Here is a 56,785-nt window from a genome sequence, read left to right on the forward strand (position 1 = left end):
GAGAATGGTAGCGTGAAACGAAGCGTGTCCACTTTATCGGGGGAAGATCAAAGACCTTCTGCTTGACTGACAGGAGGCGGTGGTCGAAGGTTAAATAAAGAGTGAGGCTGTTTCCCGCTCGCGCCAGCCACACATAAATAGCAAGAGACAACAAGCAAATCGCCCCAAAACCAATCACTAAAATTTTTAATGCGATCATTATTATACCCTTAAAACTACAAATCACTCTTTTTCAAAGCACCAACAACATTTAACGGATATAACTCATTCACCCCTTCACTAAATAGCGACCCGCGCGAGCTATCGTGAATTAGTCTCGCGTTAAGCTTGCCCATTCCCCTGGCAAGTAAAAACGTGATCGACAGATTAGTCAACAGCTCTACCCGCCTTTGGGTTAAACAGAAAAAGGGGTCTGAAAAAGCCATCTTTAAGTATTGCTGAATAACTAACGCCTACGCACTGCCAATCTTCACTCGAAATCCAAACCCTTCGCAGCTTTCACATCGTCCAGCCGGCGCACGGGCTGGGTGAACGACGCTTCGGTGACGGGCTCAGGGCTGGTGTTGGCTTCTTCCAGGATCTTGGCATGACGTCGATGAAGTCGTCCATGGCTTCCTGGTGGGCTCGATGAGGAAGCATTCGGGAACCAGCAGCGGGAAGTAGATGGTGGGGGCGCGCTGATTGTAGTCGAAGAGGCGCTTGGCGATGTCGAGCGCGGTGACGTGATTATCCTTCGCTTGTTTGGCGAAGGTGAGGGTGATTTGTGGCTGGCGCCACGCCCGCGGTAGACGGCTTGGCAAACTGAACGGCCTACCAGTAATCCGGCTTCCTGATTGGCTTCTTTCTTGTTGGTATCTGGTCGGGAAGGTGTGATTGCGAAAGCTCAACATCGGTGATGTGATGCCGAGTCCAGTCTGCAAACTCGCTGAGGCTCTTATTTCCTGGGCGATGCCCATTGGATGACTTTGGGTCTCTGATAGGAAAGATAACACCTAGTTGGAGCTGCCCGCCGAGGTCCTCTTTTAGGGCTTTCACGACGGGAGCCAAGTCCGTGTCATTCGAGACAAATACCTGTTGATCAACGCCCTCTTTGAGCGCGTCACGATAGGCTTCCAAAGCCATATTAACGTCCGTTTCCTTCTCCTCAAGGCGCCAGACATCAACTCGACGAGACTTATCAGGCGGTTGCCTGTATTCAAGGAGGCGAGCCCTTTCCAAGCTATAATAGCCTTTGATGATCTTTACTGTAGAGGGGTACAGCGCCTTCAGAGCCCGATGATAGGACTGCTGCGCAATCATGGCGTCCTGCCCGTGCGTGGCGATCTTGGCGTGTATATTTGCAGTAAAGAACTTGATGCAGACGAGATCAGAGGTTGGATCTTGTGCGCGGACAATGCGCTGGAATAACAGCTTCTGAATGTCCAGCCATTTATCCTGGCTATGTTTCAGGCAACCGTAGAATAGGTTGTAGCCGTCTACATAGATAATGGTTTTCATGCAGTGGGGCTCCGGTAAAATTCGGTGCCCCAGAAATGAGAAAACCGCCCAGAAGGCGGTTTTCCCGCCCCAAGCAGCAGCCAACTTAATGACCCTGCGAGGGGGGAGTCGTGCTTGATATGGTGCGATATCAACGACAGGTTGTCAACTTTAAGTTGACAACCTTGCATGAAGGAGTAACCAGCTAACCCACTGAAAAGCATCAATTTTTCACCCTAGAGACACCAGCAATGACATCTGCGGGGCTGGGCATCGTGGGCCCGTGGTCGCCGCCCAGCAGACCTGAATCTGAGCGGCTGAAGAGAGCCTGAAGAACGATGTCTCTGGACTTAGTATCCAGAGCCCCTTCGTTGATTAAGGACAGATAAAGATGGGAGAGCTGCTCTCTTTCCTCTGCGTCACGCTGTAGATGATAGGAGCTGAATGTCAATCTCGAGAGGACGCGGACCAGGAAAACGGCTGCCGCAGCGGAGGCCCCGAACAGAGCGACGCCTTGCAAACTGTGCAGGCCGAATGGAATTTCGGATTTATTCGTTAGCCATTCCCAGAAAAAAACACCTGCGGCGACGGATAGCAGCAGAGAAAAAAGTACTAGCAACCTGGCCCAGCCTTTGCCTTGGCGTCCGAGGGCACTGGCCCGGTCCGCCCAATACTTAGCAGGCGCTTCCAGGCGAAGCTTTTCCCGATACAGCGCCTCCAGCTCCTTGTTACGCTCGACAGCATAGTCAGCCATGCTTTTAAATAGCTCCGAATGCGCTGCTACAGACTTTATAGAATCTTCTCTGTAATGAGTGAACCAATCGGCAGTCTGCTTCTGCATCCGGTCGAACCACTCTTTAAAGCTACTCTCTGTTCCGTTTCGCCAGCTGTCAATCTCATTGCGAAATTCCGCTATTTCCACTACCAGCCTGTCGCGTTCTTCCTCCAGATCTTTTCTTAGCGTCTCAAACGACTTCTTCTCTGCTTTACGGCGCTTTACCAGATGCGACCGGTCTTGTAGGCGATATTCGTAGGCCATCAGAACGCCGGTGAAAGAATCAAAGCTCGGCGGATTCCCTACCGTTTGGGCATGATCACTAATCATCGAATCACGAAACGCATTCCCTGATGTCTGGGAGTATTCGTAGGCGGCCAGCATGGCCTCAACAAAAGGGGCTCCTCTATATACCCAGTTTTGAGCCATCCAGTTTGTAAATGCCTTTTTGTCTCTCTCAAAGACCTGCCGGACTTGGTCGATATTATTCTTTTTGGGTTCTGCTAGCTCTGCTTCTTCTAAAGCACTCATCTTTTTTAAGAAGGCCACCACCTGCTCTGGAACTGATGCCAGCGGCTTATCGAGGTTATTGCCGAGCTGCTCTCTTTTTTCGTTCCAGAATCGACGTTCAGCTTCCAGAAATGAGCGCACCTCCTCCGAGGCTTTTAGCACAAAAGGCTGATTCGCCTTGTCGGCAATTTTCAAGTTAATGTCCATATTTGGCTGCCTGTTATAGGGCGATCCCTGACTTTTATGGTATCCAGAAGCCAAGTTAGCGTACAAAGCCAACTTCAAGTTAGGTGTGATTACTGTAAGGCCACGTTTGGCCGCTTATTGTTATACGTCCATAGCCAGCGCGGCGCAAACTCCTGAGCCACACTCGATAGCCTGTTGCGCAAACACAAAAATGGCGCCAGAAAAAGCCCCTCCAAATAGTAACGACTAACTAACCGTTAGAACCGCACCATTACTCACTCCAAACCCAATCCAACTCCTTCGCCGCTTCACATCGTCCAGCCGGCGCACGGGCTGGATGAACGACGCTTGGGTGACGGTATCCAGGTCGGTGTTGGCCTCTTCCAGGATCTTGGCCATGGCGTCGATGAAGTCGTCCATGGCTTCCTTGGTTTCGGTTTCGGTGGGCTCTCTAGGAAAGCACTCGGGCACCAGCAGCGGGAAGTAGATGATGGGGGCATGCTGGTTGTAGTCGAGCAGGCCCTTGGCGATGTCGAGCACGGTGACTTGGTAGTCCTTGGCCTGTTTGGCGAAGGTGAGGATGAATTCGTGGCTGGCGCGGCGGTCCGGGTAGGCGGCCTGGCAGCCGATGGCTTCGAGGCGCTTGAGCAGGTGGTTGGCGGCGAGGCCGGAGTATTCGCAGATGCGGATGACGCATTCGCAGTAGCCCCTATAAATAAGCACACAGCAGACACCTTCGGGCCGCTCCCAAGGGTCAAACGACAAGTCCTGACCCCACCGTTCGTTTCGCGCACATGATTTCAGTGCACGAACCGAGAGGAGTCTTAGGCGATTAATTTAAATAAAGACAATTTTTATTTACAGGATGAAGAATACTTAACAAAGTCAGATGCAATCTTTTTCGGAGATTTCCGGTCTGTAAAGGCTTTCTTCAACGGCCCTTCATCCATTAGCTCGACATAATGAAGGCCATCAACCAAACTTTCTCGGTCCATGCGTTTCAGCTCACCAAGAAACTCGTCGTACCATTCATCAAAATTTCTATATGGCCAATCATCTGCTTCCTGGTTCTGAAACATACCAGCTACGGCTTCTCCATATTCCATTTCTATGTTTTTTGCTAAAATTCTAGTTTCATCGCTAGTGTAAGACAAATCAGGAATTCGAGCCGCAACAGCATTTGAAAGATAAACCAATAACGGCACCGAGATAGCTGGACAAAATTTTCTTTTACCTTGACCAACTTGCTGGACGTGATCGGCAGCTATAAATACAGAAGCAACTTCTGGTCGAGCCTTTTTTAAAAACAATTTATCAATCAATTTTAGTTCATAATTGGTTGCAGACGAATCGAAAGCGGTCGCCAAAAAACCGGTGGGATCCTGCACCCCTTTTTTACTTATGTTCATTAAAATTTTATATTGATAATCTCTTCGCTTTTTTTCTGGAGATCTAATAAAGCCGAACATTTCGTTAACCTTTACGATCGGGATTGAGAGAGAATGAGGCTTGGCGTTGGCTTTTCGCAACCGAAAGCCAACCAGTGTAAATAGAGGCAGTTCTTGGTGCTGCATTCACCAAGAAAATATTTCCTCAGTCTCACCTGTGTTCAATGTTTATTACTGGCGCCGCCAAATCTGGCGTTGAATGTCTCGTCGCTCATCGTGATAAGAATAATGAATTCTATGAAGGCAATGATCGCAGGGATAAAAGTCCAGAAGAACAGAAGATAGATGATGCCTTGGCCTATCTGGCCCAAGTAGAATTTGTGAACACCAAACCCGCCCAAGAAGAAAGCCAACAGGGCGGCGGCAACCTTACTTTTACCGTTAGGCGCCATATTCACGGACGGCGGAGGCGCCATCTGACGAATACCACATTTCGGGCAGATCTCTGCCCGAGCTTTAATGATTTCACCACAATCCGGGCAAAACTTCTCATCCACAGCCTTTTTGCCTTTCATTTCATCAAGTTCCATAATTTCCCCATGATTTAATATTGACAACAAGCAATGCCCCACAGCTGCAGCAAGGCATCATCTTACTTCGCTTAGCGAATAGGACCTGACGGTAGCGGAACCATCTGCGTAACTTTCGGTTATGGTTAGCCGATCATCCGGCACGGAAACACGCCAGTGCACGGGTTCATCTCCAGCCCTTGTCCGCCAAGGGCCATCTTTCGTCGCCCAAACCAGCTTATTACCGTCCAGATAACATCTTAAATCCCACCGACTTTTATCGAAATCTCTAATATAATGGAACTTGTAGCTACTTCCTGATTTGCCGTCAAAAGCCACTATTCCTACATTTTTCGACATGATGGTTGCGATACCGGCTCTACATATCTCTGTTTCCGTAAAGCGCCCCAGCTCAACGTCTTCTTCGGCAGCCAGGAACCCAAAGATTGCTACGTTAACCGTCAAACATAGAACAGTTAATGCAACCATGGACATCAAGTACTTTTTGTTTGGTGGTTTAGATGCCCCCAATTCCAGGGCCTCGTGGCGAAGCAGGGCCCTTTCCCCAGATCCTGCTATCAACTTAATTCCACAATGAGTACAGAAGGTATCTCTTTCCCCGACCTGCTCTCGGCATTCCTGGCATCGCCTCACACTATCTTTATCCAATTTCCCCTCACAGACCTGTAATAATGAAATTCCTTTCCTGCATGCCTTTAGGCAAGGGCAGTAGTATTGCTCTGATTTCATGTATAGGGAAGGCCAAGCGCGAACCTGGTCATAAGTAGTGGGTGCAGCCGCTGAGGCGGTGCGCCAGCCGAACTGAATACGCACCTAAGCACTACAACTTAGCTAAGAGCACCGTTGCTGCCATTGCCAGCACGAACGCAGCAATAGGGCTGAATGACACGGCTAAGGCCGTGAACAACGCGCCGAATGCACTCAACCGAAGGTGCAGACTTGCTGAACTCGCCAATGCAGGTTGCGCCACAGGCGTTCCTCCATCAACTGGCCCCAGTCTTTCAGAATGCTTGGATTAGGGCCGTTCAGACTTTTGCTACTTTTTATATAACCCGCTTTTTTCAGGAAGTAGCAAACCAAGCGGGACGTTTGGCGAAGCAGAGAAATTCTCCGTCTCACGCATTCAAAAGACATGAAGTACTACAAGATCATGTCTTAATTCTTGCATCCATTTTTGTCACAGGTGATTCGGTCGTGAGAATCAACCCAGTGACTTGGATGGTCCTTTGTGTTGTACCCACAGCCGGTGGTGCCACCCTTATTGCCTTGGTGGACAACTCCGGTCGGTATGTGCTTAACAGCCATTTTTGAACCCTCCTATTATTATATAATTCCTTTTCGCCGAAACTTCGTCGGCTTGTCAGCAGGTTTGCACGAATGAAAACCTATTCGTCATCCCAATGCTCAGTCGCATTACTGCAAAACCATAATGCGACACGCATCACAATTCAATACTCATACGCTCTTGTCGCGCAAGCACAAGAAGGGGCCAGAAAAGGCCCCTTCGGAAGTAACGACTAACTAACCCTTAAAACCCCACCATCACTCACTCCAAACCAAATCCAACTCCTTCGCCGCCTTCACCTCATCCAGCCGGCGCACGGGCTGGGTGAACGGCGCTTCGGTGACGGTCTCCGGGTTGGTGTTGGCTTCTTCCAGGATCTTGGCCATGGCGTCGATGAAGTCGTCCATGGCTTCCTTGGTTTCGGTTTCGGTGGGCTCGATCAGGAAGCATTCGGGCACCAGCAGCGGGAAGTAGATGGTGGGGGCGTGCTGGTTGTAGTCGAGCAGGCGCTTGGCGATGTCGAGCGCGGTGACGTGGTTGTCCTTGGCCTGTTTGGCGAAGGTGAGGATGAATTCGTGGCTGGCGCGGCGCTCCGGGTAGGCGGCCTGGCAGCCGATGGCTTCGAGGCGCTTGAGCAGGTAGTTGGCGGCGAGGGTGGAGTATTCGCCGACGCGGATCATGCCTTCACGGCCGAGCACCATGGCGTAGAAGTAGGCGCGCAGGAGGACGCCGGCGTTGCCCATGAAGGCGCTGAGGTGGCCGATGCTGGTGGGCAGGGTGTCGGTGTCGATCCAGTGATAGTCGCCGGCTTCTTCGTCCAGGCCCGCCATGGGGGTGGGCAGGTAGTCCAGCAGGCGCTGGGAGACGCCCACCGGGCCGGCGCCGGGGCCGCCGCCGCCGTGGGGGGTGGCGAAGGTTTTGTGCAGGTTCATGTGGATGACGTCGAAGCCCATGTCGCCGGGGCGCACTTTGCCGAGGATGGCGTTGAGGTTGGCGCCGTCGTAGTAGAGCAGGCCGCCGGCGTCGTGGACGGCTTTGCTGATGGCTTCGATTTGCCGCTCGAACACGCCACAGGTGGACGGGTTGGTCATCATCAGGCCGGCGGTTTGCGGGCCGCAGGCTTCCTTGAGGGCTTCGAGGTCCACGTCGCCGTCTTTGCCGACGGGCACTTCGCGGACTTTGTAGCCGCACATGACGGCGGTGGCCGGGTTGGTGCCGTGGGCGGCTTCGGGGATCAGGATTTCGGTGCGGGCGTCGTCGCCGCGGGCTTCGTGGTAGGCGCGGATCATGGCGACGCCGGCGAATTCACCCTGGGCGCCGGCCATGGGGGCGAGCGAGACGCCTTTCATGCCGGTGACTTCCTTGAGGAAGTTCTGCAGCTCGTACAGGCACGCCAGGTAGCCCTGGCTGTGGCTGGCCGGGGCGAGCGGGTGCCGGTTGAGGAAGCCGGGCAGCATGGCAGCGCGGTTGGCGCCGCGCGGGTTGTATTTCATGGTGCAGGAGCCGAGCGGGTAGAACTGCTTGTCGATGGCGAAGTTCTTGGTCGAAAGGTTGGTGTAGTGGCGCACCACTTCCAGCTCGCCCACTTCCGGCAGGCCGGGTTTGTTTTTGCGGCGCAGGCTGGCGGGAATCGCGGACAGTTGGTCTTCACTCACGGGCTTGGGCGCTTGCGCGGTGGCGCTGCGGCCGGGACGGGAGTGTTGGAAGATCAGCGTGGTTTCGTTGCTCATGCCAAGACCTCCTTCAGGGCCTGCGCGAATAGATCGAGATCGCCTTCGGTGTGGACTTCGGTGCTGTTCACCAGAATCGCGTTCTTCATCGAATAGTCCTTGGCGAGGCTGAGGCCGCCGAGGATGTCTTTTTCCGCCAGGCGGGCGAGCACGGTGTCGGCGTCCTGGGGCAGCGTGAGGGCCACTTCGTGGAACACCGGGGCGCTGAAGGCGCGCTCGACGCCGTCGATGGCGCAGAGCTTGTCGGCCAGTTTCTGGGTGTTGGCGTGGCAGTGGCCGGCGACGCTGGCGAGGCCGTCCGGGCCCAGCAGGGACACGTAGATGGTGGCGGCGGTCATGGCCAGGCCCTGGTTGGTGCAGATGTTACTGGTGGCCTTGGAGCGGCGGATGTGCTGCTCGCGGGCTTGCAGGGTGAGGGTGAAGCCCTGCTTGCCTTCCATGTCCACGGTGCGGCCGATGATGCGGCCGGGCATCTGGCGCACGTGTTTTTTCTTGCAGGCCATGAAGCCGAAGTAGGGGCCGCCGGAGCTGAGCGGCACGCCCAGGGGCTGGCCTTCGCCGACCACGACATCCGCACCCTGCTCGCCCCACTCGCCCGGGGGCGTAAGGATCGCCAGGGAGGTGGGGTTGGTGACGGCAATCACCAGCATGCCGTTGGCGTGGGCCCAGTCGGTGAGGGCGTCCACGTCTTCCAGGCTGCCGAAGTAGTTGGGCTGGCTGATCACCAGGGCGGCGTAGTCCTCGCCTTCGAACGGGCTGAGGCTGTCGACCAGGGTCTGGCCGGCGTCGGTGCAGAACGGCACGGACACCAGCTCCACGTCCTGGTTGCTGACGATGGCTTCGCAGGCGCTGCGGTAGCGCGGGTTGAGCGCGTCGGGCACCAGCACCTTGCGGCTTTTCGATTTGCGGTTGGCGCGCAGGCTCATCAGCACCGCTTCCGCCAGGCCGGAGGCGCCGTCGTAGACGGACGCGTTGGAGACGTCCATGCCGGTGAGCCGGGCGATCAGGGTCTGGTATTCGTAGATCACCTGCAGGGTGCCCTGGCTGGCTTCCGCCTGGTACGGGGTGTAGGCGGTGTAGAACTCACCGCGGGTGGCGATTTCCCATACCGCCGCCGGGATGTGGTGCGCGTAGGCGCCGCCGCCGAGGAAGCTGAGCGCGAAGCGGTCCTGCTCGGCGCGCTCGGCCATCAGGCGGGTCACTGCCATCTCGCCGCGCCCTTCGGGCAGGGCGTCGAGGCCGTGGCCGGCTTTCAGGTGGGCGGGGATTTCATCGAACAGGTCCTCGATGCTGTCGGCGCCAATCGCCTGGAGCATGGCCTGGACGTCGTCCGGGGTATGGGGGATATAGGGCATGGGGCGTTACCGGATAATTAGGTGGTAAACAGGATGGTCAGGGCGTTCTAAAAGGGGCTGCAAGCTACAAGCTTCAAGCTGCAAGCAGGCCGGTGCCGGTTTTTAGCTTGCAGCTTGTAGCTTGAGGCTTGCAGCCCGCCGGGCAAACCGCCCGGCGGCTATTCGCTGTCGATCTGCTCTTGATACTGGTCGGCGGTGAGCATTTCTTTCAGCTCGCCACTGTCGGCCATTTTGATCTTGAACAGCCAGCCGCCGGCGTAGGGCTCGTTGTTGACGAGCTCGGGCTCGTCTTCGAGCGCTTCGTTGACGGCGACCACTTCGCCGGACACCGGGGCGTAGATGTCGGAGGCGGCTTTCACGGATTCGACCACGCCGGCCTCGTCGCCGGCGGCGAATACCACGCCCTCTTCGGGCAGTTCCACGAACACCAGGTCGCCCATGGCGTCCTGGGCGTGGTCGCTGATGCCGACCACGGCGATGTCGTCTTCCACGCGCACCCATTCGTGGCTGTCGCGATAGCGCAAATCGGCGGGGATCTCGCTCATTGGTATTTCTCCTTGGCCGTGATCGTTATAACGGTTTGTAGGTGGCTTTGCCGTTGCGGACGAACGGCGCCCGCACCACCTGGGCGTTGAGACGTTTGTTGCGTATTTCCACTTCCACGGTGCCGGTGGTGCCGGCGGGCAACCGGGCCAGCGCCACCGCCTTGCCCAGGGTGGGCGAATAAGTGCCGCTGGTGATTTCGCCGTCCGGGCCGACGCTGCCACCGGGCACGTGCACGCCCTGGTGGGCGCGCAGCACGCCCTTGCCTTCCAGCACCAGGCCGAGCAATTGCCGGTGGCCTTCGGTTTTCTGTTTTTCCAGGGCGGCGCGGCCGACGAAGTCGCGCTCGGCGTCGTCCAGGGCCACGGTCCAGCCGAGGCCCGCTTCCCAGGGCGTGATGTCCTCGTCCATGTCGTTGCCGTACAGGTTGAGGCCCGCCTCCAGGCGCAGGGTGTCGCGGGCGCCCAGGCCGGTGGGCCGCACGCCGGCGTCCACCAGCCGCTGCCACAGGTCTTCGGCCTTGTGGCCGGGCAGGATGATCTCGGCGCCGTCTTCACCGGTGTAGCCGGTGCGCGCGATCAACCATTCACCCACGTATTCGAAGCCGAAGAACGGCAGCCCGGCCACCGCCTTGGCGCCGGCCTCGCAGAGCACCTTTTCCAGGATCGCGCGGGCTTCGGGGCCCTGCACCGCGATCATCGCCAGGTCGGGGCGCTCGTGGATGTCCACGGCGAAGCCGCCGGCCTGCTTTTCCATCCAGTCCAGGTCCTTCTCGCGGGTGGCGCAATTTACCACCAGCCGGTAGTCGTTGTCGCCTTTGTAGACGATCAGGTCGTCCACCACCCCGCCGCGCTCGTTGAGCATGCAGGTGTAGATGGCGCGGCCGGCTTTGACCTTGTCGATGTCGTTGGCGAGCAGGTGGCGCAGGTAGGCACGGGCATCGCTGCCGGTAACGTCCACCACGGTCATGTGGGAGACGTCGAAGGCGCCGGCGTGCTGGCGCACGGCGTGGTGCTCTTCCAGCTGGGAGCCGTAGTGGATGGGCATGTCCCAGCCGCCGAAATCCACCATCTTGCCGCCGGCGGCGAGATGGGCGTCGTAAAGGGGTGTGCGGTGACCCATGGGGTTAATTCACTCCATATCCCGGGCAATGGCCGGGCTGTTCACGGTAGGGGTGAAGGATAACGGACCAGCGGGTGGAAGCCTAGGTGGCGCGGGGGTTTTGGGGGCTTTGTAGGGAGATTGTGTGGGGGATGGTGGGAGCGGGCCTTGCCCGCGAAAGGCAAGCAAAGCTTGCCGGCAGGATCCCAGAGAGGCTGGTTATAGGTCTCTGGAATCCTGCCGGCCGGTTTCACCGGCCTTTCGCGGGCGGGGCCCGCTCCCACAAACCCTGGCCCGTTAGGGCTTGATGGGGGTGGAGATGTAGTTGAGGAACACGCCGCCGGCGGGGATGCCGAGGGTCATGTTGGCGGCATCGACCGCACCATCTCGTCGAAACTGGATGGCGGTGCTGATTGATCGGGCCTGCTGGCTTCGCTGCTCAATCTGTAAACGGCCGTCGTCCAGGAAGGTCACATCTCCGACCAGCCTCAGGCTCAGCTCATAGCTGTACAGCTCATGCTCCAAAGTGAGCCCGAGAGCCTTTGGTTCCAGGTAAGGCGCGGTCAGGAAAATGTCCAGATTGGTCTCGAACACCGGGCCGTCATCGCCTTGGCGAATCCAGCCGGTGACTGGTTCCGTCCGCCCTTCACCCCGGTCTTCGTAGCGAATGCGCATTACCTGCGGCCCCGTGGCGATGGTCACGTCACCCAGGGGCAGGAACCACAAGGCCAGCGCCCCGTAGATATCCACCGACGAGGTCTGCAGCAACGTCGGGTAGATGTTCACCCGTACCGCGTCTTCCTGCTCGTCATAGCCGACGACTTCGACGTCCAATGCGCCCGTTATATAAATAAATTTCTCCGCCGGACAGTCGGCGCCATCGTAATCACAACCGACGCGGGCTTCGTCTAACAAGCCACCCTTGCTCTGCACGAACAGCTCGGTGCTGTTCGGCGGCACCGGGTATTCGTTGGGGTTGCCGGCGGCGGGCTGCGGTTGCGGCTCGCTGTCCTGGTGGACGAAGTCCGAATTAACATCAAACGTCGGCAGGTTGCGCAGCACCTGGAAGACGTCTTTGTTGGCCGGCGCACCAGTGAAGTAGAGCTCCATGTCCGGGCCGCCCATGTCGTCGGTGGGCGCTTCCAGGGTGGCGGTCTGGAACGGGCCCAGGTCCTCGGTGCAGATGGCGGTGCCGTTGGTGCAGTTGGCGGTGGTGAAGTCCTGGTTTTCGGACAGCATCACATAACGGTAGGTGGCGCCCTCTTCCCAGGGCTGATCCGGGATGAAGGTGACGGTGCGGGCGTTGTAGTTGAGCTCGCCGGGCACCGCTTCCTGGCAGACGTAATTGTCGCCGCTTTGCTGCGGCGCCTGGCCGGGATCGGCGACCTTCTCCACGCGGAAGGTGCCGGTGCCGCAGGTTTCGCCGAGTTGGAAGCTCTCTTCCAGCATCACCTGGGAGAACTGCACTTCGATGGCGCGCTCGGCGGGCATCGGCATCACCGGCAGGTGATCGTCGTCGCTTTCGCCGCCACGGCAGATGCCGTGGTCGCCGTTGGCGATATCCCAGGTGGCTTTGTCCACCGCGCAGGGGAAACCCGGGTAGGTGGTGGTGGCGATGGCCGGGTGGCCGCTGCCGATATAGGTGGGCAGCGTGAAGCTCAGGGTCTCGCCGAGGGCCGGGTTGCCGGCGATGTCGGTGATGCCGTCGGTGAACTGCACCTGGTAGTCGGTGTTGTACTGCAGCATCGGCTGCGGCTGGATCACCACGGAGACGCCGTCCAGGTAGTACTCGTAGTCCACCGGGTTGCCGTCGGCGGTGACGCGCAGGGTATCGCCGGCGATCACGCTGGTGGGGTCCAGCGGCTCGCTGAAGTTGAGGACGATCGGGTCGCCGGGGCGCTGCTTGTTCACGTGGTCGCCAGGCTGCCAGGCGGCCAGCTCGGGGCTGGTCCTATCCACTTCCATTACCGGGGCGTTTTGCTGGTCCGGGTAGGATTCCATGTGGAAGCTGAGCACGCCGTAGGCGGTTTCGGTGCCGAGCACTTCCGGCTCCACCACGCCGACGGCGTCGACGATCAGGCTACCCTGTTGGGTGTCGGCGATGGCGTAGCCCACCAGCTCCACCTGCAGCAGGGTCTGGTTGAAGGCGCCGTTGGCGCGCTGCACCTCGGTGTCGAAGGCCACGTCCATGGTCAGGCGCAGCTGCTTGGGCGCGGACGGGTCGTCGGTGTAGGGGTTGGGCAGCAGGTAGCCGTTGGCGTCGCCCAGGAAGGTGACGGTGACTTCGCCGGAATCGAAGCCGGCGGGCACTTCGCCGCCGATGCGCACGTCCAGCGGGTCGCCCTTGAGCAGCGAGCCCTTGGGCACGCGCAGCGGGGTTTTGTCCGGGAAGTTGGGGGCGAAGGCGAGCTCCGCGAACACATTGCCCTGCTGCTTGGAGACGGTGTTGTCGCCGAGCAGTTTGGCGATCAGCGGCACGCAGTTGATCGGGTCACCGGTGATCGGCGAGGTGCGCACGCCTTCGTCCAGGCAGCCGAGCACCGGGTCGGCGGGCGCCGCTTCCTGCACCAGGGTGACGCGCGGTTTGGTGTTGCGCGGCGAGAAGGTGCGGGTGAAGCCGCCGGCCAGCTCTTCGCCGTAAAGGTTTTGCACGCCGTTGCTGAGTTCCAGGGTGACGTCGCTGCCGCTGCTCAGCTCGTTTTGCGGGTCGATGCTGATGTGGCGGCCGTCCACGCGCAGGTACGCGGGCACCGTTTCGCCGTCCTGGGTGAGGGTGACGGTGTCGCCGTAGACCACGGTCTGGCGGTCCAGCGGCTGGGTCATCACCAGGTTCACCGAGGAGAAATCCAGGAACGGCAGGTCGTCGCCGTCCGGGCTGACGCTGGCCACCCCAAAGCTGTCGCTGAGCTGGCGCAGGGCGCGGGGCTTGCCTTCCAGGGCGGCGCGGGTTTTGAAGTCCACACTGCCGTCGGGGATGGCGGCCTCGCCGCTGTCGGTGCGGATGTTGTTGAGGGTGAGCGCGTACTCACTCTTCACCGCCAGGGCGCTGTCCGGCATCAGGACCGCGCTGCGGCCCTGGTCGGCGCCGCGCACCGAAAAGCTCACCGAACCGTCCGGGCCGGTGAGGGTAAAGTTGGAGGCGTCCACTTCCACCGGGTCGGAGAAGCGCACCACCACCGGCGCGTTGGGGGACACTTCCGCCTGGCCGTCGAACGGGTAGCTGTAGACCACCTCGGTTTCTTGCCAGTTGTCGAAGCTTACTGTTTGTTCGTCACCGCTGCCGCCGCCGCAGGCGGCCAGTATCGCGGTGCCCGTGAGCACTATCAGCTTGCGCATATCCATGACCGACCTCCGTTAGAATTTCAGCGTGACCGACCCGGAGAAGACGTGGACGTCGCCGTCCGCTTCCACGGTTTCGTAGGGTTCCGGGTAGGTGGGCGAGTTGGTGGCGTAGAGATCGAACTCGCGGGCTTCGAGTTTCTGGTACTGGTAACCGAAGTCGAAGCGCACCGGGTAGGCCAGGAAATGCGGGTTCTTGTACTTGGCGGTGAGGCCCAGGCCGACGATCCACTTGTCCGCGTCCAGGTAGTTCACGTCCAGGGAGGCGTTGGATTCCAGCGGGGACTCGCTGTAGGCGACGCCGCCGGTGAGCATAAAGGTGTCGTTGAGCTCGAACTCGGCACCCAGACGCGGCACCACGATGTCCTGGAATTCCAGGGTGCCCACTTCGCTGTTCACCGCCTGGTCCTTGATAGTGTCGTCGTCGAACTCTTCTTCCAGGTCGGACCACTGCTGCATTTCCACCGAGGCGCCGACGCGGAAGCGCTCGCCGCCGTAGAGCAGGCCGGCGGAGTAGATGTTGGGCTGGTAGGAATCCAGGGTGGTGACTTTCAGGTTCAGGCCCGGGGGCGCGATGGTGCCGGGGATCACGGTCTGCGCGTCCACGGTGGTGTTGGTGTTGGAGTAGCCGCGGAACGCGAAGGCGGTTTCGAAGCCGTCCAGCCAGCAGCCTTCGTTGTCGGGGCAGAAGGTTTCCGCCATGTCCACGGTGGCGCTGAGAATCGGGCGAATCGACGGCTTGGCGGAGACGTTCAGTTCTTCGTACTGGGTTTCGCCGGCCAGGTTGGTGGTGGCCACCAGCTCCGCTTCCGAGTGCAGCGTGATACGGGCGGAGGCGCCGATGTCGATGCCGCGCCACAGGGTGGTGGCGCCGCCCAGGTTCAGGAACAGCGGCTGACGGCCGTATTCGAAGTATTGCCCTTCCCGGGAGGTCTGGGACTCAAACGCCAGCATTTCCTCGCCGTATTTCTCCACGCCGATCATCACGCCGAAGAAAATCGGGTGGTTGAATTTGGTCAGCGAGGAGAGATCGGTCTTCATGCCGATCAGGGTGTGCTGGGAGGGCGAATCCTGCAGCACGTCGCCGCCGCTGCGGTTGGGCGGGTTGGCGCCGCCCAGGCTGGTGGCACGCAGTTCGTGGTCGGCGTGCAGCAGGCCCAGGGTCAGCTCACCGCGCGGGTCCTTGGTGAGGTAGGCCGGGTTGTAGTACACGGCGGAGACCTGGGTGTTGAACATGGACAGGGCCTGGGCGGAGGCCACATCGGAGGGCAGCACCCCGTAGGTGGTGCCGATGTTGCCCATGCTGGCGTAGGCGGCGGTGGTGGAACCAATGGCAAGCGCCAGGGCAGCGCCCCGGGCGACGATTTTATTGTTCATGGCGAACTACTCCGTCAGGCCGTCTCGGGGAAGAACGGCGGCTTTGTTATTTACAGGTGTTCACTTAACGGGCGCGCAGTATGTGCGACGAATTAGAAACAAAACACTGGTTAACGCTACATTTCGTGCACTTTTGTTAACCGTTTCCGTTAGTCAAAACCTTTTACTGATGCGGATTTTATAGGCTAATAATTAAGTATCGGCTCTGGGTACCCCTCTACCATAAGACCTTATTAGAATCGCTGTAGACCGCGTGATCAGCGGGCTGCGGCGCCAGGGCCAATAACGGACAGAAGATACGGCTTGTGAATAAACGTCAACGTATCGGAACCACAAAACTTGTAAAAGATGCGTGAGGACAAACGGAGGCCGCGCTGTCAATGCTTACGTCATTGACAGCTGTGTACATCGGGAAATAAGCGACGCGCCCCCCCCCGGGGCCGCGGGTCAGGGTCGGGCGTTGCGGGGGAGGTCGCCGGCGCGGCCGAGGGCGCGGTGCATGAAGGCGTGGCGGGCGGGGGCGAGGCGGTTGACCAGGCCCAGGCCGGTGTTGCGCAGCCAGCGGACGGCGGGTTCGGGGCGTTCGAACAGCAGCTTGAAGCCGCGCATGGCGTTCTGCATCAGCAGGTTGTCGGCGCGGCGGCGGCGCTCGTAGCGCGCCAGGATGGTGGCGTGGGCCACCGGCAGGCCGGCGGCGCGGGCGCGGCCGAGTTCTTCGGCGAGCACGGCGGCGTCCAGCAGGCCCAGGTTGATGCCCTGCCCGGCCAGCGGATGGATCACATGAGCGGCGTCGCCCACCAGCGCCAGGGCGCGGCCCTGATAGCGGCTGGCGTGGCGCTCTTCGATGGGGAACACGGCGCGGCGGCTGACCACCCGGGCGGCGCCCAGCACCTCGCCGGTGGCCTGGCTGAGCGCGGCGCCGAAGGCGTCGTCGTCCAGCGCCATCAGTTCGTCGCTGCGCTGCGGCCAGGCAGACCAGACGATGGAGCACCGGTGGCCGTCGCCACGGTGGCCGCCGTGGCCGAACAGCGGCAGCAGCGCCAGCGGACCGGAGTCCATGAACGCCTGGCGGGCGCAGCCGCCGTGGGGCCGGTCGGTTTCGATGGTGGCCACCAGGGCGCGGTGGCCGCTGTCGCGGGCCGGGGCGGGGATGCCGGCGGCGTCGCGTACCCGCGAGCGGGCGCCGTCGGCGCCCACCAGCAGATCGGCGCTGAAGGTCCGGTCGCCGGCGGTGACCCGCCAGCCGTCGCCGTCTCGGGTCAGGTCGTCCACCGGGGTGTCGCCGTGCCAGGCCAGGGTGTCACGCTCGCCGGCGGCCTCGAACAGCGCGGCGGTGAGGTGGTCGTTCTCCAGCAGCCAGCCCAGGCAGTCGGCGCCGGCGTCGGCGGCGCTGAAGCGCACCTCGCCGGTGCCGTCCCGGTCCCACACCTGCATGCTGGCGTAGGCCTGCACCCGCTCCGGGTCGAGACGATCCCAGACGCCGGCGTGGCGCAGCAGCCAGTGGCTGGCCTCGCTGAGCGTGGACACCCGCGGCGCGGATTCGCCGCTGGGGCGCACCGGCGCCGGGCCGGCGTCCAGCACCCGCACGGAAAACCCCGCGTCCGCCAGCAGCAGCGATAACAGCCCGCCGGCCATGCCGCCGCCGACGATCAAAACATCGGTGTGGGTTGTACTGGAAAGGTTCGCGGGGTCGTTGGTCATGGGTGCTCTCTAACAGGCCTGGAGGCGATACAGGATTCAGGATGCAGGATACAGGCGCGCGGTCGAGCGTGCTGCGACGGGAACGCCGCGACTCCGCGCCGACGGCGTTGACGCGCGGGCACGGCCTTTAAGACCGCGCCAGTCTGTTCCGCGCTGCATCCTGAATCCTGCATCCTGCATCGCGGCTCTGCCGCCATCACAACCCCATGGCCCGGCGGCCGAAACCCTTGCGGGCGGCGGGTAATAGATCCAAGGACAGCAGACCGAGCTGGCGGCTGTGGGCGAACAGCGGCTGGCGCACGCGGAACAGCTCCGGCAGCCAGCGCGAGGCGTGGCCGATCTGGCTCTGGTCGGCGCGGCGGTCGGCGGCCCATTGCTCAAGCAGGGCCAGGCGGCCCGGCTGGGCGTCGCCGCCGACGCGGCGGGCCAGCAGTTCGAGGTCGCGCAGCGTCAGGTTGAAGCCCTGGCCGGCCACCGGGTGCAGGGTGTGGGCGGCGTTGCCGACCACCGCCGCGAACGGCACCGCCTGGGCGCAGGCTTCGCTGAGCACCAGCGGGTAGCGGGCGCGCTCGCCGACGCGGGTGAGGCGCGGCATACCGCGGCCGAGCCGTTCGCGCAGGGCGGCCAGAAAGGCGTTGTCGTCCAGGTCCATCCAGCGGTCTACGTCGTCGCGGGGGCCGGTCCAGACCAGCGCCATGCGCTCGCCGGGCAGCGGCAGCAGGGCCAGCGGGCCCTCGTCGAGGAAGCGCTCGAACGCCTGGCCCCGGTGCGGCTCCGCCAGCCCGACGTTGGCGATCAGGGCGTCGTGGCCGATGTCCCGGTGGCGGGCGCTGATGCCGAGCCAGTCACGGGTGCGCGAGCGGGCGCCGTCGGCGGCGATCAGCAGCGGCGTGTGCAACTCTTCGCCATCGTCCAGTGTGGCTTCATAGCCGTCGGTGGCGCGGCGGATGCCGGTGAGCGACGCCGGCGCGCGCAGGGTGATGGCCGGATCCGCTTCCACGGCGCGCAGCAGCACATGGCCGAACCAGCGGTTTTCCACCACCGCGCCCAGGCGCGGCAGGTTCTGCTCCGCGGCGGTGAGCCGGGCCAGGCCGAGCCGGCCGCGCCGGGACACGTGCACGGTGTCGATGCCGGCGGCGTTCTCCAGCACCGCGTTCTGCAGGCCGAGCTGCTCGAGAATCGCCAGGCTGCCGGCGGACAGCGCCGTGCTGCGGGCGTCGAAGCTGGGCGTGTCCGGCGCCTCGCCGGCGGCCAGGGCGTGGCTTTCCACCAACACGACCTCGCCCGCCCCGTGGTGGCGCAGCAGCAGCGCCAGGGCCGCCCCCGCCATGCCGCCGCCGACGATGAGCGGGGCAGCGCTCATGCACGCGCCTCGCGCATGAGCGCTTCGATGTCGTCGATGGCCTTGGGCACGTCGCGGGTGAGCACGTCGCAGCCCTCTTTGGTGACCAGCACGTCGTCCTCGATGCGGATGCCGATGCCGCGCCAGCGCTCTTCCACGGTGTCGTCGTCCGGGGCGATGTAGAGGCCCGGCTCCACGGTGAGGGTCATGCCCGGTTCCAGTTGGCGCCATTCGCCGCCGATGCGGTAGTCGCCCACGTCGTGCACGTCCAGGCCCAGCCAGTGGCCAGTGCGGTGCATGAAGAAGCGCTGGTACGCCTGCTCTTCGATCAGGTCGTCCGGGTTGCCGGCCAGCAGACCGAGATCCACCAGCCCTTCGGTGAGGATGCGCACCACGGTTTCGTGGGGCACGTTCCAGTGGTTGTCGGTGTGGGTGGCTTCGATGGCGGCGTACTGCGAGGCCAGCACCAGCTCGTAGAGGGCGCGCTGCTCGCCGCTGAATTTGCCGTTGATCGGGAAGGTGCGAGTGATGTCCGAGGCGTAGTTGTGCAGCTCGCAGCCGGCGTCCACCAGCACCAGGTCGCCGTCCTTGAGCGGCGCGCTGTTTTCGATGTAGTGCAGGATGCAGCCGTTGGCGCCGCCGCCGACGATGCTCGGGTAGGCCGGGCTGCGGGCGCCGTGGCGCATGAATTCATGCAGGTACTCCGCTTCCAGCTGGTATTCATACATACCCGGGCGCACCGCCTGCATGGCGCGCACGTGGGCGCCGGCGGAGATCTGGGCCGCCTGTCGCATGAGCTCGGTTTCCGCCTTGCTTTTGAATAGGCGCATGTCGTGCAGCAGGTGCGAGAGCGCCACGAATTCGCCGGGGGGCTGGGCGCCGGTGCGCACCCGCTCGCGGATGGTGTTGATCCAGCCCATCAGGCGGCTGTCGAAGGCGGCGTCGCGGCCCAGGTCGTAGTAGACCCGTTCGCGGCCTTCCACCAGGCCGGGCAGGATGTCGTCGATGTCGTTGATGGGGAAGGCGTCGTCGGCGCCGTAGTCCGCCACCGCCCCTTCCGGCCCGGCGCGGTAGCCGTTCCAGATTTCCCGGGCGCGGTCGCGCTCGCGGCAGAACAGCACGTATTCGCCGTGTTCGCGGCCGGGCAGCAGCACCATCACCGCTTCCGCTTCGGGAAAGCCGCTCAGGTACCAGAAGTCACTGTCCTGGCGGTAGGGGTGTTCCACGTCCCGGTTGCGGGTGCGCTCCGGCGCGGCGGCCAGGATGGCGATGCTGTTGGGCTCCATCTGCTCCATCAGCTCGCGGCGGCGGCGCTGGAATTCCTGCAGACGAATGGTCATGGGTTCTCCTCAATGCCGGGTGGGCGGCGTTTCCGGTTCGGCGGCGTCGCCGGGGCCGGGCTTTTTCGCGGCCTGCTGTTTCATCACCAGGTCGGTGTAGATCATCAGCGCGGACATGCGGCAGTGCTCGGCGACCTGCTCGAACATGCGCTCTTCCTCCTCGCCGGTTTCTTCCGGCGTGGTCACCTGGCTCACCGCGGACAGGTCGGACAGCGCCTCCTGCACACCCGGCGACAGCTCGGTGTCGGCGACGCCGGCGGCGCCGGTGCCGAAGCCCACCAGGAAGCCTTCGCTCCACTGGCCCAGGGCGGCCACGCGCAGGTCCAGGTCGTCTTCGTCGGCGGGCAGCAGCAGTGGCAGCTCCAGGCCGGTGCCGGAAAAGCCTTCCAGGGTCTGATCGCGCCAATCGATCAGCGCGCGGGACAGTTCCGGCGGCAGCCCCTCGGGCTGCTCGGCGTGGGCGGCCAGGGTGCCCAGCAGGGCGTTGTCGTCCTGCCCGTGGCCGGTGGCCAGCAGGCCGCAGACCACGCCGTGCAGTTCGCTGGGCGAATTGGGAATGCCCGCCTGGGCGGCGGCGCGGGCGAGTTCGTCGAAGTCGGGCAGTTCGGGCATGGGGCTCCGTCTTTACTCTTTAATGACTTTCTGCAAAGCGGCGCTAAGTGCTTAACCCGCCTTGATTTGCGTTGACCCTTCGCAGGGCCGTATCTATAGTACAAAAAGCCGTCAATGGCGGCGGGCAAACTTCCTTCCCGCCTGCGATTCGGACCCGGATCGGGGGCTCAACCTTAGGCGAACAGCGACCAATTTGCCATGACGATGGAACAACAACTCCGGCAACTGGAAGCCCGGGTGGACGAGCTGCTGCGCATCTCCGCGCACCTGCGCCAGGAGAACCGGCTGCTGCGCGAACGGGAAACCCGCCTGCTCGATGACCGCGCCCAGTTGGTGAAGAAAAACGATCTGGCCAAGGCCCGCGTTGAAGCCATCATAACCCGCCTGCAGTCCCTTGAGCAGGAGGATTCATGAGCGACGGCCATTCCCTGGTGATTCATATCCTGGATAAGGAATACCGGGTCGCCTGCCCGCCCGGCGAGCAGGACAACCTGCTGCGCGCCGCCCGCTACCTCGACAACCAGATGCGCGAAGTGCGCCAGGCCAATGTGATCGGCCTGGAGCGGATCGCCATCATGGCGGCGCTGAACATGAGCCACGAGCTGCTGGAGGCCCGCGAACAGCTGGGCGACGACAGCGGCAACGACGAGCGCATTCAGGGTTTGCTGAGCCGCCTGGACAACGAGATCCACGCCTTCGAGGAAGGCAACGACGAGACGTCTGTCAAGCCCTGACCGTCACCCCCCGCCCCTGTTATACTCCCGGCAAGTGTTCCCTGGACTGTGCGCCAGCCGGGTTACGTCCCTGCCGATGCTTTTCCATCAGGGGTCCAAATTGGTGTGCCTGTGCGCATGTCCGCCTTCGAGCGGAAAGCCTGAGGGCATTAACCTGCGGTCCCCGCCTTGAACTTTTCGGTTCAAGGGCAACACCCGCAGCGGCGGTTCGGGGAACACGCTTAATTTTGTAGGAGCGGGCCCTGCCCGCGAAAGGCCGGTGCAACCGGCCGGCAGGATCCCAGAGACGCCTGTTATTGGCCCGCTTTTGAAGCTCTCTGGAATCCTGCCGGGAGCTTCGCTCCCTTTCGCGGGCAAGGCCCGCTCCCACAGGCGGCTGTCGTCGAAAGCGTTCCCCTATGTCCGATCAAACTCCCTCACGTGCTCAATTGCGCCGCACCTTGCGGGCGCAACGCCGTGCCGTTAGCGCCGGTACGCGGCGGCGGGCGACGCGGGGGTTTGCTCGGCATTTGCCGGGGGCGCTGGGGGTGCGGCGGTTTCGGCATTTCGGGGTGTATCAGGCGGGGGACGGGGAGTTGGATCCGTTGCCTGCGCTAGCGCATTCGCGCTTTGGCGAGGTGGCGTTATATCTTCCGGTGTTGGATCGCGTGCATCGCGGGCGGCTGCATTTTCATTTGTGGCGGCGCGAGCGGCGGCTGAAGGCGAACCGTTTCGGTATCGGCGAGCCCCGTCGCCGGGAGCGGGCGCGGGCGGCCTGGGCGCTGGATGCGATTCTGGTGCCGCTGGTGGGCTTTGATGACCGGGGTCACCGGCTGGGCATGGGCGGCGGGTTTTACGACCGCGCGCTGGCGGACCTGGCGCGCCGGCCCCGGCGGCCGCGCCTGATCGGCGTGGCGTTCGAGTTTCAGCGCCAGCCCAGGCTGCGCGAGGCAGCCTGGGACCAGCCTCTGGATCAGGTGGTGACCGACGTTCGGCGTTACTTACTGTCGTAATTGCTGAACTGCATGCCCGCGGAATTCGCGAAGCGCTCCAGATCAGAATCGTCGCCGCCGTGGGTGATGGTGCTGACCAGCACCCCAAGAGCAAATACGAATGCGAGGACGACAAGTGCGTCCGGCTTCTTCTTCATTGTGTTTCCATTCCCCAAATTTCAAGAAAGCTCGGTACGGTGGAGCCCAGTACAAATGCGGACCGCCGTTTTCTGGCCCTCCGGTATGGCCGGAGTGGTACGGCGTTTTCCGCTTCCCCTAAACCCGTGTCGGGCGAAAGACTCATCATGGTAAGCCATTTGTTTCGTAACAAGATGAGAACCGGGTCAAAATTCAGGCATTCAGCCTACTCAAGTCAAGGAGTTACGGCCCGTTCCTCACGTTTCTTAACAAAACTACAGTGCAACATTCAAATTCACGCCCGCTTCACTGCATAACCGCGCATAAGGCGTTGTTCGCAGTAAGGCGTCTACCCGGTGGGACCGGCGCGCCCGCTATTAGTTCAAGAACAGCCGGTAGGCCGGGTTATCACTCTCTTCCACCATCGGATAAGGCACCTTCTTCAGGTCCTTGCGCAGGTTGCCCCGGTCGCCGAACGGCACCTGGAAACCCACCAGCACCCGCCCGTAGGCGGCGCCGTGGTTGCGGTAGTGGAACAGGCTGATGTTCCATTTCTGCCCCAGCGACATCAGGAATTTGACCAGGGCGCCGGGGCGCTCGGGAAATTCCACCCGGAACAGCATTTCGTCCAGGTCCTGCCGCGAGGTGTGGCCGCCCACCATATGGCGGATATGCAGCTTGGCCATCTCGTTGCCGGTCATGTCGACCACCGGGTAGCCGGCCTCGCGCAGTTCCGCGATAAGCGGAGCAAGGTCCGTGCCACCAGGACGAATCTGCACGCCGACGAAGATGTTCGCCTCGTGCTCGCTGGAGTAGCGGTAGTTGAACTCGGTGATGCTGCGCCGGCCCAGCGCCTGGCAAAACGCGCGGAACGCGCCGGGCTTCTCCGGGATGGTGACGGCGAGGATCGCCTCGCGCTGCTCGCCCAGTTCGGCGCGCTCGGAGATGTGGCGCAGACGGTCGAAGTTCACGTTGGCGCCGCTCTGGATCGCCACCAGGGTTTTATTTTCGGCGCCGTGCTTGTGCACCCAGTTCTTGAGGCCGGCCAGCGCCAGCGCGCCGGCCGGCTCGCAGATGGCGCGGGTGTCCTCGAAGGAATCCTTGATGGCGGCGCAGATTTCGTCCGTGGTGGCGGTGATCACCTCGTCCACATGGTCGCGCAGGACGCGGAAGGTCTCCTTGCCGATTTGCCGTACCGCCACGCCGTCGGCGAACAGGCCCACTTCAGAGAGCGTCACCCGGCGCTTGCGCAGCATGGCGGCCTGCAGGCAGGCGGCGTCCTCCGGCTCCACGGCGATGATCTTCACCTCCGGCCGCACGTATTTCACGTAGGCGGCGATGCCCGCCGCCAGACCGCCGCCGCCCACCGGGATAAAGATGGCGTCCAGGTCGCGGCTCTGCTGGCGCAGGATCTCCATGCCCACGGTGCCCTGCCCGGCGATCACGTCCGGGTCGTCATAGGGGTGAACGAAGGTAAGCCCTTCTTTCTCCTGCAGCTTGGTGGCGTGGGCCAGGGCGTCGTCGAAACCGTCACCGTGCAGCACCACCTTGCCACCGCGCTCGCGCACGGACTTCACCTTGATCTCCGGGGTGGTGCGCGGCATCACGATCACCGCGCGCACGCCCATGGCGCTGGCGGCCAGGGCCAGGCCCTGGGCGTGGTTGCCGGCGGAGGCGCAGATCACGCCTTTACTGCGCTGCTCGTCGCTGAGGCTGGCCAGCTTGTTGTAGGCGCCACGCAGCTTGAAGGAGAACACCGGCTGCAGATCCTCGCGCTTGAGCAGCACGCGGTTGCCGATGCGCCGGGAGATCAACGGGGCCGCATGGATAGGGGTCTCCAGCGCCACATCGTAGACGCGGGATTGGAGAATCCGTTTTACGTATTGATCAAGCATCGCAGGCATGGAAGATCCGGAAGGGTAAAACCGCTAGTTTACGGGGCACGGGGCGGGAGCGTCCATCGCGCTGTCCTGTATCCACGGCCCCGCAGTCCGTATAATCCCGCCATCGCAACGAGGATGATCGCATGGACCAGAACGCTTTGAAGAAACAGGTGGCCGAAGCCGCCCTGCGCTACGTGCCGGAAGGCGAAGTGGTGGGCGTGGGCACCGGCTCCACCGCGAACTTCTTCATCGACGGCCTGGCGGCCATGAAGGACCGCATCACCGGGGCGGTGGCCAGTTCCGAGGCCACCGCCGAGCGTCTGCGCGGCCACGGCATCCCGGTGCTGGCGCTGAACGACGTGGACCGCCTGCCGGTGTACGTGGACGGCGCCGACGCGGTCAACGAACACCGTGAAATGATCAAGGGCGGTGGCGGCGCGCTGACCCGCGAGAAAATCGTCGCGGCGGTGGCCCGTGAGTTCGTCTGCATTGTCGACGGCTCCAAGAAGGTGAAGCGCCTGGGCGGCTTTCCGCTGCCGGTGGAAGTGATTCCCATGGCGCGTTCCTACGTGGCGCGCAAGCTGGTGGGGCTGGGCGGCCGCCCGGAATACCGTGAAGGCTTCGTCACCGACAACGGCAACATCATCCTCGACGTCCATAATCTGGACATCGTGAACCCGCTGGATCTGGAAAAAACCCTCAACAATATTACCGGCGTGGTCACCAACGGGCTGTTCGCGCTGCGCCCGGCGGATGTGGTGCTGGTCGGCGAGGGCGGCGGCGTCTCCGTATACTGAGATTGACCCCGCCGCACAGCGTGCTGTGCACCAGATGACACCCTCGACCTGGCACGGGCGTTCCTCTTAACCGGCCCATTACGTTCGGCTACCCTCCCGCTACGTTCCGTAAAGTAACCCGTCCCCCGTCTACCGTTCACAACCTTTTTCATACGGCATTCACCACCGCTTTGTTTTATTAGTTGCATATGAGACGAGAGCGTTGTTCGCGGTCACCCCCGCAAAAACGCCTTTCGTCATCTTTCGCTGGCGCTCCTACCCGAAAAAACGTCCAGTGAAATAAAAGAGCTTAAATAAGCCCAATAACAAGATCCGGAGAGTCTTTATTATGTACCGATCCCTCCAGCAGTCCGCCCGGAGTGTTGCCGCCGCCGTCGCCCTTACCGCCAGTGTTCCCGCGCTTGCCGGCATGGGTAATACCGCCAGTACCTACGGCCTTTTTCCGGTCGACGTGGGTACCGCCCAGGCGCTTTCCATGTTCAACGCCCAGGCTTCGGCGCTGTATTACAACCCGGCGTATCTGACCATGGACCCGCGCGGCGAATTGACCGCCGGCCTGCTGCACGGTGAGCAGGAGCTCAAGAGCGACGACACGGTGGTCAACGACACCCGCTCCCAGCAGCAGCTGATCGCGCTGAAAACCAACCTGTCCGAATTGACCAAGGTGAACCACCCGCTGTATTTCGCGATCATCGCCGGGGTGGAGAAGTTCGGTGAAGAGATGCTGGCGTTTAATTCCAGCACCTCCGATGAAGGGCAGTTCCTTAATTACGGCCGCCAGCCGCTGTTCCTGAACGTGGGCGGCGGCACCCAGTTCTTGAACGGCATCAACGTGGGGGCCTCGGTGCATATTTCCCTGCGCTCGGAAGCCACCCTCAACGCCAGCTCCAACCTGGCCGGTGAGACCCAGTACGAAGAGCTGGACGTGACCGCCAAGCCGGTATTGCGCCCGGTGCTGTCCACCTCCCAGGAGTGGGGCAAGATCATCTGCGGCCACAACGACGACTGCTGGATCGGCGGTCTGGAAACGGCACTGACGTTCCGCGGCCACACCGAGGCCCGCACTTCGGTGGAGTCCAACATCGTGATTCCCGGCACCGTGCCGGACCCGGGCATTTTGCTGGCGATCGACACCATTGATTCCTATCAGCCGGACATTTTCGCCGCCGGTCTGAAGTACAACTTCACCGACAACTTCCGCATGGCCGTGACCGTGGAGCAACAGAACTGGTCGGATCTGACCGAGGAGCTGCAGCGCGACACCGTCAAGGACCAGGCCAACGCCCAGTTCAAGGACATCACCGTTCCGCGCGTGGGCGCCGAGTGGGATGTGAATCAGCATCTCACCCTGCGCGGCGGCGTGGCCTTCCAGGAATCCCCGCTGGAGAGCATCCGCACCGAGGACGTGAACTACCTGGATAACGACAAAGTGATCTTCGGCCTGGGCTCCTCGCTGGTGATCGACAACCCGCCGATCCTGACCTACCCGATGCGTCTCGATTTCGGCTACCAGTTCCAGCAGTTGGAAGACCGCGATTTCGAACTGACCAGCAGCCGGCCGGGCGTGACCAACCCCTTTGCCACCGTGACCGCGGGCGGCGAAGTTCATGTGTTCAGCGGTTCCCTGACGCTTAAGTTCTAGGAGGTGCGCCATGCGCTATAAAGCTCTAATAACACTGACCGCGGCGGCGACCCTGTTCGGCTGCGGCGGTGACGACAGCGGCGACAACCCCAACGTACCGGATTTGCGCGCACCGGAATCCGGCAACGCGGCGCTGTTTTTCACCTATCCGTTGGACGACCAGAAAGACGTGGCGCCCAACGCCCCGGTGGTGTTCAACTTCGGCGCCGCCCTGCAGGTGGCACCGTCCAACTTCCAGTTCACCGACGCCGACGGCGACCCGGTGCAGTTCGAACTCAGCCTGGTCGACGACGGCCGCGGCGTGGTGCTGCGCCCCCAGGAGGAGCTGGACCCGATCGCCGACTATCAGGTCGTGCTGCAAGGCATCGACGCTAATGGCGAAGAGGTGGGGCTGCCCGACGGCGCGCTGAACTTCACCACCCGCGCCGCGCTGGACGGCCCGGTGGACCTGCAGAAGGAAAGCGCGGACTTTGAAGTGGCGTCGATCTTCCCTGACGACGAGACCCAGTTCAAAACCATGGACTTCTCCGCGTTCCGCCTGCGCACCAGCCATCCGGTGGACGAAGAGACCGTGGTCTACGGCGACACCGTGTCCCTGACCCGCAACGGTCAATTGGTACCGGCGGTGCTGCTCGCCAAAGGCAACGCCCTCACCGTGGACCCGGTGGACGACATGACCCCCGGCGTTGAGTACGTGCTGAGCGTGGACGGCGTGGTGAGCCGCTTCGGCGACCCCATCGCGTCCTTCGAACGCACCGTGACCCCGACCAAGACCAGCTCGCCCACCGGCAAACGGGAGACCCTGGTCACCGAGGTGCCGGCGGCGGACCCGAACCTGGGCTGCCTGGCCGACAACGTGCGCGTGTCGCCGCTGACCGGCGAGCCGATCAACTGCGTGCCGGTGATCGGCACCCTGCTGGAAGACCAGACCGTTTCCAAGCAGACCGGCAACGTGTTCGGCGAGCTGGCGTTCCCGCCCGCGTTCCCCGACGTGACCCCGCTACGCGTGGCACGCGGTTCCCGGCTGGTAGGCGACGCCCTGGAAGTCCTCGTCGGCGGCCAGGTGCCGGTGGGCTTTAACTCCGGCGACGTAACCGTGGAAATGGTCGCCGACGCCACCGGTTACCTGTTCCCCAACCCCACCTCGGCTTCCCCGAACGCGGCCAAGAACCTGCGTCTGTTCCTGGATCTGTCCACCACCACCGACGATGCCCGGGCCAACGGCGCGTTCACCCAGAACCTGCTGCATGTGGAACTGGTGGGCCGCGCCATCGTGCGTGACGGCGTGCTGCGCGCCGACGCCATCAGCGTGGTGGAACCGCGCGTGCTCGGCGTGGAGGACAACTACGGTCTGCTGAGCTTCCGCATGGAGTCCTACCGCGACCAGACCACCGCCCCGGACCCGCTGGATGATCAAACCCGCCCGATGCTGCAGGCGTTGACCCAGGACGACGGCAGCCGGCAGCTGTCCTGGCAGCCCGGCGAGTTCGCCGACCGCATGGTCCCCGGCGAGCCCATCGTACTGCTGTTCACCGAAGCGCTGGACCCGAACAGCATCGTCGAGGGTGTCAGCCTGCGCCTCACCAAGGGCGGCATGGACGAGCCTTTTTCCTGGAAACTGGACGGCAACGCGCTGGTGATCACCCCGGACGACCCGGTGGATTACGGTGTGGAGTACGTGGTCGAGACCACCACGGACATCACCGACCTGAGCGGCAACCCGCTGATGAACCTGAACCCGCTCGACGGCACCAATCAACTGACCTTCACCCTGCCCACCTACGTGGAGGGCGAGGACGTGCAGCGCGGGCCGTTCGCCACCACCGTCTACCCTGGTTTCCCCTGCGCCACCAGCGACGAGCTGGATCTCAACGCCTTCGGCGGCATGGGTAGCCAGGGGGTGTGCGTGTCCTCCAGCCCGGAAAGCGAGCAGGTGGAAGTGGACCGCATGCCGATTACCGACATGCCCGCCAACCGCGCCATCCGCGTGCGCTTCTCCCAGAATATGGACCCGGCGTCCATCGAGCTGGGCCGCACCTTTATCGTCGAGGAGGTGGACGGTGGCGCCGTGGAAGGCAGCCTTGAGGTGGGCGTGCGGCACCTGACCTTCACCCCGGATCAGCCCTGGGAAGCGGGCACCCTGTACCGCTACACCCTAGCCTCGGAAACCAGCGGCTGCGCCAGCGCCATCTGCTCCGAGGACCAACTCCCGCTGCAGACCGCGCTGCTGCTTGGCAACGAGAGCGGCCAGGGCGGCCCGAACATGGACATCCTGTTCCGTGGCGCGGCCGCCACCGACAATGTGTTCCAGGAGCTGAACAACCTGCCCAGCGTGGACGTGAATTACAACTTCGCCATCGACGGCGGTGAATCGCCGGTTACCGACGACAACCTGCCGGTACCGCCCAACGCCACCCGCATTCTGCCCAACCAGGGCGGCGCAGGGGACGAAAATACCGGCGGCGGCCTGGTGACGGCGGCCAACACCGGTTGCGGCTTCGAAGGCGCACCCCCTTACTCCGAGGAAGACTTCGAGCAGTGCGACGCCCGCCGTCTACTGTATGCCGCCGGCGCCTTGAACACCGAGATTCTCGGTTTCGTCGAAGCGGAAGAGCTGCCGGATTACGTCGACTCCGACCGAGGCGGGGTGGCGGTCCGAATCCTGCCCACTACCTTGGGTCTGACCAACCTGGACGCCACCGCGGTGATCGGCGTGGACCTGAACGCGGCGGACGGCGAAACCACCCTGGCCACCCTGCCCGTCCTGGGCGATGCCCTGGATACGGTGCTGGAAGGTCTGGGCGATATTCCGTTGATAGGCGGCGTGCTGGACACCGTTCTAGGTCCAACACAGGATATCGGTCTGATCCCGATCGAAACCGCCACCGGACCCAATATCATGCGAGTGCGTTACGAGCCCGACGCCAACAATGAGCGAACTGAAGCGCCGGTGGGCTACATTGTTCCGGGCGACAACCCGGAAGCGGGCGATCTACCCAGGTTTGTCATTGAGTTCGATTTACTCTTCGATGCCCCGCAACTGTCGCTGCCTCTGGGCCTCGACCACAACGCCAAAGGCCTGCCCATCGGGCAAATAATTCTGGAAGGCCCTATGGATTTCCTACCTGATGGCCGGTTGTTCATAGGCCTGAAAAGCCGGGAGCCCAAAGAAGTAAATCTTGATATTACATTGGGACCATTGTCAGGAGGCCAGGTGCGGCTTCTTATCCCAGAACAAGGTATCAACTTGAGCTACCAGAGCGTTTCCATCAAGAAGAGCGCTCAACAGAATTGATCTGCCTTCATGGTCAGTGAAGTGATGGGGCCCGCCAGGGCCCCTTTTTTATCGACGCACCGGGGTGTGCGCCGACGCCGCACTTACTCCCAGAATTTGTACCAGGGCTTGTTCCCTTCGCCGTTATCGGCATTGGCATTAGCGTTCTGTGACGCTTCAATGCCCCGCTCACTGGCCTTCACTTCACCGCTGACTCTGGCGTTGGCCGCCGCGTCGCGGTTTGATTCGGCCTGCTCTTGCATCGCCTCCTGACGCTCTCGGGCTTCTTCCCTGGCAGCCTCGGCGCGTGCTTCAGCCTCTTCACGCTGCGTTTCAGCGCGTTCTTTCACTTCTTCGCGTTTGGCTTCGGCTTTGTCCCGCTCCGCTTCGGCGCGCTCTTCGGCCTTCTCGCGTTGCGCTTCGGCCCGTTCCTTGGCTTTTTCACGCTTGGCTTCCGCTTTCTCGCGCTGCGCCGCGGCTTTATCGCGCTGCGCCGCGGCTTTCTCGCGAGCCTGCTCCGCGCGGGCTTCCGCGTCCCTCTTCATGCCGTCGCGTTGTTCCTCAAGACGCTTCTCGGCACCACTGGTGTCCACCCGGACACCGGTCTCGGCGTTAACGCCCAGGGTCGCGTCCGCCGCGAACGCGGGCATGGAAAGCGCCAACACCACCGGTGATACCGCTAAAAGTATCCTTTTCATAAACCGCTCCTTTTTCACGATCGTAAGTCAATTGGGTACTCCTAACCGCACGGACGGTCCGTACGGCGGAGCGCACCCTAGCATTGAAATGCGTTTTGTTTTGAAAGGAAAAAGCGGAAGAACGTAAAAGTGGGGACTGCTTCCGCCCACGGCCGGCGGCCTGGGCGTTTTTCAAACAAAAAACGGGCCGCGTCGCGACCCGTTCCGCCTTGCCAGTCCGGCGCGACGGCGTTCGCCGCCGCCCGGACGTGACCTTACTGCTGCTTCTGAGTAGCCTTGTTGTACTCTTTCTGAACGTTATCGGGATCGTCCATGTGCTTACGACCTTCCAGGTAGTCGCCGCCCTCTTTCTTCATGCTGTCGGCCTTACCTTCGGCGTTGCGCTTTTCCTGCATCGCCTTTTCGTACTGCTTGTTAACACGGTCCGGGTTGTCGATGTTCTTGCGCTCTTCGGAGTAATCCGGGTTGGGCGCGGCGTCCTTGTTACGGTCGCCCATGGCCTCGTCCTGCATCGCCTTTTTGTACTCGCGGTCGATCTGCTCGCTGGTGGACTCCGCCAGGGCGGCGGGCGCGGCCAGCACGCCGGCCAGCGCGAAGGTGCAGGTCAGCAGTGCGGATTTCTTGATGGTACCCTTCTTGATGGTTTTCATTACTTTTCTCCTTGTCTCACGACAGATGGTCTCGCGACCGGTAAAAATATGAATTCAGTAGCCCTAAAATGGGCCAAACGGGGGGATATTCAAGTGAAGAAAAGTAATTCTGGGCCGCATTTAAAACAATTTTAATTATAGAACGCCGTTCAGGGGTCGTAGCCCCAGGGCTGGCGGGCCCTTTCCTTGACCGCTTCGTGGCGTTGCCGGGCTTCGATGTCGCGGCGTTCCAGACGTTCCTGGACGGCGCGGCGGTTCTCGCGGGTCCGGGTGTCCAGCTCACGGGAGCGGCGGTCGACGTCTTCGCGGCCGGCCTCGCGGCGCTCCTGAAGACGCTGGTCCAGATCGTCCGCCGGACCGGCGACCGGGGTACCCAGGGCGGCCAGCGCGATCAGGGTGGCGAGGCAGGGTCTCAGACCGTTCATCGGTGTCTCCGTTAGCGTACTCGATTTCATTGTGCGCCACCCCGGTTAACGGCGCGCGAAGACCTGCCCAGCTGCCGCTATTCCGCTAAGTAACGATCAATGATCCGCAGTATTTTTTCCCGGTATTCCTCGTGCTCATTGGCAAGGTGGTGACGGGCGCCGTTGAGCATGTGCACGTCCGGCTCCTGGAATTTGTCACGAATCACGCCCAGGTTGTGGCGCCAGTCCACGGTCTCGTCCCGGTCGCCCTGGATCACCACCGGGGATATTTTTACCCGGTTGGCCGCTTCGAAACCGGGAATCCATTTTTTCAACGCGGTCACCCAACCGGCCGGCAACCGGTGGTACTGCAACGGGTCCTTGTTTTCCAGGAAGTCGAGAAAGTCCGCGTCACCGGAATTCACCGTGAACACCCGCTTGATGGATTTCGCGAACGGGCGCACCAGGGTGTGCAGCCAGCGCGCGGTGCTCCATTTGAAGGGCCGCACCAGCGGCGCCAGCAGAATGATCTGCTCAAAGGGGCTGTCGTCCGCGTCGAAGCCGTGGTGCAGCAGGTAGTCCATGACGATGGCGCCGCCGGTGCTCTGCGCGATCACGTGCCAGGGCCGGGGGAAGTCGTTGCCGGCCTGCTCCAGGCATTGCTCCAGCACTTCGCGGTAGATGCGGAAGTCCTGGATCGCGGCGCGCGGCCCGGAGCTGAGGCCGTGGCCGGGCAGGTCATAGGCGAGCACCGCGTAGCCCAGTTCCAGCACATGGGCGATCAGATGCCGGTAAAGCCCCACATGGTCGAAATACCCGTGGCAGATCAGCACCGTGCCGCGGGCCACCGCGGGCCGCCAGCCGTGCACGCTGATGGTATGGCCGGCGGCCTCGAAGTAGCCGAAGCCGTGCTCCAGGTCCGGCACCTCGGTGCTGAAGTCCAGGCCGTAATACTCCGCGTAGCGCCGGCTCACCTCGTCCAGGGGATCGAACGCCTGCCAGTTGAGCGGCCGCCAGGAGCGGGTGATTTCTTCGCGGGAGAACGGAAACGGCATGGTGTTTGGGCAAAGCTGAAAATGGGTCTTGATGATAGGCCTTGAGGGGCGGCGATGCCATGGAGGGGCCGGATGCATAAAAAAGGCCCCGGTGGGGTACCGGGGCCGGCTCAAGGCAGATGTTCGGGCTGGCTTAGCTCTGGTTGAGCTCGCGGTTGATGTTTTCGAGGCTGTCCAGGTTCTTACGCTGTTCCAGGTAGTCCTGGTTGCGGCCCTGGGGGTTGCCTTCGGCTTTCACCACGGCGCGCTGGTCCTGGATGTCCTGGAACTGGGCGGCGATGAAGTCGGCCTGGTCCAGGTTCTCGCGGGCGGCCAGGTAATCCACCGGCGCGCGGCCGCTGTCACGGGCCTGGCGACCCTGCTCCACCGCCTGCTGGTAGGCGGCGTTGATGTTCTCGAAGCTGTCCATGTTCTGGCGCTCGCTGAGGTTCTGGGCGAAAGCCGGGGCGGCGCTCAGGCTCAGGGCGGCGGCAACTGCGGATGCGATGATTGCGTTTTTCATGGTCCTTTCCTCACTCATTCGGTCGTTCCAAATGCGTGGCGGGACCCTCTGTCTGCTTGGTCTCCCACGCTTGATGGGGACCATTATGTTGATTGGTTACGATATTGTCAACTTGTAACCTGTTAACCTTTCGCTATCGCCGCGATAGCCGCCACCCGCATCGCCGGCGCCGCCGATCAGGGCGCCAGGCTGCGCAGGATCAGGCCGGTCACCGCCGCCAGGTTGCGCTTGAGCTCGTCCGGGTCGTTGAGTTCCAGCAGCACCGGGTGGCCGTACACCGCCGCGGTCTTGCGGATCGCGATGGTCACTTCATCCAGCGGCGTCTTGCGCTCGAACTCACCGCTTTCACGGCCGTCGGCGACGATGCGGCGGATCGCCTCATAGATAATGTCGTCGTGCACGCTCATGTGGTGCCACTGGTTTTCGATCGCCACCACCACGATGTCGTGCATGCGCCGCTCCTTGAGGAACAGCTCCAGACCCTTTGCCAGCAGGCAGTCGAGCAGATCGCGCAGGCGCTGGGTGGCGCTGTCGTCGCGCTCGGCGATCTCCTTCAGGGCGACGTCGATCTTGGCCAGGGTCATGGCGCACACCGCTTCGCCGATCGCCTGTTTGGAATCGAAGAAGCGGTACAGGTAAGCGCTGGAGACTCCCACCGCCTTGGCGATGTCGGTGACCGAGGTCTTGCGGTAGCCGTGGGCGCTGAACAGCTCGTTGGCGAGCTCCAGTATCTGGTCGCGGCGTTCGTGTTCCGCCGGGCCGCGCTGCCCGGCCGGGTTGTTGTCCGTCATGGTGCTCTCCCGGTGCTCGCCGGCACCTTTCCAAACGACGTCATCCAGGACGTCATGTTCAAGTAATAAATATTGTTATATGTAACTTTGGGTAAGCATAGCATAACAGAGGCCCTCTGCACGGCCCCCTCACGCCCGGCGACGATAATCGTCGCCCATCCCGACCTTCACGGAGCACCTGATGCAACTCACCGAAGCCGATCTGACGGCCTGGCCCCGGCGCCGGCGCGCCGCCCTGGTGAACAGCCTCTCCGGGTTCAAGAGCGCCAACCTGCTCGGCACCCGGTCCGCCGGCGGCCAGGAGAACCTGGCGATGATCAGTTCCGTCTTCCATCTGGGCGCCGATCCGGCGCTGGCCGGCATGATTCTGCGCCCCCATTCCGTGGACCGGCACAGCCTGGAGTACCTGCTGGAGACCGGCGTCTACACACTCAACCAGGTGCACGAGGGCATTCACGCCGCCGCCCATCAGACCAGCGCGCGCTACCCGCGGGCGGTGTCGGAGTTCGACGCGGTGGGCCTGACGCCGGAGTACCGGCACGGCTTCGCCGCGCCCTTCGTGGGCGAGTCGCGGATTAAGCTGGGATTGCGACTGGAAGAGAGCCAGACGCTCAAGGTCAACGACACGGTGCTGGTGATCGGCCGTATCGAGCAGATTCTGGTGGCGGAGGACGCCTGGGTGGGCGAAGACGGCTACCTGGACATCGAGGCCGCGGGCACCGTGGCGGTGAGCGGCCTGGACGGCTACCACCGCGCCACGCGGCTGGCGCGGTTGCCCTACGCCAAGCCGTGAGGCCGCGGTGCCGGCGGGTTACTTGATGCGCGGGTCCATTTCGCCGGCTTCGTAGCGCTGGTACATGGTTTCCAGGCTGATCGGCTTGATCTTGTCCGCGTTGCCGGCGGTGCCGAAGGCTTCGTAGCGAGCGATGCAGATATCGCGCATGGCCGACACGGTTTCCTTGAGGAATTTGCGCGGGTCGAACTCGGCCTTGTTGTGGGCCAGGAAGCGACGCACCGCGCCGGTGGAGGCCAGACGCAGATCGGTGTCCACGTTCACCTTGCGCACGCCGTGCTTGATGCCTTCCTGGATCTCCTCCACGGGCACGCCGTAGGTCTCCGGAATCTCGCCGCCGTACTCGTTGATGATCTGCAGCCACTCCTGGGGCACCGAGGAGGAGCCGTGCATCACCAGGTGGGTGTCCGGGATGCGCGCGTGGATCGCCTTGATCTGCTCGATGGCGAGGATGTCGCCGGTGGGCGGACGGGTGAACTTGTAGGCGCCGTGGCTGGTGCCGATGGCGATGGCCAGGGCGTCCACCTTGGTACGCTTGACGAAGTCCGCCGCCTCTTCCGGGTCGGTGAGCATCTGGTCGTGGGTCAGGGTGCCGGAGGCGCCGATGCCGTCTTCCTCACCGGCCTGGCCGGATTCCAGCGAGCCCAGGCAGCCCAGTTCGCCTTCCACGGACACGCCGCAGGCGTGCGCCATGTCCACGGTGCGACGGGTCACGTCCACGTTGTACTCATACTCGGTGGGGGTCTTGCCGTCCTCGCCCAGGGAGCCGTCCATCATCACCGAGGAGAAGCCCAGCTGGATCGAGCGCTGGCACACCGACGGGCTGGTGCCGTGGTCCTGGTGCATCACCAGGGGGATGTGCGGAAACTCTTCCGTGGCGGCCAGAATCAGGTGACGCAGGAAGGGCGCGCCGGCGTACTTCCGGGCGCCGGCGCTGGCCTGCACGATCACCGGTGAATTGGTCTGGTCGGCGGCCTCCATGATGGCGCGCATCTGTTCCAGGTTGTTCACGTTGAAGGCCGGCACGCCGTAGCCGTGTTCGGCGGCGTGGTCCAGCAGTTGACGCATGCTGATCAGTGCCATGATGTCTTCCCTTTCGTCTTCGGAGCGAAATGTAGGTGGTGTATTAGTCCCGGGCGCGCTGTTCCAGCACCGCCACCGCCGGCAGGGTCTTGCCTTCCACGAACTCCAGGAAGGCGCCACCACCGGTGGAAATATAGCTGATATCGTCGGCGATGCCGTACTTGTCCACGGCCGCCAGGGTATCGCCCCCGCCGGCGATGGAAAACGCTTCGCTGTCGGCGATCGCCTCGGCCAGCTCGCGGGTGCCTTCGCCGAACTGGTCGAACTCGAACACGCCCACCGGGCCGTTCCAGATGATGGTGCGGGCCTCTTTCATCAGCGCCGCGAACACATGGGCGGTCTGCGGGCCGACATCGAGAATCAGGTCGTCCTCGGCCACTTCGTCGACTTTCTTGGTGGTGGCTTCGGCGTCCTCGGCGAAGGCCTTGGCCACCACCACGTCCACCGGCAGCGGAATGTGCACCTTTTCCGCCAGCTTTTTGGCCGCCGGAATCAGGTCTTTTTCACACAGCGACTTGCCCACCGGATGCCCGGCCGCCGCCAGGAAGGTGTTGGCGATGCCGCCACCGACAATCAATTGATCCACTTTATCGGCCAGGGCGTCCAGCACTTCCAGCTTGGTGGACACCTTGGAGCCGCCGACGATGGCCACCAGCGGCTTGGCCGGTTCCAGCAGCGCCTTGCCGAGGGCGTCCAGCTCGTTGGCCAGCAGCGGGCCGGCGCAGGCCACCGGCGCGAAGCGGGCCACACCGTGGGTGGAGGCCTGGGCGCGGTGGGCGGTGCCGAAAGCGTCCATCACATAGACGTCGCACAGCGCCGCCATGCGCTTGGACAGCGCCTCGTCGTCTTTCTTTTCGCCCTTGTTGAAGCGCACGTTCTCGCACAGCACCACCTGGCCGTCTTCCAGGTCGACGCCGTCGAGCCAGTCCTTCGCCAGCGGCACCTCCTGGCCCAGCAACCCGCTGAGGTGCTCGGCCACCGGCTTCAGCGAGTACTGTTCTTCGTACTCGCCCTCGGTGGGCCGGCCCAGGTGCGAGAGCAACATGACGCGCGCGCCCGCTTCCACGGCGTGGCGGATGGTCGGCAACGAGGCGCGGATGCGGGCGTCGCTGGTGACCTTGCCGTCTTTCACCGGCACGTTGAGATCTTCGCGGATCAGCACCCGTTTACCCTTCAGGTCCAGGTCGGTCATGCGTTTGAAGTTCATCGTCTTGCTACCTCGTTAATGATCACTGGGCACCGGCCAGTGCCGCCACCCAGTCGAGCAGGCGGTTGGCGTAGCCCCATTCGTTGTCGTACCAGGCCACCACTTGCACCATTTCGCCCTGCACCCGCGTCTGCGTGGCGTCAACGATGGCGGATTCGGCCCGGTGATTGAAATCCACGCTCACCAGCGGCTCGTCGTTGTAGCCGATCAACCCGGGTTGTTGCTGGGACAGGGCCCGCAGCCAGGGGTTCAGGGCTTCCGGCGGCGGGGTGCGGTCGAGCAGCAGGGTGAGCTCCACCATGGCCACGTTGAGCGTCGGCACGCGGATCGAGTGGCCGGTGATGCGGCCGTCCAGGGCCGGCAGCACATTCTGCACCGCCTTGATGGCGCTGCTGGTGGTGGGAATGATGTTCTGGGCGCCGGCGCGGCCGCGGCGCGGGTCCCGATGCACATGGTCGAGCAGGGTCTGGTCCGAGGTGTAGGCGTGGATTTCCTTCATCAACGCCTGACGGACGCCGAACTCCCGGTCCAGGGCCGCCAGCACCGGGGCGATGCAGTGGGTGGTGCAGGACGCCGCCGACAGCACCCGGCTGTCCGGCTTGAGCGCCTCGTGATTGACGCCGTAAACGATGGTCTGGTCGGCGTAATCGAACGGCACCGCGCCGACGATCACCCGGCCGGCGCCGGCGGTCAGGTGGCGGGCGGCGTCATCGCGGGCGCGGAAGCCGCCGGAGCACTCCAGCACCACGTCCACGCCCAGTTCCGCCCAGGGCAGCTGCTCCGGTTCCGGCTCGCTGAACAGCCGCGGCGCCTGGTCGCCGATGCGCAGGCAGCCGTCCACCAGCTCCGCCGGCGCGTTGAGCCGGCCGTGGGTGGTGTCGTAGCGGGTCAGGTAGAGCAGGTCCTCGGCCCGGCCCAGGTCGTTGATCGCCACCAGCCGCACGGGCAGGGCGTTGCCCGCCGCTTCCCGCTCCGCCAGGGCGCGGACGAAGGAGCGACCGATGCGGCCATAGCCATTGATCGCGATCTTTAACATAGGGACCGAACGTCGGGCGCCGGACTCTGGGGTCTCAAATCACACTCTCCACGGCGGCCTGCACCGCCTCGGCGGTAATGTTGAAGTGCTTGTAGAGGTCGCCGGCGGGCGCCGAGGCACCGAAGCCGGTCATGCCCACGATTTTGCCGTCCAGGCCGGTGAAGCGGTACCAGTAATCGGTGATGCCCGCTTCCACGGCCACCCGGGCGCGCACCGCCGCCGGCAGCACCGCTTCCTGGTAGTCGCTGCTTTGCGACAGGAAGGCGTCGACGCTGGGCATGGACACCACGCGCACGTTCTTGCCGGCGGCGCCCAGGGCCTCGGCGGCCTGCACCGCCAACTCCACTTCCGAGCCGGTGGCGATGATGATCGCTTCGGGCTGGCCGTCGCCGGTCTGCAGCAGGGTGTAGCCGCCCTTGGCCACGTTGGCCAGCACCGCGTCGTCGCGGTCCATGCAGGGCAGACCCTGGCGCGAGAAGATCAGCGCGGTGGGGCCGTCGTCGCGTTTCACCGCGTGCTTCCAGGCCACCGCGGTTTCCACTGTGTCGCAGGGCCGCCAGGTGCTCAGGTTGGGGGTCATGCGCAGGTTGGCGATCTGCTCGATGGGCTGGTGGGTGGGGCCGTCCTCGCCCAGGCCGATGGAGTCGTGGGTGTAGACCAGGATGTTGGGCTGGTGCATCAGCGCCGCCATGCGCACCGCGTTGCGGGCGTACTCCATGAAGGTCAGGAAGGTGCCGCCGTAGGGGCGCAGGCCGCCGTGCAGGCAGATGCCGTTCATGGCGGCGGTCATGCCGAATTCGCGCACCCCGTAATGGATGTAGTTGCCGCTGGCGTCGTCGGCGCTGATCGATGTGCAGCCTTTCCAGACGGTGTTGTTGGAGCCGCCCAGGTCGGCGGAGCCGCCGGTGAGTTCCGGCAGGCCCGGGCCGAACGCGTCCAGGGTGTTCTGGCTGGCCTTGCGGCTGGCCACTTTTTCCTTGGCCTGCTGGCACTCGGCGATGAACGCGTCGGCGCGCTGGTCGAAATCCGCCGGCAGCTCACCGCGCATGCGGCGCAGGAATTCGTCGGCCAGCTCCGGGAACTCGGCGCGGTAGGCGTCGAAGCGCTGCTGCCAGGCGGCTTCTTTCTCGGCGCCGGCGTCGTGGGCGTCCCAGGCGTTGCGGATCTCGTCGGGAATCTCGAAGGGGCCGTGCTTCCAGCCCAGGGCCTCGCGGGTGAGCGCCACTTCATCGTCGCCCAGGGCGGCGCCGTGGGACTCTTCCTTACCCTGCTTGTTGGGGCTGCCGAAACCGATGATGGTCTTGCAGCAGATCAGCGTGGGCTGGTCGGTGTTCTTGCGCGCGTTCTCGATCGCCAGCTTCACTTCCTGGGCGCTGTGGCCGTCCACATTGGGGATCACGTGCCAGCCGTAGGCGCGGAAACGCTCCACGGTGTCGTCGGTGAACCAGCCTTCCACCTCGCCGTCGATGGAGATGCCGTTGTCGTCGTAGAAGGCCACCAGCTTGCCCAGCCCCAGGGTGCCGGCCAGGGACGCGGCTTCGTGGGAGATGCCCTCCATCATGCAGCCGTCACCCATGAAGCAGTAGGTATTGTGGTCGACGATGGCGTGGCCGTCGCGGTTGAACTGGGCGGCCATCATCTTCTCCGCGATGGCCATGCCCACGGCGTTGGCGAACCCCTGGCCCAGCGGGCCGGTGGTGGTCTCGATGCCGGGCGCGTCGCCGAATTCCGGGTGGCCGGCGGTGGGGCTGCCGAGCTGCCGGAAGTTTTTCAAGTCGTCCAGGCTGACGCCGTAGCCGGTCAGGTGCAGCAGGCTGTAGAGCAGCATGGAGCCGTGGCCGTTGGAGAGCACGAACCGGTCGCGGTCGACCCAGTGCGGGTTGGCCGGGTTGTGCTTCAAGAAGCCGCGCCACAGCACTTCGGCGATATCCGCCATGCCCATGGGGGCGCCCGGGTGACCAGACTTGGCTTTCTGTACCGCATCCATGCTCAGGGCACGGATAGCATTGGCGAGATCACGGGCAGCGGGGGCTGACGACATGCACGGCTCCTGAACGATTTTTGACCAGAGGTGTGAAAAGGGGCGCTATTGTCGCCCAAGCCCGGGATGGGGGCAAACCCCAGAGCGCGATGCGCTCCGGGGTTTGCCCCGCTACAAGCTTCAAGCTTCAAGCCGCAAGCAGGCCGAGGCTTGTAGCTTGCGGCTTGAAGCTTGTAGCCCCGCCATCTATATCAATAAACTTTGATGCAGCCCAGAACGTTCGCTACACTCGCCCTCATGTCTTTACACCCGGCACCGCAGGAACAGGATCTGGACAGCCTGGCGGCCTTTCTGAAGGCGGCCGGCGATCCGCTGCGCCTGGAGGTTCTGCAGGTGCTGGGCCAGAACAGCTTCGGGGTGCTGGAGCTGTGCGAAATCATGGCGATCAAGCAGTCGGGCATGAGCCACCATTTAAAGGTGCTGGCCCAGGGCGGCCTGGTGGAACGCCGCCGGGAGGGCAACTCGATTTTCTACCGGCGCCGCCTGCCGCCGTCGGACGCCGCCACCGGGCCGCTGCAGAGCGCCCTGTTCGAGCGGCTCGACGCCACGCCGGCGGACCCGGTCACCCGGCAGCGGCTGGCCGGCGTGCAGGCGCAGCGCGCCGCCCGGAGCCGGGCGTTTTTCGCCCGCCACGCGGACGACCTGGCCCGGCATCAGGATTTGATCGCCGAGCACGACCAGTACGCGGAGCAGGCCTGTGAGTTGCTGGATCGGGCCGCGCTCGGCCGGGCCGCCAACAACCGGGAGCCCGGCGAACGGCGCGGCATCGCGCTGGAGATAGGCCCCGGCGAGGGGCGCTTCCTGGCGCCGCTGGCGAGCCGCTTCGAGCGGGTGCTGGCGCTGGATAACGCCGAGGTGATGCTGGCCCGGGCCCGGGAACGGGTGACCGGCCAGGGGCTGGACAATGTGGAGCTGGTGTTGGGGGAGTGGCCGGAACACGGCGCCCTTTTACCCCGGGTCGACGCGGTGGTGGTCAATATGGTGCTGCACCACCTGCCCTCGCCCTCCGCCGCCCTGGAGGCGGCGGCACGGCAATTGAACGACGGCGGCGTATTGGTGATCACCGATCTGTGCCGCCACAACCAGCGTTGGGCGGTGGACGCCTGCGGGGATTTCTGGCTCGGTTTCGAAGAAGCCGATCTGGTGAGTTGGGCCGGCCGCGCCGGCCTGGTATTGCGCGAGAGCCTGTTTCTCGCCATGCGTAACGGTTTTCAGGTGCAGGTGCGCAGCTTTCAGCGCGTCACCGCGCATCCATCAAAAAGGGAGCAATCCGGTAATGAGTGAATACAGCATCTTTACCTCCGAGTCGGTCTCCGAAGGCCATCCGGATAAAATGGCCGACCAGATCTCGGACGCGGTCCTCGACGCCATCATCGCCGACGACCCCCACGCCCGCGTGGCGGTGGAGACCATGGTCAAGACCGGTATGGCCATCGTTGCCGGCGAAGTGCGCACCAGCACCTATGTGGAACTGGAGGACATCGTCCGCCAGGTGATTCTCGACATCGGCTACGACAGCTCCGACGTGGGCTTCGACGGCGCCACCTGCGCGGTGCTCAACGGCATCGGCAAGCAGTCCGCGGACATCGCCGTGGGCGTCGACGAAGCCGAGAACAAGGAACAGGGCGCCGGCGACCAGGGCCTGATGTTCGGCTACGCCACCAACGAGACCGACACGCTGATGCCGGCGCCGATCTACTTCTCCCACCGGCTGGTGGAGCGCCAGGCGGAGCTGCGCAAGAGCGGCCGGCTGGGCTGGCTGCGCCCGGACGCCAAGAGCCAGGTGACCCTGCGCTATGAAGACGGCAAGCCGGTGGCGGTGGACGCGGTGGTGCTGTCCACCCAGCACGCTCCGGACATCAAGCTGGCGGACCTGCGCGAAGCGGTGATGGAAGAGATCGTCAAGCCGGTGCTGCCGTCCGAATGGCTGCACGGCGACACCCAGTACCACATCAACCCCACCGGCAACTTCGTGATCGGCGGGCCGATGGGCGACTGCGGTCTCACCGGGCGCAAGATCATCGTCGACACCTACGGCGGCATGGCCCGCCACGGCGGCGGCGCCTTCTCCGGCAAGGACCCGTCCAAGGTGGACCGTTCCGCGGCCTACGCCGGCCGTTACGTGGCCAAGAACATCGTCGCCGCCGGCCTGGCCGACAAGTGCGAGATCCAGATCAGCTACGCCATCGGCGTGGCCGAGCCGACCTCCATCTCGGTGAACACCTTCGGCACCGGCAAGCTGGACGACAACCGCATCGCCGCCCTGGTGCGCGAGCACTTCGACCTGCGCCCGCGCGGCATCATCGAGATGCTCGACCTGCGCCGGCCGATCTACCGGCCCACCGCCAGCTACGGCCACTTTGGCCGCGAAGGCTTCAGCTGGGAAAACACCGACAAAGCGGCCGCCCTCAAAGCGGCGCTTTAAACGAATCTGGAGAGACCCATGAACGCAAAAGCGGAAACGTTGCAGGACTATAAAGTCGCGGATATTTCCCTGGCCAAGTACGGCCGCGCGGAAATCGACATCGCCGAAACCGAAATGCCGGCGCTGATGGCGATCCGGGAAAAATACCGCGCCGAACAGCCGCTCAAGGGCGCGCGCATCATCGGCTGCATCCACATGACCATCCAGACCGCCGTGCTGATCGAAACGCTGAAAGCGCTGGGCGCGGAAGTGCGCTGGTCCTCTTGCAACATCTTCTCCACCCAGGACCACGCCGCCGCCGCCATGGCCGCCGCCGGCGTGCCGGTGTTCGCCTGGAAGGGCGAGACCGAGGAAGAGTACATGTGGTGCATCGAGCAGACCTGCCGCGACGGCGAGGGCAATCTGTGGGACGCCAACATGATTCTGGATGACGGCGGCGACCTGACCGGCTACATCCACGAGACCTACCCGGAGATGCTGGACAAGATCCACGGCATCACCGAAGAGACCACCACCGGCGTGCACCGCCTTTACGAGATGCTCAAGCAGGGCACCCTGAAAGTGCCGGCGGTGAACGTGAACGACTCGGTCACCAAGAGCAAGAACGACAACAAGTACGGTTGCCGCCACTCGCTCAACGACGCCATCAAGCGCGCCACCGACCACCTGCTGTCCGGCAAGAAAGCGCTGGTGATCGGCTACGGCGACGTGGGCAAGGGCTCCGCGCAGTCCCTGCGTCAGGAAGGCATGATCGTGAAGATCACCGAGATCGATCCGATCTGCGCCATGCAGGCCTGCATGGACGGCTTCGAAGTGGTCAGCGCCTACAAGGACGGCGTCAACGACGGCACCGAAGCGTCCATCAACAAGGAGCTGCTGGGCACCACCGACATGCTGGTCACCACCACCGGCAACTACGACGTGTGCGACGCCAACATGCTCAAGGCGCTGAAAAAAGGCGCGGTGGTCTGCAACATCGGCCACTTCGACAACGAAGTGGACACCGCCTTCATGCGCAAGACCTGGGAATGGGAAGAAGTGAAGCCCCAGGTTCATAAAGTGTGGCGCGACAAGAAAAACCAGGACTTCCTGCTGCTGCTCTCGGAAGGCCGCCTGGTCAACCTGGGCAACGCCACCGGTCACCCCAGCCGCATTATGGACGGCTCCTTCGCCAACCAGGTGCTGGCGCAGATGTACCTGTTCGACCAGGGCTACGCCGGTCACTCCGACACGGTGAAGGAGAAGATGCTCAAGGTGGAAGTGCTGCCCAAGCACCTGGACGAGGAAGTGGCCCGCTACATGGTGCAGGGCTTCGGCGGTGTGGTCACCCAACTCACCGACAAGCAGGCCGGCTATATCGGCGTGGACGTCAACGGCCCCTTCAAGCCGGACCACTACAAGTACTAAGGCGTTTTTGAATCATGTCCAAACGCATCAGCTTTGAGTTTTTCCCGCCCAAGACCGAGCAGGGGCGGGAAAAACTCCTGAACACCCAGCAAAAGCTGCTGGCCAAGAAGCCGGAGTTTTTCTCCTGCACCTTCGGCGCCGGCGGCTCCACGCGGGACTACACCCGGCAGATGGTCGGCCTGCTGCGCGAGCAGCACGCCGACACCGCGCCGCACCTGAGCTGCATCGGTCAGAGCCGTGACGAGATCATGGAACTGGTCAACGGCTACAAGGAAAGCGGCGTGCGCCGGATCGTGGCGCTGCGCGGCGACCTGCCCTCGGGCATGGGCTACGCGCAGAGCGAAGTGAAGTACGCCGACGATCTGGTGGCGTTGATCCGCGAGGAAACCGGCGACCATTTCCACCTGGAAGTGGCCGCCTACCCGGAGAATCACCCGCAGTCGCGCAGCTTCGACGATGATATCGCGCACTTTCAGCGCAAGATCAGCGCCGGCGCCGACAGCGGCATTACCCAGTACTTCTACAACGCCGACGCCTACGGCTACTACATGGACGAGCTGCGCCGGCGCGGTTGCGACGCCCCGGTCTACCCGGGCGTGATGCCGATTCTCAACGTCGCCAATCTGTTCCGCTTTTCCGATAACTGCGGCGCCGATATCCCGCGCTGGCTGCGCAGCCGCCTGGACGACATCCGCGACGACGAGCAGGCGGTGAAAGCGTTCGGCGAGGAAGTGGTGACCCGCCTCTGCGAGCGCCTGCTGGCCATGGGCGCCCCGGGCCTGCACTTCTACACCATGAATCAGTCCGGCCCGATTCTGCGGGTGCTGGATAACCTGGGGCTTTAAGCGTCAAGCTTTAAGCCGAAGGTCCGGACCGGGGAGTGTTGCAGGTCACACTTTTTACGCTAGACTGCGATGAAAAGGGGTGAATAATTATGAGAATCGGTCTGGTCGTTGATTCCGGCTGCGATCTTCCCAAATCCTTTATCGATGAACACGGCATTCTGATCCTCCCGGTCTCCATCCGGCTCGGGGATCAGATCATCGTTGATGAACGGGATCCGGAACGCACCCGTCAGTTTTACGCCACCGAGGCGTCCGAGAAAGCCCATGGCGCGGAATCGATCCCGTTCACCATGGAGCAGATCAAGGCGCTGTTCCTGGATAAGGTGGTGGTGGATTTCGACTACGCCCTGGTGCAGACGGTGCCGAAAAGCCGCAGTCCGATTTTCACCAACGCCACCGAGGCCTCCCACGCGATCCTGCGTGAGTACAAGCCGATCCGGAAGCAGGCCGGCGTGGAAGGCCCCTTCGCCCTGCGCGTCACCGACAGCCAGACCCTGTTCGCCGGCCAGGGCGCCCTGGCGGCGGAGACCATGCGGCTGATCAAAAGCGGCATGAAAATCACCGAAATCCGGCAGAGCGTGGAAGTGCTGGCCTCCAAGGCCACCGGCTACGCGGTGGTGCCGGACATCTACTACCTGCACAAGCGCGCCAAGAAACGCGGCGACAAGAGCGTCAGCTGGGCCGGCGCGATTCTCGGCAATGCCCTGGACATCAAACCGGTGCTCTGCGCCCGCCAAGACGAAACCTTCCCGGTGGCCAAGATGCGCGGCTTCGACGCCGGCGTGGAGGCCATGTTCCGGCACGGCGCCCGCTGCATAGAGCGCGGCCTGATGGCGCCGGTGGTGTGCGTGAGCTACGCCGGTGACGAAAGCCGGATTCGCCAGATGCCCGGCTTCGACCGCCTGGCCGAGGCCGCCAAGCGCCACAAGGTGGAGCTGCTGACCAGCAGCATGGGCCTCACCGGGGCGGTGAACATCGGCCCGGGCGCGCTCAGCATCGGCATGATCGTCGACGACCCTGCCTTCACCACGGACTGAGCCGGGGCCCGCTCCCACAAGACCTGCCACCCTCACCCGCCATTGATTGGTCCGCGTTTAGCGTAATGGTTTGTTTTATCCGCGGAGCGCTTCATGAGAACCACCCTGCTGTTTCTTTGCACGCTGGCGGTCACCGGCTGTGTGCGCCATCTGGGCGCGCCGGAGGGCGAGCCGCCGGCGCTGCCCGATTTCGACGTCACGATGATTGAGGATCGGGTTTACACCCCCGATGACTGGCCCCAAGCCCTGCACGCGGACATCTACCGCCCGGAGCCACCCGGCCGGTATCCGACGGTGCTGATGGTGCACGGCGGCGGTTGGGAACGACGCTCGCCGGAGGACACGGCGGGGCTTGCCAGGCAACTGGCCGAGCAAGGCTTCGTGGTGGTGAACATCGAGTACCGCTTCGCGCCGGAGTACACCTTCCCGGCGCAGCTCCACGACCTGCAGATGGCGATGCGCTGGCTGCACGTGCACGCGGACGACTACGGCATCGACCGGTCGCGGGTGGGCGCCTGGGGCTATTCGTCCGGCGCCCACCTGGTGACGCTGCTGGCCACTGTGGCGGCGGATACGGACAGCCCGCTGAACGAACCCTACGGCGGTCCGGTCACCCGGCCGCGGGCGGTGGTGGCCGGCGGTACACCCACGGATCTGCGCAAGTTCGAGGGCGGCACCCTGGTACCGCAGTTCCTGGGCGGCCCGCAGGAGAGCAACGCCGCCATCTACGCAGCCGCCTCGCCGGTCACCCATGTGGGCGCCGACACGCCGCCGCATCTGCTCTACCACGGTACCCTGGATTCGGTGGTGCCGGTGGATCACGCGGAGGACTACCGCACCGCGCTCAACGCCAACGGCGTCGACAACGAACTGCTGCTGTTGCGCGGCAAGGGCCATGTGGCGGCGTTTCTGTTCGGCGGGGCCGCCGAGGACGCCGGGGCCGCGTTCCTGGCCCGCACCCTGACACCCGCCCATTAAAAAGGTTCATCGCGTTTTAGCGGGAATGCTCCCTTCGGTTAGGGGCGCGACGGGCCGATTCGGAAGTCAGTCAACAGGGGAACTAAGCGGTAGGGGCGGACAGTGAACCGAGTTAAGTTGTTTGTGCGACCAAATAACGAGACAAGGACACTGCCGCCATGGGCGATGCTACGTTCCCCGGCTCGGGCTGGGAAGGCTTTATGGCCACCCAATTCGTTCCGCTCTCCGGTTCCGAGTGCCTAATTCACCTGGTTCCTGACCCTCAAGTGCCGCCTCGCTGCCCAGGCTGCCGGCGATCCTGCCCCCTGATCCACGACACCACAGTACGCCGCATTCGGGACCGGGACCTGTTCGAGTATCGGGTTTGGTTGTCAGTGCCAATAAGGCGGGTACGCTGCGCCACGTGCGGTGTTGGCCGGGAAGCATTGTCCTGGCTTGAGCCCCGGTCTCGCATCACCCACCGACTACGTCAGCACGTCGAGGTCTTGCTGACCCTCCTGCCGATCAAGCAGATCGCCGGCCTTACCGGGCTGCACTGGCACACCCTCAAGACCCTCGACAAGGCCCGGCTGGCCCGGGACCTGCCCGAGCCAGACCTCAGTCTGGTCCGTTACCTGGTTATGGACGAGTTCGCCCTGTTCAAGGGCCACCGTTATGCCAGCGTGGTGATCGATGCCGAGACCCGGCAGGTGCTGTGGGTGGGTGAAGGTCGATCCCGCGAGGCGGTCCGGCCCTGCTTCGAGTGGTTGGGGCCTCATTGCGAGCACATCGAGGCGGTGGCCATGGACATGAACACCGCCATGGACCTGGAGGTACAGGCCTGGTGCCCCAAGGCCCGCGTGGTCTACGACCTGTTCCATGTGATCGCCAAGTTCGGTCGGGAGGTGATCGACCGGGTTCGGGTGGATCAGGCCAACCAATTGCGCCAGGACAAGCCCGCACGGCGGGCCGTGAAGCGCTCACGCTGGTTGCTGCTGCGCAACCCAGAGAACCTGAAGGCTGATCAAGCGGACGAGCTGAAGACATTACTGGATCTGAATCAGCCGTTGATGGTGGTGTATCTGATGAAGAGCCAGCTCAAGGAACTCTGGTACGCCCGCACCGAGCGGGCGGCCCGGTGGCGTTGGACACGGTGGTTCAACATGGCCCAAGCCAGTGGTCTGGCCCCGCTGATCCGCTTCGCCCGGCGTCTGAAGCCCTACGCCGAGGGCATCATCGCCAGCGCCACCTATCGCCTCAATACCAGCGTGCTGGAGGGTATGAACAACAGGATCAAGGTCATCAAGCGCATGGCTTATGGCTACCGGGACAGCGACTACTTCTTCTTGAAGATCAAAGCCGCTTTTCCCGGTAATCCGCGATGAACCATTAAAAAGCCCCGGGGAAAACCCCGGGGCTTGCTCACAACCCAAATATGCAAAAGATAGCGTTCCGCTAGCTCGCCCCCGCATTGTGGGGGCCAACCCGGCGGAACGCTTGCACGCTTGTTTCCCGCCCCGTTGATGATTCGTCCCGCGGGCCTTTTCGCTCAGAGACTGAGCAGCCAATCGCGAAACTCCGGCCGCGACGGCCCGTCGCCGTCCGCCCGTAAACGGCGGGCGCGGGCGGAGCGGCCCTGCTCCATGGCCTCACCGGGGGTCATGCCGAAACGCTGGCGGAACAGGCGGCAGAAATGGCTCTGGCTGTCGAAGCCGCACTCCAGCGCCACCTCGACCAGACGCCGCTGCCCCAGATCACGCTCGGCAAGCTCGCGGAACGCCCGGTCCAAGCGCTGTTCGCGGATATAGCCGGCGACGCCGCCGAACGGCTCGAACAGCCGGTAAAGCCGGGTGCGCGACAGGCCGAAACGCCGGCACAGCCGGGCCGGCCCCAGCCCCGGGTCGTCCAGGTTGTGAACGATGAACGCCCGCACCGCGTCGCGGGCGGCGTCCTCGAACGGCATCGCCGCGTCTTCGCGCACCGGGCCCTGGCAGAGGGCGCCGGCCACCGCGCCCACCAGGGTGCGGTTGATGGCCGGCAGGTCGTCCACGGAGGCGTCCGCCAGCGACGTCCAGACACTGGACAGGTGGTTGGCGAGAATAGTGGCCAGCGGGGTGCCGGCGCGCAGCACCGTGCCCGGCCGGTAGTCGGCCGGTTTGGTGAGGGCGAAGAAGCGGTCGCGGGGGATCACCAGCGACAGGTTGCCGGAGCGCGGCGCCAGGGTTTCCAGGCCCAGCCCCATATCCAGCAGGCTGATGTCGCCGGGGCCCACCTGCACCTTGCGGTCACCGTTGTAGCCCTGGTAACCGCCGTGGGTGTACAGCTGCACCAGCAGGTGATCGTCCGAGGTGCGCCGGTCCCGCTGGAAGTGCAGGGGCGTGAACTCACTGCGCGCGATCAGCGTCTGGCCGAGATTGAAACTCTCCAGCCGGCCCTGGAATTCACGGCCGCCGGGTTCCCGGGCGGCGCGGCAATCGAACAGGGGTTCGACGCTCTGACGCCAGATCTCCAGGCGTTCATCGCGATCAAACTGGCGGGCATCAAGCTTGTCGTGGGGAATTCGCTCCATGCCCGCATGCTAGAGCCTGAGGGGCGCTTTGTCTCGCCCGCCGTCAGTCCCAGTCCGGGGCGAAATCCGGGTCGGCGATGCGCTCGTCCCGGTTAAGGGCCTCGATGGCGTCCATGTCGTCCTGTTCCAGCGTGATATCCAGCGCCGCCATGTTGGCTTTCAGGTGCGCTTCCTTGGTGGACGACGGACTCACCACGATGTCTTTCTGGTGCAGCCAGGCGAGCGCCACCTGGGCGGCGGAGGCGTCGTACTTCTCACCCAGCTTCTTGAGGGTCGGGTCCTCCAGCACCTTGCCCACCGCCAGCGGCATGTAGGCGGTCACGGTGAGACCGGCGCGCTGGATCGCGTCGACCACCCTGCGGTTGGTCAGGAAGGGGTGCACTTCCACCTGGTTGGTGACCAGTTCCTCGCCGCCGGGCACGCTGAGCGCCCGCTCCAGTTGCGCCACGGTGAAGTTGGAGACCCCCACGTTCTTGGCCAGGCCCTGTTTTTTGGCGTCGGCCAGGGCGCCGATGTATTCGTCCATGGGCACGTCGTCGTTGGGGCTCGGCCAGTGGATCAGGGCCAGATCCACCGCGTCCACGCGCAGCCGGTTCACGCTCTCCTGCAAACTTTGTAAAAGGTCATCATGCTGCAGGCGGTCGTGCCAGATTTTGGTGGTCAGGAACACCTCGTCACGGGGCACGTCATGGGCGTCCAGGGCGGCGCCCACGGTCTCCTCGTTCTCGTACATCTGGGCGGTGTCGATGTGGCGGTAGCCCAGGTCCAGGGCCTTGTGGATGCTGCCCATAAGCGGCTCGCCCTTGAGCCGGAAGGTGCCCAGCCCCAGGGCCGGGAGGGTTGCCTTGGCCATGTTCTCTCCTTGCTTTCGTGGCTTGTCTGAACTCTACCTGATGATGGAGACGGCCGCTTTCAAGCTCGGCCATCCATGCCGGCCACCAGGAAGTCCACGAACTGGCGCACCTTGGGGGACAGATGCCGGTGGCGCGGATAGACCACCCAGACCGCCGTGTGGGTGCAGGCGTGGGCGTCCAGCACGGATATCAGCTCGCCCCGCTCGATACCCTCGCGTACGTAGTAGTCCGGCAGCTGGGCCAGCCCCAGCCCCTTGTGCACCGCGTCCAGCAGCGCCAGGCCGGAGTTGGCGCGCCAGTTGCCTTCCACCCGCCAGGCCCGGTGCTGGCCGTCCAGGTCGAAGGTCCAGTGGTCGGCGGAACCGAGCAGGCAGTTGTGGCCGGCCAGTTCGCCCAGGGTGTGGGGGCGCGGGTGGCGCCGGAAATAGTCCGCCGAGCCGACCACGTACTCGCGGCGCGGGCACAGCTTGCGGGCGATCAGCGAAGAGTCGGGCAGGGCGCCGGTGCGCACCGCCACGTCGAAGCCCTCGTCGACGATGTCCACCGGCCGGTTGGTGAAGTCCATGCGCACCGACAGTTGCGGGTGCTCGGCGAGGAAGTCGTTGACCAGCGGAGCGATGAATTTTTCGCCGAAGGTGGTGGCGCAGGTGAGCTTGAGCACGCCGGTGGGCCGGCGCTGGTAGTCGCTGATCGCGGTGAGCGCTTCCTGGAAACCGTCGAACAGCTGGGCGCAGTGCTCGAAATAGACGGCGCCGGCATCGGTGAGCCGCAGACGGCGGGTGGTCCGGTACAGCAGCTGGGTGCCGAGCTGGGTCTCCAGGCGCGCCACCAGACGGCTCACGTGGGAGCTGGAGACCCCCAGGCCCCGGGCCGCGCCGGCGAAGGATTCGTGTCTCACCACCTCGACGAAGGCCTCGATACGATCCCAGTGCTGCATTGTTGCTCCTGAGCAATAATCTATTGCGAAATAATGCCTTAAGAGGGCGAAGCGGCGCCAGTACACTGAACCCAAGAACCGACGTAAGACGTCCTGACTGTTACGGAGAAAAACATGAAATCGAGAGCCGCCGTCGCCTGGGAAGCAGGCAAACCCCTGGTGATTGAAGAAATCGACGTGGCCGGCCCGAAAGCCGGTGAAGTGCTGGTGCAGATCGTCGCCACCGGCGTCTGCCACACCGATGCCTACACCCTGTCCGGGAAGGACCCGGAGGGGCTGTTTCCGTCCGTGTTCGGCCACGAAGGCGCGGGCATCGTCCAGGAAGTGGGCGAAGGCGTCACCAGCGTCAAACCCGGCGACCATGTGATTCCGCTCTACACCGCCGAGTGCGGCAAATGTAAGTTCTGCCTGTCCGGCAAGACCAACCTGTGCTCCGCGGTGCGCGCCACCCAGGGCCAGGGCCTGATGCCCGACGGCACCCGCCGCTTCTCGCTGAACGGCACCGAGCTGAACCACTACATGGGCACCAGCACCTTTTCCGAGTACACCGTGGTGCCGGAAGTGTCCCTGGCCAAGGTCAGCAAGGAAGCGCCGCTGGACAAGATCTGCCTGCTCGGCTGCGGCGTCACCACCGGCATCGGCGCGGTGCTGAACACGGCCAAGGTGGAGCCGGGCTCCACGGTGGCGGTGTTCGGCATGGGCGGCATCGGCCTGTCGGTGATTCAGGGCGCGGTGATGGCGAAGGCGGAACGGATCATCGCCATCGACGTGAACAACGACAAAGAGAAGATCGCCCGCCAGTTTGGCGCCACCGACTTCATCAACCCCAAGGATTACAGCAACTCGATCCAGGAAGTGATCGTCGAGCTCACCGACGGCGGCGTGGACTACTCCTTCGAGTGCATCGGCAACGTCAACGTGATGCGCTCGGCGCTGGAGTGCTGCCACAAAGGCTGGGGCGAATCGATCATCATCGGCGTGGCCGGCGCCGGCGAGGAAATCAGCACCCGCCCGTTCCAGCTGGTCACCGGCCGGGTCTGGAAAGGCTCCGCCTTCGGCGGCGTCAAAGGCCGCACCGAGCTGCCCGGCTACGTGGACCGCTACATGAAGGGCGAGATCAAGATCGACGAGTTCGTCACCCACACCATGCCGCTGGATGACATCAACAAGGCGTTCGATCTGATGCACGAAGGCAAAAGCATCCGGTCGGTTATTCTTTACTGAAGCTGCAAGCTGCAAGCTGCAAGCTGCAAGCCGGGGCTTGGTGGCTGATGGGCCGTGCCAGTCAAGCACCAAAAGACGAATCAGGATACAAGATGCAGGATTCAGGGGATGGCGTGGTGCGAACCCTCTCGGCTGGCATCACGCCCAGGGCGCCATTCCGATGGCACTGCCTTCGCCCCTGTATCCTGCATCCTGAATCCTGTATCGCGGCCGACAGGCCGCCCGGCACGGCCTGCTTGAAGCTTGCGGCTTGCCGCTTGAAGCCCGCCCATCGAACACAACGAGGGATCCGCCATGACAACGTCTGACGAACTGGAACTGGTATCCGCCACCAAATCCTTCGGCGGCTGGCTAAAGCGCTACAAGCACCACAGCAAAGTGCTCGGCTGCGAGATGATCTTCGCCATCTACCTGCCGCCGGCGGCGGAGGAGCAGGACGTGCCGTTGCTGTGGTGGCTGTCCGGCCTGACCTGCACGGATGAAAACTTCATGCAGAAGGCCGGCGCCCACGGCACCGCCGCGGAGCTGGGCCTGGCGATCGTCTGCCCGGACACCAGCCCGCGCGGCACCGACCTGCCCGGCGAACACGACAGCTATGATTTCGGCTCCGGCGCCGGCTTCTACGTGAACGCCACCGAAGCACCCTGGAACCGCCACTTCCGCATGTACGACTACGTCACCGAAGAGCTGCCGGCGCTGGTCGCCCGGCATTTCCCGCTCAACGGCCAGCAGTCGATCAGCGGCCATTCCATGGGCGGTCACGGCGCCCTGGTGTGCGCGCTCAAGAACCCGGAACGCTACGCCTCGGTGTCCGCGTTCGCGCCCATCGCCAACCCCACGCAATGCCCCTGGGGCGAGAAAGCGCTGGGCGGCTACCTGGGTGACGATCGTGAAACCTGGAAGGAATGGGACGCCTGCGAACTGATCGCCACCGGCGCCCCGGCACCGGCGGAAATCAAGGTGGACCAGGGCGAGGCGGACAACTTCTACCAGGACGGGCAGCTGCGCCCGGAAGCCCTGGAAGCGGCCTGCAAGCAGGCCGGCGTGCCGCTGACCCTGCGTATGCTGCCGGGGTACGATCACTCCTACTTCTTTATCGCCAGCTTTATCGACGACCATCTTCGCTACCACGCGCACCATCTGCGTAGCGGCTGACTTGTGGGAGCGGGCCCAGCCCGCCCTTGGTGAGACGTCCTATTCCGCCGACAGCGCCTCCAACAGCAGCAGGCTGTTGGCTTTCACGGCGGTGGTGATGGCCAGGCGCGGGTTGATGATCTCGAACTTGGGGTTGTGGTTCATCGGCGGCAGTTCACCGGTCGCCATGTATTTCTTCATCACGTCCGGGGCGCCGCCGCCCACTTCCATGAACAGGGTGCGGGCGTCCTCGATCCCGGCCACCAGCATGGGGAAATCCTCGGAGCCCATCACCGGCGGGAAGCCGGGCATCAGCGCTTCTTTGCCGAGGCCGGCGGCCAGGGTTTGCTGGGCCTGTTCGGCCAGGGCCTCGTCGTTGTAGACCGGTTCGGAGTACCCTTTGAGGGTGTATTCCGGCATTTTGTCGTCGGCGACGCCGGCGGCCCGGGCGATGCCGTTGGTTTCCCGTTTGATGGCGTCGAGCATCTGTTCGCGCACCGGCTTTTCGTACCAGCGCAGGTTGAGCTTGAGGGTGCCGTTGTCCGGGATCACGTTGTTGGCTTCGCCGATCTGGCTGGCGCCCACGGTGAGCACCGCCGGTTTCTGCGGATCCACGTTGCGGCTGACGATGGTCTGGTAGGCCATCACCGAGCGCGCGCCCATCACCACCGGGTCGACGGTATTCTGCGGCGAGGAGCCGTGGCCGCCGACGCCGTGCAGGGTGACGTCGAGCTGGTCGCTGCCGGCCATGCGGCGTCCGGCGCGCACCGCCACGGTGCCGGCGGGCCACACCGGGAACACATGGGCGCTGATCAGCAGCTCCGGCTTGGGCACCCGGTCGTAGAGGCCGTCGTCGACCATGGCCTGGGCGCCCTGGATCAGCTCTTCCGCCGGCTGGGCGATCAGCACCAGGGTGCCGGCCCAGGCGTCGCGGGTCTCTCGCATCACTTCGGCGATGCCCAGCAGCCAGCTGACGTGGGCGTCGTGGCCGCAGGCGTGGGCGACGTGGGTTTTGCTGCCGTCATCGAGCGTGACCTGCTTGCGGCTGGCGTAGTCCAGGCCGGTGTCCTCCTTCACCGGCAGGCCGTCCATGTCGCTGCGGAACATCACCACCGGGCCGTCGCCGTTTTTCAGCACCGCCGCCACGCCGGTGCCGCCGATGCCGGTGTGCACCTGGTAGCCCAGTTTTTTGAGGCGCTTGCTGACCTGTTTGGCGGTTTCGGTCTCCTGGAAGCCCAGTTCCGGGTTGGCGTGCAGGTGTTTGAAGGTGCTCACCAGGCGGTCGGCCTGGGCTTCGGCCAGTTGGTTGACACGTTGGGTGGTGTCGGCCAGAGCGGGGGTGGTCGCGGCGGTTAGTGCCAGGACCGCTGCAAGGGCGGCACGGTGTAGGTTTTTTAGCATTTTTGGTGTCTCCCGATGGGTCGTTATTGTTTGGGTTGAGAGTCGCTGTTGGCGAGGTCTCTGGGATCCTGCCGGGAGCTTCGCTCCCTTTCGCGGGCTGGGCCCGCTCGCACAAGCCGCGCCCCTTTGATTACCGAGTTCCCGCAAGGGCTCTTCGGTAGCCGAGCCAGGCCATGGCGCCGGCGAGGGTGTTGCCGAGGGCGGCGCCGATCGCCAGGCCGGTAAGGCCGCCGAGCCAGGCGCCCAGGGACAGCAGCGGCAGGTAGCAGGCGAACAGGCGCAGGAAGGAGATGGTCATGGCGCGCACCGGCCAGCCCAGGGCGTTGCTGGCGGAGACCACCAGCATACAGACGCCCAGCAGGCCGTAGCTGGGCGGCAGGAAGCGGATCAGCACGGTGAGGTGGTCACGCACGGCGCCGTCTTCCACCAGCAGGCCGGCCAGGGGCGCGGCCAGCACCGCCAGCACCAGCCCCAGGCCCAGTTGCCAGAACACCACCATGCGCGCGGCGGTGGCCATCACCCGTTCCACTTCCTGCCAGCGGCCGCCGCCGTAGCAGCGCCCCAGCCAGGGCGGCAGGGCCATGGTCATGCCCAGCACCAATACGATGGAGAAGCTTTCCAGGCGGCTGGTCAGCCCCCAGGCCGCCACCGCCGATTCGCCCAGCCGCGCCACCAGGCCGGTGGCGAGCATGGCGGCCAGCGGCGGCATCAGTTGGCTGACCATGGCCGGCCCGGCGATGGCGGCGAACGGGCCGGCGGATTCGCGCACCTCGCGGAGCACGTCGTCGCGCTCCAGCCAGCCGCGCCCGCGCAGCGCCAGGGCGGTGATCAGACCACCCAAGGAAAACGCCGCCAGGGACGCCCAGGCGGCACCTTCCAGGCCGAGCGCCGGCACCGGCCCCAGGCCGAAAATCAGGATCGGATCGAGCACCAGATTCACCAGACTGGTGACCATCATCATGGTGCCGGGGAAGCGGGTGTTGCCGTGGGCGCGGAACAGGCTGTAGCCGAAATAGGCCATCGCCCCCACCCAGGAGGCGCACAACTGCACCGTCCAGAACGGACGGATCACTTCACGCAGGCGGTCACTGGCACCGAGCAGCGCGAACGCCGGGTCCTGCACCGCCCACAGCAGCAGCGCCAACGCCGCCATCACCGCGCCGCCGCCGGTGAGCACCAGCACGCCCAGGCGCCCGGCGCGCTCCTCCTGGCCGGCGCCGATGGCCCGCGAGATCAGCGCGGCAATGGCGATGCCCATGCCCACCTGGATGCCGATGGTGAGAAACACCAGCGGGAAGGTGAACGACTGGGCCGCCAGGGGCTCGGTGCCCAGGCGCGCCACGAAGACGCTGTCGACCAGGTTGAAGCCCAGCAGCGACAATACGCCCAGCGTCATCGGCCAGGTTTGCTGCCAGATCCGGCGCGACAGGCCGGTTTGCTCGTCGTCGGTCATTCGGGCGTTTCCTGGACATCGCCGGGCGCCCTTCCCTTGGCGCGCTCATAGGTGACGATGGCCGCGCCGATGCTGCCCAACAGCATGCCCACCGAACCGATAATGAACAGCCACACCCCGGCCGGTTTCAGCGACTCCCACAGGAAGAACACGCTGCCGACCACGAAGGTGGTGTTGCCCAGCAGCCCCATGG

51 protein-coding genes and 1 other RNA gene (1 of these 52 cut by a window edge) are annotated in these 56,785 nt (G+C 63.7%); 17 read left to right on the forward strand and 35 right to left on the reverse strand.

All coding sequences use genetic code 11. The features are described from left to right. The 17 genes from ISO4_RS17010 to ISO4_RS10035 form a co-directional block, all read right to left on the reverse strand. The coding region (locus ISO4_RS17010; RefSeq protein WP_228548045.1) for a hypothetical protein at positions 1 to 199 on the reverse strand (199 nt) is incomplete at its 3' end. Between the two features lie 352 nt (positions 200 to 551). Continuing rightward, a complete protein-coding gene (locus ISO4_RS17250; RefSeq protein ID WP_323745366.1) occupies positions 552 to 890 on the reverse strand; it encodes a hypothetical protein in 339 nt (112 codons plus the stop codon). Beyond that, complete coding sequence (locus ISO4_RS09965; RefSeq protein ID WP_194856096.1) at positions 811 to 1,497, reverse strand: NYN domain-containing protein; 687 nt, start codon at positions 1,495 to 1,497, stop codon at positions 811 to 813. The genes ISO4_RS17250 and ISO4_RS09965 overlap by 80 nt, the downstream gene beginning before the upstream one ends. Positions 1,498 to 1,699: 202 nt before the next feature. Then, the gene (locus ISO4_RS09970; protein WP_194856097.1) at positions 1,700 to 2,956 is read right to left on the reverse strand and encodes a DUF6161 domain-containing protein; all 1,257 of its coding nucleotides are present in this window, start codon (positions 2,954 to 2,956) and stop codon (positions 1,700 to 1,702) included. 237 nt (positions 2,957 to 3,193) lie between these two features. Beyond that, on the reverse strand, positions 3,194 to 3,670 hold the full coding sequence (locus tag ISO4_RS09975; protein ID WP_228548046.1) for a PLP-dependent aminotransferase family protein: 477 nt from the start codon (positions 3,668 to 3,670) through the stop codon (positions 3,194 to 3,196). Positions 3,671 to 3,801: 131 nt separating this feature from the next. Beyond that, positions 3,802 to 4,521: a hypothetical protein gene (locus ISO4_RS09980; protein WP_194856098.1), complete on the reverse strand. Its 720-nt coding sequence runs from the start codon at positions 4,519 to 4,521 to the stop codon at positions 3,802 to 3,804. A 35-nt stretch (positions 4,522 to 4,556) separates the two neighbouring features. Beyond that, the gene (locus tag ISO4_RS09985; RefSeq protein WP_228548047.1) at positions 4,557 to 4,925 is read right to left on the reverse strand and encodes a TM2 domain-containing protein; all 369 of its coding nucleotides are present in this window, start codon (positions 4,923 to 4,925) and stop codon (positions 4,557 to 4,559) included. Positions 4,926 to 6,467: 1,542 nt separating this feature from the next. After that, complete coding sequence (gene gcvPB, locus ISO4_RS09990; RefSeq protein ID WP_194856099.1) at positions 6,468 to 7,940, reverse strand: aminomethyl-transferring glycine dehydrogenase subunit GcvPB; 1,473 nt, start codon at positions 7,938 to 7,940, stop codon at positions 6,468 to 6,470. Continuing rightward, on the reverse strand, positions 7,937 to 9,295 hold the full coding sequence (gene gcvPA / locus ISO4_RS09995; RefSeq protein WP_194856100.1) for an aminomethyl-transferring glycine dehydrogenase subunit GcvPA: 1,359 nt from the start codon (positions 9,293 to 9,295) through the stop codon (positions 7,937 to 7,939). The genes gcvPB and gcvPA overlap by 4 nt, the downstream gene beginning before the upstream one ends. A 158-nt stretch (positions 9,296 to 9,453) precedes the next feature. Beyond that, positions 9,454 to 9,840 (reverse strand): glycine cleavage system protein GcvH, encoded by a 387-nt coding sequence (gene gcvH / locus ISO4_RS10000; protein ID WP_067608007.1) that lies wholly within the window; start codon positions 9,838 to 9,840, stop codon positions 9,454 to 9,456. 25 nt (positions 9,841 to 9,865) lie between these two features. Beyond that, entirely contained in the window at positions 9,866 to 10,960 is a 1,095-nt protein-coding gene (gene gcvT / locus ISO4_RS10005; protein ID WP_194856101.1) for a glycine cleavage system aminomethyltransferase GcvT, read from the reverse strand. Between the two features lie 276 nt (positions 10,961 to 11,236). Continuing rightward, positions 11,237 to 14,281, reverse strand: a complete 3,045-nt coding sequence (locus ISO4_RS10010) for an Ig-like domain-containing protein (RefSeq protein WP_228548048.1) — start codon at positions 14,279 to 14,281, stop codon at positions 11,237 to 11,239. A gap of 12 nt (positions 14,282 to 14,293) precedes the next feature. Next, positions 14,294 to 15,655: an outer membrane protein transport protein gene (locus tag ISO4_RS10015; protein WP_194856102.1), complete on the reverse strand. Its 1,362-nt coding sequence runs from the start codon at positions 15,653 to 15,655 to the stop codon at positions 14,294 to 14,296. Between the two features lie 447 nt (positions 15,656 to 16,102). Beyond that, a complete protein-coding gene (locus ISO4_RS10020; protein WP_194856103.1) occupies positions 16,103 to 17,356 on the reverse strand; it encodes an FAD-dependent monooxygenase in 1,254 nt (417 codons plus the stop codon). 196 nt (positions 17,357 to 17,552) lie between these two features. Continuing rightward, complete coding sequence (locus tag ISO4_RS10025; RefSeq protein ID WP_194856104.1) at positions 17,553 to 18,719, reverse strand: FAD-dependent monooxygenase; 1,167 nt, start codon at positions 18,717 to 18,719, stop codon at positions 17,553 to 17,555. Beyond that, complete coding sequence (gene pepP / locus ISO4_RS10030; protein WP_194856105.1) at positions 18,716 to 20,038, reverse strand: Xaa-Pro aminopeptidase; 1,323 nt, start codon at positions 20,036 to 20,038, stop codon at positions 18,716 to 18,718. Before pepP ends, ISO4_RS10025 begins: the two co-directional genes overlap by 4 nt. 9 nt (positions 20,039 to 20,047) lie before the next feature. Next, positions 20,048 to 20,650 (reverse strand): UPF0149 family protein, encoded by a 603-nt coding sequence (locus ISO4_RS10035; protein ID WP_194856106.1) that lies wholly within the window; start codon positions 20,648 to 20,650, stop codon positions 20,048 to 20,050. A gap of 198 nt (positions 20,651 to 20,848) precedes the next feature. On the opposite strand from ISO4_RS10035, the gene ISO4_RS10040 reads away from it, so the two are divergent. The 4 genes from ISO4_RS10040 (at position 20,849) to ISO4_RS10055 (ending at position 22,376) form a co-directional block, all read left to right on the forward strand. Next, positions 20,849 to 21,064 (forward strand): TIGR02449 family protein, encoded by a 216-nt coding sequence (locus ISO4_RS10040; protein WP_083209676.1) that lies wholly within the window; start codon positions 20,849 to 20,851, stop codon positions 21,062 to 21,064. Next, positions 21,061 to 21,384 carry a cell division protein ZapA gene (locus ISO4_RS10045; RefSeq protein ID WP_194856107.1) on the forward strand — a complete coding sequence of 108 codons (324 nt, stop codon included), beginning with the start codon at positions 21,061 to 21,063 and terminating at the stop codon, positions 21,382 to 21,384. Before ISO4_RS10040 ends, ISO4_RS10045 begins: the two co-directional genes overlap by 4 nt. A gap of 35 nt (positions 21,385 to 21,419) precedes the next feature. Further along, positions 21,420 to 21,603: non-coding RNA, 6S RNA (gene ssrS, locus ISO4_RS10050), on the forward strand. 179 nt (positions 21,604 to 21,782) lie between these two features. Further along, positions 21,783 to 22,376, forward strand: a complete 594-nt coding sequence (locus ISO4_RS10055) for a 5-formyltetrahydrofolate cyclo-ligase (RefSeq protein WP_194856108.1) — start codon at positions 21,783 to 21,785, stop codon at positions 22,374 to 22,376. On the opposite strand, the gene ISO4_RS10060 is transcribed toward ISO4_RS10055, so the two are convergent. Next, positions 22,361 to 22,513: a hypothetical protein gene (locus tag ISO4_RS10060; RefSeq protein ID WP_194856109.1), complete on the reverse strand. Its 153-nt coding sequence runs from the start codon at positions 22,511 to 22,513 to the stop codon at positions 22,361 to 22,363. The two genes, ISO4_RS10055 and ISO4_RS10060, sit on opposite strands and share 16 nt — an antisense overlap. Positions 22,514 to 22,870: 357 nt before the next feature. Next, positions 22,871 to 24,388 (reverse strand): threonine ammonia-lyase, biosynthetic, encoded by a 1,518-nt coding sequence (ilvA, locus tag ISO4_RS10065; protein ID WP_194856143.1) that lies wholly within the window; start codon positions 24,386 to 24,388, stop codon positions 22,871 to 22,873. Between the two features lie 131 nt (positions 24,389 to 24,519). Between ilvA and rpiA the strand changes: the two genes are divergently transcribed. From rpiA to ISO4_RS10080, 3 genes are all read left to right on the forward strand, one after another. Further along, the gene (rpiA, locus tag ISO4_RS10070; RefSeq protein WP_194856110.1) at positions 24,520 to 25,173 is read left to right on the forward strand and encodes a ribose-5-phosphate isomerase RpiA; all 654 of its coding nucleotides are present in this window, start codon (positions 24,520 to 24,522) and stop codon (positions 25,171 to 25,173) included. A gap of 328 nt (positions 25,174 to 25,501) precedes the next feature. After that, on the forward strand, positions 25,502 to 26,815 hold the full coding sequence (locus tag ISO4_RS10075) for an outer membrane protein transport protein (protein WP_194856111.1): 1,314 nt from the start codon (positions 25,502 to 25,504) through the stop codon (positions 26,813 to 26,815). A 10-nt stretch (positions 26,816 to 26,825) separates the two neighbouring features. Continuing rightward, a complete protein-coding gene (locus ISO4_RS10080) occupies positions 26,826 to 30,110 on the forward strand; it encodes an Ig-like domain-containing protein (RefSeq protein WP_194856112.1) in 3,285 nt (1,094 codons plus the stop codon). An 83-nt stretch (positions 30,111 to 30,193) separates the two neighbouring features. On the opposite strand, the gene ISO4_RS10085 is transcribed toward ISO4_RS10080, so the two are convergent. The 6 genes from ISO4_RS10085 to ISO4_RS10110 form a co-directional block, all read right to left on the reverse strand. Then, on the reverse strand, positions 30,194 to 30,787 hold the full coding sequence (locus tag ISO4_RS10085; RefSeq protein ID WP_194856113.1) for a hypothetical protein: 594 nt from the start codon (positions 30,785 to 30,787) through the stop codon (positions 30,194 to 30,196). Positions 30,788 to 31,041: 254 nt separating this feature from the next. Next, complete coding sequence (locus tag ISO4_RS10090; protein ID WP_194856114.1) at positions 31,042 to 31,437, reverse strand: hypothetical protein; 396 nt, start codon at positions 31,435 to 31,437, stop codon at positions 31,042 to 31,044. 149 nt (positions 31,438 to 31,586) lie between these two features. Next, entirely contained in the window at positions 31,587 to 31,862 is a 276-nt protein-coding gene (locus tag ISO4_RS10095; protein ID WP_194856115.1) for a hypothetical protein, read from the reverse strand. 77 nt (positions 31,863 to 31,939) lie between these two features. Beyond that, a complete protein-coding gene (locus ISO4_RS10100) occupies positions 31,940 to 32,896 on the reverse strand; it encodes an alpha/beta hydrolase (protein ID WP_194856116.1) in 957 nt (318 codons plus the stop codon). A gap of 133 nt (positions 32,897 to 33,029) precedes the next feature. After that, positions 33,030 to 33,398, reverse strand: coding sequence for a hypothetical protein (locus ISO4_RS10105; RefSeq protein WP_194856117.1), 369 nt, complete (start codon positions 33,396 to 33,398; stop codon positions 33,030 to 33,032). A gap of 176 nt (positions 33,399 to 33,574) precedes the next feature. Then, positions 33,575 to 34,189, reverse strand: a complete 615-nt coding sequence (locus ISO4_RS10110; RefSeq protein WP_194856118.1) for a TetR/AcrR family transcriptional regulator — start codon at positions 34,187 to 34,189, stop codon at positions 33,575 to 33,577. 181 nt (positions 34,190 to 34,370) lie between these two features. Between ISO4_RS10110 and ISO4_RS10115 the strand changes: the two genes are divergently transcribed. Next, positions 34,371 to 34,982, forward strand: coding sequence for a flavin reductase family protein (locus ISO4_RS10115; RefSeq protein ID WP_194856119.1), 612 nt, complete (start codon positions 34,371 to 34,373; stop codon positions 34,980 to 34,982). A gap of 18 nt (positions 34,983 to 35,000) precedes the next feature. On the opposite strand, the gene fba is transcribed toward ISO4_RS10115, so the two are convergent. From fba to tkt, 4 genes are read right to left on the reverse strand one after another with little or no spacing between them, the layout of a single operon-like run. Further along, positions 35,001 to 36,065 (reverse strand): class II fructose-bisphosphate aldolase, encoded by a 1,065-nt coding sequence (gene fba, locus ISO4_RS10120; protein ID WP_142947753.1) that lies wholly within the window; start codon positions 36,063 to 36,065, stop codon positions 35,001 to 35,003. 43 nt (positions 36,066 to 36,108) lie between these two features. After that, on the reverse strand, positions 36,109 to 37,272 hold the full coding sequence (locus ISO4_RS10125; RefSeq protein ID WP_194856120.1) for a phosphoglycerate kinase: 1,164 nt from the start codon (positions 37,270 to 37,272) through the stop codon (positions 36,109 to 36,111). Positions 37,273 to 37,294: 22 nt separating this feature from the next. Further along, positions 37,295 to 38,308 carry a type I glyceraldehyde-3-phosphate dehydrogenase gene (locus tag ISO4_RS10130; RefSeq protein ID WP_142947755.1) on the reverse strand — a complete coding sequence of 338 codons (1,014 nt, stop codon included), beginning with the start codon at positions 38,306 to 38,308 and terminating at the stop codon, positions 37,295 to 37,297. Positions 38,309 to 38,342: 34 nt separating this feature from the next. Continuing rightward, the gene (gene tkt / locus ISO4_RS10135; protein WP_194856121.1) at positions 38,343 to 40,349 is read right to left on the reverse strand and encodes a transketolase; all 2,007 of its coding nucleotides are present in this window, start codon (positions 40,347 to 40,349) and stop codon (positions 38,343 to 38,345) included. Positions 40,350 to 40,586: 237 nt separating this feature from the next. Between tkt and ISO4_RS10140 the strand changes: the two genes are divergently transcribed. From ISO4_RS10140 to ISO4_RS10170, 7 genes are all read left to right on the forward strand, one after another. Beyond that, positions 40,587 to 41,633 (forward strand): ArsR/SmtB family transcription factor, encoded by a 1,047-nt coding sequence (locus ISO4_RS10140; protein WP_194856122.1) that lies wholly within the window; start codon positions 40,587 to 40,589, stop codon positions 41,631 to 41,633. Continuing rightward, a complete protein-coding gene (gene metK, locus ISO4_RS10145) occupies positions 41,626 to 42,774 on the forward strand; it encodes a methionine adenosyltransferase (RefSeq protein ID WP_194856123.1) in 1,149 nt (382 codons plus the stop codon). The genes ISO4_RS10140 and metK overlap by 8 nt, the downstream gene beginning before the upstream one ends. An 18-nt stretch (positions 42,775 to 42,792) precedes the next feature. Continuing rightward, entirely contained in the window at positions 42,793 to 44,181 is a 1,389-nt protein-coding gene (gene ahcY / locus ISO4_RS10150) for an adenosylhomocysteinase (protein ID WP_194856124.1), read from the forward strand. Between the two features lie 14 nt (positions 44,182 to 44,195). After that, entirely contained in the window at positions 44,196 to 45,026 is an 831-nt protein-coding gene (gene metF, locus ISO4_RS10155; RefSeq protein WP_194856125.1) for a methylenetetrahydrofolate reductase [NAD(P)H], read from the forward strand. An 89-nt stretch (positions 45,027 to 45,115) separates the two neighbouring features. Further along, a complete protein-coding gene (locus ISO4_RS10160; protein ID WP_194856126.1) occupies positions 45,116 to 46,063 on the forward strand; it encodes a DegV family protein in 948 nt (315 codons plus the stop codon). 93 nt (positions 46,064 to 46,156) lie between these two features. Next, the gene (locus tag ISO4_RS10165; RefSeq protein ID WP_194856127.1) at positions 46,157 to 47,041 is read left to right on the forward strand and encodes an alpha/beta hydrolase; all 885 of its coding nucleotides are present in this window, start codon (positions 46,157 to 46,159) and stop codon (positions 47,039 to 47,041) included. Positions 47,042 to 47,199: 158 nt separating this feature from the next. After that, the gene (locus ISO4_RS10170) at positions 47,200 to 48,405 is read left to right on the forward strand and encodes an ISL3 family transposase (protein ID WP_194856128.1); all 1,206 of its coding nucleotides are present in this window, start codon (positions 47,200 to 47,202) and stop codon (positions 48,403 to 48,405) included. Positions 48,406 to 48,569: 164 nt separating this feature from the next. Here the strand turns inward: ISO4_RS10170 and ISO4_RS10175 are convergent, their stop codons facing one another. The 3 genes from ISO4_RS10175 to ISO4_RS10185 are packed head-to-tail and all read right to left on the reverse strand — an operon-like array spanning position 48,570 to position 51,380. Beyond that, positions 48,570 to 49,589, reverse strand: coding sequence for a helix-turn-helix domain-containing protein (locus ISO4_RS10175; RefSeq protein ID WP_194856129.1), 1,020 nt, complete (start codon positions 49,587 to 49,589; stop codon positions 48,570 to 48,572). 43 nt (positions 49,590 to 49,632) lie between these two features. Beyond that, positions 49,633 to 50,442: a 2,5-didehydrogluconate reductase DkgB gene (gene dkgB / locus ISO4_RS10180; protein ID WP_194856130.1), complete on the reverse strand. Its 810-nt coding sequence runs from the start codon at positions 50,440 to 50,442 to the stop codon at positions 49,633 to 49,635. A 59-nt stretch (positions 50,443 to 50,501) separates the two neighbouring features. Next, entirely contained in the window at positions 50,502 to 51,380 is an 879-nt protein-coding gene (locus tag ISO4_RS10185; protein WP_194856131.1) for a LysR family transcriptional regulator, read from the reverse strand. Between the two features lie 114 nt (positions 51,381 to 51,494). Between ISO4_RS10185 and ISO4_RS10190 the strand changes: the two genes are divergently transcribed. Together ISO4_RS10190 and fghA are read left to right on the forward strand one after the other, a co-directional pair. Further along, a complete protein-coding gene (locus ISO4_RS10190; RefSeq protein WP_194856132.1) occupies positions 51,495 to 52,604 on the forward strand; it encodes an S-(hydroxymethyl)glutathione dehydrogenase/class III alcohol dehydrogenase in 1,110 nt (369 codons plus the stop codon). Between the two features lie 294 nt (positions 52,605 to 52,898). Then, complete coding sequence (fghA, locus tag ISO4_RS10195) at positions 52,899 to 53,759, forward strand: S-formylglutathione hydrolase (protein WP_323745368.1); 861 nt, start codon at positions 52,899 to 52,901, stop codon at positions 53,757 to 53,759. Between the two features lie 39 nt (positions 53,760 to 53,798). Here the strand turns inward: fghA and ISO4_RS10200 are convergent, their stop codons facing one another. The 3 genes from ISO4_RS10200 to ISO4_RS10210 all read right to left on the reverse strand — a co-directional run. After that, positions 53,799 to 55,139, reverse strand: coding sequence for an amidohydrolase (locus tag ISO4_RS10200; protein ID WP_194856133.1), 1,341 nt, complete (start codon positions 55,137 to 55,139; stop codon positions 53,799 to 53,801). 130 nt (positions 55,140 to 55,269) lie between these two features. Continuing rightward, entirely contained in the window at positions 55,270 to 56,592 is a 1,323-nt protein-coding gene (locus tag ISO4_RS10205; protein WP_228548049.1) for an MATE family efflux transporter, read from the reverse strand. Continuing rightward, a protein-coding gene (locus ISO4_RS10210; protein WP_142947769.1) for a YrhK family protein crosses the window boundary here: on the reverse strand, positions 56,589 to 56,785 show its 3' portion. It continues 100 nt past the right edge of the window; only the last 197 of its 297 coding nucleotides appear in the window; its start codon lies beyond the right edge, outside the window — the gene reads right to left on this strand; it ends in the stop codon at positions 56,589 to 56,591. The genes ISO4_RS10205 and ISO4_RS10210 overlap by 4 nt, the downstream gene beginning before the upstream one ends.

It is taken from the genome of Alloalcanivorax venustensis ISO4, from assembly GCF_015356855.1.
Classification (GTDB): domain Bacteria; phylum Pseudomonadota; class Gammaproteobacteria; order Pseudomonadales; family Alcanivoracaceae; genus Alloalcanivorax; species Alloalcanivorax venustensis.

Coding starts and splice junctions, on each gene's coding strand:
- ISO4_RS17250 (WP_323745366.1), bottom strand. CDS start 890: ATGTTGAGCTTTCGCAATCACACCTTCCCGACCAGATACCAACAAGAA.
- ISO4_RS09965 (WP_194856096.1), bottom strand. CDS start 1,497: ATGAAAACCATTATCTATGTAGACGGCTACAACCTATTCTACGGTTGC.
- ISO4_RS09980 (WP_194856098.1), bottom strand. CDS start 4,521: ATGCAGCACCAAGAACTGCCTCTATTTACACTGGTTGGCTTTCGGTTG.
- ISO4_RS09985 (WP_228548047.1), bottom strand. CDS start 4,925: ATGGAACTTGATGAAATGAAAGGCAAAAAGGCTGTGGATGAGAAGTTT.
- gcvPB (WP_194856099.1), bottom strand. CDS start 7,940: ATGAGCAACGAAACCACGCTGATCTTCCAACACTCCCGTCCCGGCCGC.
- gcvPA (WP_194856100.1), bottom strand. CDS start 9,295: ATGCCCTATATCCCCCATACCCCGGACGACGTCCAGGCCATGCTCCAG.
- gcvH (WP_067608007.1), bottom strand. CDS start 9,840: ATGAGCGAGATCCCCGCCGATTTGCGCTATCGCGACAGCCACGAATGG.
- gcvT (WP_194856101.1), bottom strand. CDS start 10,960: ATGGGTCACCGCACACCCCTTTACGACGCCCATCTCGCCGCCGGCGGC.
- ISO4_RS10010 (WP_228548048.1), bottom strand. CDS start 14,281: ATGGATATGCGCAAGCTGATAGTGCTCACGGGCACCGCGATACTGGCC.
- ISO4_RS10015 (WP_194856102.1), bottom strand. CDS start 15,655: ATGAACAATAAAATCGTCGCCCGGGGCGCTGCCCTGGCGCTTGCCATT.
- ISO4_RS10020 (WP_194856103.1), bottom strand. CDS start 17,356: ATGACCAACGACCCCGCGAACCTTTCCAGTACAACCCACACCGATGTT.
- ISO4_RS10025 (WP_194856104.1), bottom strand. CDS start 18,719: ATGAGCGCTGCCCCGCTCATCGTCGGCGGCGGCATGGCGGGGGCGGCC.
- pepP (WP_194856105.1), bottom strand. CDS start 20,038: ATGACCATTCGTCTGCAGGAATTCCAGCGCCGCCGCCGCGAGCTGATG.
- ISO4_RS10035 (WP_194856106.1), bottom strand. CDS start 20,650: ATGCCCGAACTGCCCGACTTCGACGAACTCGCCCGCGCCGCCGCCCAG.
- ISO4_RS10040 (WP_083209676.1), top strand. CDS start 20,849: ATGACGATGGAACAACAACTCCGGCAACTGGAAGCCCGGGTGGACGAG.
- ISO4_RS10045 (WP_194856107.1), top strand. CDS start 21,061: ATGAGCGACGGCCATTCCCTGGTGATTCATATCCTGGATAAGGAATAC.
- ISO4_RS10055 (WP_194856108.1), top strand. CDS start 21,783: ATGTCCGATCAAACTCCCTCACGTGCTCAATTGCGCCGCACCTTGCGG.
- ISO4_RS10060 (WP_194856109.1), bottom strand. CDS start 22,513: ATGAAGAAGAAGCCGGACGCACTTGTCGTCCTCGCATTCGTATTTGCT.
- ilvA (WP_194856143.1), bottom strand. CDS start 24,388: ATGCTTGATCAATACGTAAAACGGATTCTCCAATCCCGCGTCTACGAT.
- rpiA (WP_194856110.1), top strand. CDS start 24,520: ATGGACCAGAACGCTTTGAAGAAACAGGTGGCCGAAGCCGCCCTGCGC.
- ISO4_RS10075 (WP_194856111.1), top strand. CDS start 25,502: ATGTACCGATCCCTCCAGCAGTCCGCCCGGAGTGTTGCCGCCGCCGTC.
- ISO4_RS10080 (WP_194856112.1), top strand. CDS start 26,826: ATGCGCTATAAAGCTCTAATAACACTGACCGCGGCGGCGACCCTGTTC.
- ISO4_RS10085 (WP_194856113.1), bottom strand. CDS start 30,787: ATGAAAAGGATACTTTTAGCGGTATCACCGGTGGTGTTGGCGCTTTCC.
- ISO4_RS10090 (WP_194856114.1), bottom strand. CDS start 31,437: ATGAAAACCATCAAGAAGGGTACCATCAAGAAATCCGCACTGCTGACC.
- ISO4_RS10095 (WP_194856115.1), bottom strand. CDS start 31,862: ATGAACGGTCTGAGACCCTGCCTCGCCACCCTGATCGCGCTGGCCGCC.
- ISO4_RS10100 (WP_194856116.1), bottom strand. CDS start 32,896: ATGCCGTTTCCGTTCTCCCGCGAAGAAATCACCCGCTCCTGGCGGCCG.
- ISO4_RS10105 (WP_194856117.1), bottom strand. CDS start 33,398: ATGAAAAACGCAATCATCGCATCCGCAGTTGCCGCCGCCCTGAGCCTG.
- ISO4_RS10110 (WP_194856118.1), bottom strand. CDS start 34,189: ATGACGGACAACAACCCGGCCGGGCAGCGCGGCCCGGCGGAACACGAA.
- ISO4_RS10115 (WP_194856119.1), top strand. CDS start 34,371: ATGCAACTCACCGAAGCCGATCTGACGGCCTGGCCCCGGCGCCGGCGC.
- fba (WP_142947753.1), bottom strand. CDS start 36,065: ATGGCACTGATCAGCATGCGTCAACTGCTGGACCACGCCGCCGAACAC.
- ISO4_RS10125 (WP_194856120.1), bottom strand. CDS start 37,272: ATGAACTTCAAACGCATGACCGACCTGGACCTGAAGGGTAAACGGGTG.
- ISO4_RS10130 (WP_142947755.1), bottom strand. CDS start 38,308: ATGTTAAAGATCGCGATCAATGGCTATGGCCGCATCGGTCGCTCCTTC.
- tkt (WP_194856121.1), bottom strand. CDS start 40,349: ATGTCGTCAGCCCCCGCTGCCCGTGATCTCGCCAATGCTATCCGTGCC.
- ISO4_RS10140 (WP_194856122.1), top strand. CDS start 40,587: ATGTCTTTACACCCGGCACCGCAGGAACAGGATCTGGACAGCCTGGCG.
- metK (WP_194856123.1), top strand. CDS start 41,626: ATGAGTGAATACAGCATCTTTACCTCCGAGTCGGTCTCCGAAGGCCAT.
- ahcY (WP_194856124.1), top strand. CDS start 42,793: ATGAACGCAAAAGCGGAAACGTTGCAGGACTATAAAGTCGCGGATATT.
- metF (WP_194856125.1), top strand. CDS start 44,196: ATGTCCAAACGCATCAGCTTTGAGTTTTTCCCGCCCAAGACCGAGCAG.
- ISO4_RS10160 (WP_194856126.1), top strand. CDS start 45,116: ATGAGAATCGGTCTGGTCGTTGATTCCGGCTGCGATCTTCCCAAATCC.
- ISO4_RS10165 (WP_194856127.1), top strand. CDS start 46,157: ATGAGAACCACCCTGCTGTTTCTTTGCACGCTGGCGGTCACCGGCTGT.
- ISO4_RS10170 (WP_194856128.1), top strand. CDS start 47,200: ATGGGCGATGCTACGTTCCCCGGCTCGGGCTGGGAAGGCTTTATGGCC.
- ISO4_RS10175 (WP_194856129.1), bottom strand. CDS start 49,589: ATGGAGCGAATTCCCCACGACAAGCTTGATGCCCGCCAGTTTGATCGC.
- dkgB (WP_194856130.1), bottom strand. CDS start 50,442: ATGGCCAAGGCAACCCTCCCGGCCCTGGGGCTGGGCACCTTCCGGCTC.
- ISO4_RS10185 (WP_194856131.1), bottom strand. CDS start 51,380: ATGCAGCACTGGGATCGTATCGAGGCCTTCGTCGAGGTGGTGAGACAC.
- ISO4_RS10190 (WP_194856132.1), top strand. CDS start 51,495: ATGAAATCGAGAGCCGCCGTCGCCTGGGAAGCAGGCAAACCCCTGGTG.
- fghA (WP_323745368.1), top strand. CDS start 52,899: ATGACAACGTCTGACGAACTGGAACTGGTATCCGCCACCAAATCCTTC.
- ISO4_RS10200 (WP_194856133.1), bottom strand. CDS start 55,139: ATGCTAAAAAACCTACACCGTGCCGCCCTTGCAGCGGTCCTGGCACTA.
- ISO4_RS10205 (WP_228548049.1), bottom strand. CDS start 56,592: ATGACCGACGACGAGCAAACCGGCCTGTCGCGCCGGATCTGGCAGCAA.